The sequence below is a fragment of the Pseudomonas sp. PB120 genome, assembly GCF_009761815.1.
GTDB lineage: Bacteria > Pseudomonadota > Gammaproteobacteria > Pseudomonadales > Pseudomonadaceae > Aquipseudomonas.
Map to the genome: position 1 here is coordinate 1 of NZ_RWIN01000142.1, position 57671 is coordinate 57671.

A 57671-nucleotide genomic window follows, 5' to 3' on the forward strand; every position below is an offset into this window, starting at 1 on the left:
CGATGGACTTCCAGACAACGCGACCCTCCAGACAGGGCGCGTCATCGTTGACGTCCATCGCCAGCAGGCTGGCTCCCACAGGGGGAAGTGCGCGCATCAGAAGAATCAGGTCGGCCCGAAGGCCGCCTCGCTTTGTTTTTGATCGAGGCGCCCCGTTAAACCACGATGGCCGAACGCAGGCGTTGCTCCGTGGGGAAACCGGCAGGACGCCGGTTTAGCCGCCCCCGGCCATGGATGGCCGATGGCGGCGACCCACGGAGCAATGCCGGAGTGAGGGCATGCCGAGCCTTAGCGAGGCACCAAGTGGTGGGGCAAGAGCGTTTGGTTACTTTGTGCTTTTCAAAGTGACCCGCTGTAAAAGCGGAACCAATAGTCGCCGCTACCGAAGAAACGGATATGCATACCCAAACACAATTCCCCATACCCCCCCGCTTGTAAGAAGCCCTCTACAGCGGCACTCTCTACCCACAAAGCAAACCCGGATTTTTCGCTGGAGACCTGCTGATGACCGATATTGATGCACGCTTGCGCGAGGACGTTCACCTGTTGGGTGAACTGTTGGGCAACACCATTCGTGAACAATACGGAGACGCCTTCCTCGACAAGATCGAACAGATCCGCAAGGGCGCCAAGGCCGACCGTCGCGGTTCGATGGACGCCGAACTGAGCGCCAGCCTCAACCAGTTGAGCGAAGGCGAATTGCTGCCGGTAGCCCGTGCCTTCAACCAGTTTCTCAACCTGGCCAATATCGCCGAGCAATACCAGCTGATTCACCGTCGTGAAGAATCCCAGCCAGCGCCGTTCGAATCCCGGGTCCTGCCTGAACTGCTCGCACGCCTGCTCGCCGAAGGCCACAGCGCCGAATCCCTGGCCCGGCAACTGGGCCGTCTGGAAATCGAACTGGTGTTGACGGCTCACCCGACCGAAGTCGCTCGCCGCACACTGATCCAGAAATACGACGCCATCGCCGCGCAACTCGCCGCCCAGGACCATCGCGACCTGACCACAGCTGAGCGCGAGCAAATCCACGCAAAGTTGCAGCGTCTGATCGCCGAAGCGTGGCACACCGAAGAAATCCGCCGGACTCGCCCGACCCCGGTCGACGAAGCCAAGTGGGGTTTCGCGGTGATCGAGCATTCGCTGTGGCAGGCGATCCCCAACTATTTGCGAAAAGCCGACAAAGCCCTGCATGACGCCACCGGCCTGCACCTTGCGCTTGAGGCCGCGCCGATTCGTTTTGCCTCGTGGATGGGCGGCGACCGGGATGGCAACCCCAACGTGACGGCTGCCGTCACCCGCGAAGTCTTGCTGCTGGCGCGCTGGATGGCTGCCGATCTGTTCGTGCGCGATGTCGATCACCTCGCTGCCGAGTTGTCGATGCAGCAGGCCAGCGACGCGCTCAAAGCCAAGGCCGGGGACAGCGCCGAACCGTATCGCGCCGTGCTTAAACAGCTGCGTGAACGCCTGCGTGCAACACGTAACTGGGCGCATGCCGCCTTGACCACACCGACGCCGGCGCCGGCTGATGTGCTGCAAAACAACCGCGACCTGCTGGATCCGCTGGAGCTCTGCTACCAGTCGCTGCACGAGTGCGGCATGGGCGTGATCGCTGACGGCCCGTTGCTCGATTGCCTGCGTCGGGCGGTGACGTTCGGGTTGTTCCTGGTGCGCCTCGATGTGCGTCAGGACTCGTCGCGCCATACCGCCGCCATGACAGAAATCACCGATTACCTCGGCGTCGGTCGTTACGAGGACTGGAGTGAGGAAGAGCGCATCGCCTTCCTGATGCAAGAACTGAACAACCGTCGCCCGCTGCTGCCAGCGTATTTCAAACCCTCCGCCGATACCGCCGAAGTGCTGGCAACCTGCCGGGAAATCGCGGCAGCGCCGGGGGCTTCGCTTGGTTCGTATGTGATCTCCATGGCCGGTGCGGCTTCCGATGTGCTCGCCGTGCAATTGCTGCTCAAAGAGTCTGGCGTGCTGCGGCCGATGCGCGTGGTGCCGTTGTTCGAAACCCTCGCCGACCTCGATAACGCCGGCCCGGTGATTGAAAAACTGTTGCTGTTGCCGGGGTATCGCGCGCGACTGCAAGGGCCGCAGGAAGTGATGATCGGTTACTCCGATTCGGCCAAGGATGCCGGTACCACGGCGGCGGCCTGGGCGCAGTATCGGGCGCAGGAGCGTTTGGTGGATATTTGCCGCGAGCAACAAGTGGAGCTGCTGTTGTTCCACGGTCGCGGCGGCACCGTGGGCCGCGGTGGTGGCCCGGCGCACGCGGCGATTCTGTCGCAGCCGCCGGGGTCGGTGGCGGGGCGCTTCCGCACCACCGAGCAGGGGGAAATGATTCGATTCAAATTCGGCCTGCCAGACATCGCCGAACAAAACCTCAATCTGTATCTGGCGGCGGTGCTGGAAGCGACCTTGCTGCCACCGCCACCACCGGAGCCGGCGTGGCGTCACCTGATGGACGAATTGGCAGCTGACGGTGTCAGCGCTTACCGCGCCGTGGTGCGGGAAAACCCACAATTCGTCGAGTATTTCCGCCAGTCCACGCCGGAGCAGGAGTTGGGACGTCTGCCACTGGGTAGCCGTCCGGCCAAACGCCGCGCCGGCGGGATCGAAAGTTTGCGGGCCATCCCGTGGATCTTCGGCTGGACCCAGACCCGTCTGATGTTACCGGCCTGGCTCGGCTGGGAAGCAGCATTGAGCAAGGCGCTGGAGCGCGGCGAAGGTGAGTTGCTGGGGCAGATGCGCGAGCAGTGGCCGTTCTTCCGTACCCGCATCGACATGCTGGAAATGGTGTTGGCCAAGGCCGATGCGGATATCGCCCAATCCTACGATGAGCGCCTGGTCGAGTCAGAATTGCTACCTTTGGGCGCGCATTTACGCGACCTATTGTCGCAGGCATGTTCGGTGGTCCTGGGGCTGACCGGGCAGTCGCAGCTACTGGCACATAGCCCTGACACCCTCGAATTCATCCGATTGCGCAACACCTACCTCGACCCGCTGCATCTATTGCAGGCCGAACTGTTGGCCCGTTCGCGGCAACAGGAAGTGGCACAGGGCAGCCCGGTAGAACAGGCGCTGCTGGTGTCTGTGGCGGGGATTGCCGCCGGTTTGCGTAATACCGGCTAAGGTTTTTGTCGTGGGGGCAGGCACCCGGCGCGCGCGTCGAGTGCCTCGGGGCGAGGGGCTGAAAAGTGCGGTCAGGCGACAGTTAATGATGGGGTTGCGACTTGGGGTACCCCCTCGCAAGGTCACGCAAGGCGCTGGTTTCTCCGACTTTCGGCGGCTTGTGTGCGTAGGATCTGCTGTGTATCTTGATCAGCCTTTGGCCGTTTGGGCGGCCACGACCCTATTTTTGAGATTGGCCCCACGAGGCGAATCTGACGTTATCTATATAAAAAATTGAGGAGCACATCGATGCGCGTCATTCTGCTGGGAGCTCCCGGGGCCGGTAAAGGTACTCAGGCTAAGTTCATCACCGAGAAATTCGGCATTCCGCAAATCTCCACGGGCGACATGCTGCGCGCAGCGGTCAAGGCCGGCACCGAGCTGGGCATCAAGGCAAAGGGCATCATGGATGCTGGCGGCCTGGTCTCCGATGACTTGATCATCGCCTTGGTCAAGGACCGCATTGCCCAGTCCGACTGCGCCAACGGTTTCCTGTTCGATGGTTTCCCGCGCACGATTCCTCAGGCTGAAGCGTTGGTAACCGCCGGCGTCGAGCTGGACAACGTGGTCGAAATCGCCGTCGATGACGAGGAAATCGTTCAGCGTATTGCCGGTCGCCGCGTTCACGAGGCCAGCGGCCGCGTGTACCACACCGTCTACAACCCGCCGAAAATTGCCGGCAAGGATGACATCACCGGCGAAGACCTGGTGCAGCGCAAGGACGACACCGAAGAAACCGTGCGTCATCGCCTGTCGGTCTACCACTCCCAGACCAAGCCACTGGTAGCTTTCTACCAGAACCTGGCCGCGGATCAGGGCAAGCCGAAGTACAGCCACATCGCTGGCGTTGGCTCGGTTGAAGCAATTACCGGCAAAGTGCTTGAAGCGCTGAGCTGATAACGGCTTCATCTTCTACGGCCCGCTTGCGGGCCGTAGTTGTTTATACTGGCGCACTTTTCCTGAACTCTCTTACGGATACATCGATGAGCACCTTGCTGGCCCTGGACACCGCGACTGAAGCTTGCTCCGTTGCCTTGCTGCATGACGGCAAGGTCACGAGCCATTACGAGGTGATTCCGCGCCTGCATGCGCAAAAGCTGCTGCCGATGATCCAGCAATTACTCGCTGATGCCGGCACCACCCTGCAAGCGGTCGACGCCATTGCGTTCGGTCGTGGGCCGGGCGCTTTCACCGGTGTGCGCATCGCCATCGGTGTGGTGCAAGGGTTGGCCTTTGCGCTGGATCGGCCGGTGCTGCCGGTATCGAACCTGGCAGTGCTGGCGCAACGTGCCTATCGTGAGCAGGGCGTAAGCCAGGTGGCTGCCGCCATCGATGCGCGGATGGACGAAGTGTATTGGGGTTGCTACCGCGAAACGGCGGGGGAGATGCGCCTGGTCGGCAATGAAGCCGTGTTGCCACCGGAAGTCGCGGCATTGCCGGCCGATGCCAGTGGCGACTGGTTCGGTGCGGGCACCGGTTGGGGTTATGCCGAACGCATTGCTGTCGACCTGGTTGGGCAAGATGCGGGCATGTTGCCTCACGCTGAAGACTTGCTGACGCTTGCGCGTTTTGCCTGGGAGCGCGGCGAGGCGATTGTGGCTGATCAGGCCCAGCCGGTTTACCTGCGCGATAAAGTGGCGACACCTAAAGCCCGTTGATACCCATTGCTTTTGTGGCGAGGGAGCTTGCTCCCGCTGGGCCGCGAAGCGGCCCCCAATGCGACTGCTGCGCAGCCGAGCGGGACGGTGCGGCGTTCCGACAAGCTCCCTCGCCACAATTAGAGATACATCCAGATCCAGTAGTCCGCACACAGCCAATCGTCGCTTTATACCCCCCGCTTTTAAACCTTTTCCCAATTCTGTGTTCTAGTTATCACCAAGCGGTTTGCGAAGTGGGCTATGCGCCACTAAACTGCCATCATTGATACCGGACATGTACTCATGCGTATAGACGGCGTTTCCTCTCAGTCCTACCCCATCAAGCGCAAGCCTCGCAAAGGCCCTGTGGCGGATGACGACTTCGTCGATATCGACGGCGAGCTGGAAATTCCCTCCGAAGAGCAACTGGCGGCCCGCGCTGCCAAGGCTTCCGCGCAACGTCTGGCGAATCTGCCGGCGCGTCAACAAGACATGCTTTACCACCGCGCCATGAGCAAGAGCGTCGCCATGGCACTCGCCAGCTACCTGAGCACCGCAGGTTTTGTCGATTGGGACGCTGATGTCGTGGGCCTCGACCTGTACATCTGATGTGGCTGCCTTACTACCTCGGCTGCCCGTCCTGGAGTGAAAACGCCTGGCGCGACTACCTGTATCCGCAAGACGCCAAACCCGCCGAATTTCTGAATCTCTATTGCCAAGTGTTCAACGCCGTAGAAGGCAACACCACCTTCTACGCGAGCCCGGCTGCCAGCACTGTGCAGCGCTGGGCTGAAACCATGCCCGAGCACTTTCGCTTCACCGCCAAGTTCCCCGGCGACATCAGCCACGGCGGCGACCTGCGCGAACAGCTGACCGCTGCCGAGACGTTCCTGCAATTACTCAGCCCGCTGGGCGGACGCGTTTCGCCGCTCTGGCTGCAACTGTCAAAAAGCTTTACGCCGCAACGGTTGCACGAACTCGCGGGATTTATCGACGCGGTGGAGAGGCCGCTGGCCATCGAAGTGCGGCACGACGATTTCTTCGCCAAGGGCGATGCCGAGCGTCAGCTCAATCGCCTGCTGCGGGATCGCGGCGTCGAGCGCATCTGCCTCGATCCCCGTGCGCTGTTCAGTTGCACCTCAACCGATCCTTCGGTGCTCCACGCGCAATCAAAGAAGCCGAGGGTGCCGCCTCGTCCGGCAGCGTTCACTCAGTTCCCACAAGTGCGCTTCATCGGTCATCCGCAACTCGAGGCCAACGACCCGTTCCTGGAACCCTGGGTTGAAAAAATCGCCCTGTGGATCGAGGAGGGCCGCACGCCTTATATCTTCCTGCACACCGCCGACAACCTGCAGGCCGCCCGGCTGGCGCAACGTTTTCACGCAAAACTGATGCTGCGTTTGCCTGGCTTGCCACCGCTGCCTGAGCTATACAGAGAGCCCGCCATCGAGCAACTTGGCCTGCTCTGAGGCGGTTTCCTCGTCCGTTTACAGGAGCCTGCCAATGGATGCGCAAACACTTCGAGCCGAGGCGTTCAAAGCACTGCATGAACGTGACGGCGCCTTTGTCATTCCCAACCCATGGGACGCCGGCTCGGCGAAGATGCTCGCCAGCCTGGGTTTCGAAGCGCTGGCGACCACCAGTGCCGGTTACGCTTTTTCCAACGCCCGACCCGATGGCGCCATGACGCTGGACGATACCCTGGCGAACGTCCGGGCGATTGTCGCGGCCAGCGATCTGCCGGTTGCGGTCGACCTGGAAAACGGGTTTGCCGACGATCCCGCCGAATGCGCCCAAAGCATCCTGCGAGCCGCCGCTGCCGGTGCCGTGGGTGGTTCGATCGAAGACGCCACGGGGCGCGAGGGCGCGCCGATCTATTGCTTCGAACACGCTGTGGCGCGCATCGAAGCCGCCGTTGCCGCCGCCCGGAGTTTGCCGTTCCCGTTCATGCTGACGGCCCGGGCCGAGAACTATCTGCATGGCAATCCCGACCTAGCCGATACCCTTCGCCGCTTGCAAGCCTTTGCCGCAGCGGGGGCCGACGTGTTGTATGCGCCGGGCCTGCGCAGTGCTGAAGAGGTATTGGCGGTGGTGCGCGCGGTGGCGCCCAAACCGGTCAACGTGTTGATGTCCGGCGGGCTCAAATTGACGGTCGAGCAACTGAGCGAGATGGGCGTCAAGCGTGTCAGCGTCGGTTCGGCGCTCGCGTTGGCGGCCTATGGCGAGTTTTATCGCGCAGCCGAAGAGATTCGCACGTCAGGTACGTTCGGGTTCACGTCGAGGTTGATGCCGTATCAGCAGGCCAATCAACTGTTCAAGGGCTGACGATTCGGTTGCTGAGAGTTATGCGGCGATGCGCAGGTTTTGCAGAACGATCGGGCGTGCCCAGCCGTTATCGAAATCGAGTTGCTTCTGTTGTTCAACCAGTTCTTCGGGCGAGAACGGCGGGAATGGCTTGTCCAGCAGATGCAGTTCGAACTCGGCGATTGGCAGGTGCAAGGGGCGCGGTTGTGGCGCCGGGCCAGCTTCTGGCCCCGGTTGGCCAGCGTTCAACACGATAGGGCGAACCCAGCCGCTGTCGAAGTCCTGATGTTGCTGCTGAGCGACGATTTCCTCAGCCGGGAACGGCGGGAAAGGTTTGTCGGCCAGGTCCATTTCGAACTCGGCAATCGGCAGGAACAAGGGCTCGGGAGGGCGAACCTCGGTGTCCTTCACATCACATTCACGCTGGGAAACGATGTGCGCCAGCAGGTCGCTGCCCACCGTCGGCTCCACCGGGCTGTCGAGATCGACCGGTGGAAAGTTGAGCGAAGCCGGCACCACATCGCCCGACTGCTCGGCCAGCGCACGGGCAAAGAAGTCCTGCCAGATGTGACTGACGCCGCTCAGTGCCTGGGTATTTCGCAGGTTGTAGTCGCCGTAGGGCGAGATAAAACCTGTGATTGTGGGCTGAATGTCTGACATTTCTCTCGGTCGACGCTGAGGTCTGGCAAAATGCTCGATAGTTTTGTTATCGGCCGTTTTTGCCGATCATTAATTTTTTTGAGCGTCTTTTCCCATGATTGAGCAACCTGCGGCCTGCCGCATCCATGTCGAGGCCTCGGCCCCGGCGTTTCAGCCACAAGCCGAGCAATGGGCCGAACGCCTGGGTTTGCCGCTGCAAGTGGCGGATGGCGAGTTTGCCTTGCAGGTGGGCGAGCAGGGCTTGCAGTTGCAACAACTCGGGCCGGATGCACCGGGGCCGGTGCGGGTGGATTTCGTCGAAGGTGGTGCGGCGCATCGCCGTTTGTTCGGTGGTGGCACCGGGCAGATGATCGCCAAGGCTGTTGGCATCGCGCAGGGCGTGCGTCCTCGGGTTCTGGATGCCACGGCAGGGCTGGGCAAGGATGCGTTCGTGCTGGCAAGCCTGGGCTGCCAGATGAGCCTGATCGAGCGTCAACCCTTGATCGGTGCGTTGCTGGAGGATGGCCTGGCCCGTGGCGCGGAAGATTTCGACGTGGCGCCGATCGTGGCGCGCATGCGATTGCTCAAGGGCAACTCAATCGAGGTGATGCGCAATTGGGAAGGCGAGCCGCCGCAGGTCATCTACCTGGACCCTATGTTCCCGCACCGTGAGAAAACGGCGTTGGTGAAGAAGGAAATGCGCTTGTTCCGGCCGTTGGTAGGCGACGATCCGGATGCACCGGCATTGCTTGAAGCGGCACTGGCGCTGGCCAGCCATCGGGTGGTGGTCAAGCGACCGCGCAAGGCGCCGTGCATTGCGGGGCCCAAGCCAAGTCATGCGCTGGACGGGAAATCCAGTCGGTATGACATTTATCCGAAGAAGGCGCTCAAGCCCTGATACCGAGGCGCGGCCATCGCGAGCAGGCTCACTCCCACATTTGAAATGCATTCCCCTGTGGGAGCGAGCCTGCTCGCGAAGGGGCCAGACCAATCAACCAAGATCCATCAGGCTGTCTCTGGCCGATAAGCCCGCATAAACAACCCCACCACTTCCCGCACATGTTCCTCGGCCGCCTCCCCGGTCAGCGGCTCGCCGCACCCATAGAGCAGCCGGAAATTCCCCGCGCCCTTGAGCAGGCAGAAAAAATGCTCTGCCGCGTTGTGCGGTTTATCGATGCTCAGCGCGCCGCTCTGATCCACCTTGGCCAGTAATCGCTCCATGCCGTGCAGCATGCGCTGCGGACCCGCCTCGAAGAAGATCTGCGAGAGTTTCGGGTCCTGGCTGCCCAGCGTCATCATCAGGCGATGCAGGTTCACCGATTCGTCGCTGTTGATCAGGTGATGAAACCCACGCGCGATGTTCAGCAGCACCGTTTCTACCGCAATGCCGTCGGGCAATTCGAAAAACAGCGTAGGCAATTGCTCTTCACACTTGGCGACGACGGCGGCGGAGAACAGCGTTTCCTTGTCGTTGAAATGGCTGTAGACCGTGAGCTTCGACACCCCGGCCTCGGTCGCCACGGCGTCCATGCTGGTGCTCGCATAGCCATTGCTCAGAAACAGGGTTTTCGCCGCTTCGAGGATGGCCTGGCGCTTGGCCAGGTCCTTGGGGCGGCCTGGACCGTTGGGTGTTGAAAGATTGTTCGGCATTCTTCGCTTTAATACTGGACTGGTGAGTTTGCTATTAATAACATACTGGTCAGTATAATTATTCCAAGCACCATTAGCGAAAGGTCCTTCACCATGTTCCGCTATGCCTTGCCCCTCGCATTGCCAGTCAGTCTGGCGTTTTTATTGTCTGCGTGCGGTCACGAAGAGGCGCCTCAAGTCACGGTTCGCCCGGCCATGGTCGTGCAGCCAGAGCCTTCGGCCCAGGCGATGGAAAGCTATCCCGGTGAAGTGCGGGCCCGATACGAGCCCGACCTGGCCTTCCGCATCGGGGGCAAAGTCAGCCGACGACTGGTCGAAGAAGGGCAGCGCGTCAAAGCCGACCAGCCTCTGGCGGAACTCGATCCGCAAGACGTGCGCCTGCAACTGGAGGCCACTCGCGCCCAGGTGGCGGCCGCCGAGGCCAATCTGAACCTGGTGCGTGCCGAGCGTGATCGTTACAAAACGCTGATGGACCGTCAGATGGTCAGCCGTTCGCAGTACGACAATTCTGAAAACCTTTACCGATCCGGTGAAGCGCGCCTCAAACAAATCAAAGCTGAATTCAACGTATCGAACAATCAGGCCAGCTACGCCGTGTTGCGTGCGCCCCAGGACGGTGTCGTGGCTAAACGCGCGGTTGAAGTCGGGCAGGTGGTTGCCGCCGGTCAAACCGTGTTTACCCTCGCAACCGACGGCGAGCGTGAAGTGCTGATCAGCCTGCCGGAGCAAAGCTTTGGCCGGTTCAAGGTCGGCCAGCCCGTATCGGTCGAGCTCTGGAGCCAGCCCGATCAGCGCTTCAACGGACACATCCGTGAACTGTCACCGGCAGCCGATCCAAAATCCCGCACCTTCGCCGCCCGTATCGCGTTCACCGCCGGCAAAGTCCCGGCTGAACTGGGCCAGAGCGCCCGGGTGTTCATCCAGACCGCAGAAACCGTGGCGCTGTCGGTGCCGTTGTCAGCCGTCACCGCCGAAAACGGTGCCACTTACGTGTGGGTGCTGGGCGCTAACAACACGTTGAAAAAAGCCCCGGTCCGGGTGGGCCCCTTCGGCGAGAAAACCGTACCGGTGTATGAAGGCCTGAACGCCAGTGATTGGGTCGTGGCGGCCGGGGTCCATGTGCTCCATGACGGGCAGCAGGTGCGTCCGGTGGACCGCTCCAACCGCGTGGTCAATCTGGCGGACAAGGAGTAGGCCCCGATGCGCTTCAACCTTTCCGAATGGGCGTTGCGTAATCGCCAGATCGTACTGTTCCTGATGCTGTTGCTGGCCATCGTCGGCGCACTTTCCTACACCAAGCTTGGCCAGAGCGAAGACCCGCCGTTTACCTTCAAAGCCATGGTCATCCGCACCAACTGGCCCGGCGCCACCGCACAGGAGGTTTCGCGTCAGGTCACCGAACGCATCGAAAAGAAGCTGATGGAGACCGGTGAGTACGAACGCATCGTGTCGTTCTCGCGTCCGGGTGAATCGCAGGTCACTTTCGTGGCCCGTGACTCCATGCACTCGGCGGAGATTCCCGAGCTGTGGTACCAGGTTCGCAAGAAGATCAGCGACATCCGCCAAACTCTGCCGCCGGGCATTCAGGGGCCGTTCTTCAACGATGAATTCGGCACCACGTTCGGCAATATCTACGCGTTGACCGGCGACGGTTTTGACTACGCGGTGCTCAAGGACTACGCCGACCGCATCCAGATCCAGCTGCAACGGGTCAAGGATGTGGGCAAGGTCGACCTGCTCGGGTTGCAGGACGAGAAGATCTGGATCGAACTCTCCAACGTCAAACTCGCCACCCTCGGCTTGCCGTTGGCGGCGGTGCAACAGGCGCTTGAAGAGCAGAACGCGGTGTCCACGGCCGGGTTCTTTGAAACCACCAGCGAGCGATTGCAGCTACGGGTTTCGGGGAATTTTCAGACAGTCGATGAGATCAAGAACTTCCCTATCCGGGTCGGTGATCGTACGTTCCGTATCTCCGATGTCGCGGATGTGCGTCGTGGTTTCAACGACCCTCCGGCGCCCCGCATGCGCTTCATGGCCGAAGACGCCATCGGCCTGGCCGTGGCCATGAAAGATGGCGGTGACATTCTGGTGCTGGGCAAGGCACTGGAAGTCGAGTTCGACCGCATCCAGAAAAACCTCCCGGCGGGCATGCAACTGCGCAAGGTGTCCGATCAACCCGCCGCCGTGAAAACCGGTGTCGGAGAGTTCGTTCAGGTGTTGGTGGAAGCGCTGGCGATTGTGTTGCTGGTGAGTTTTTTCTCCCTCGGCGTGCGCACCGGCATGGTGGTGGCGCTGACGATTCCGCTGGTGTTGGCGATGACCTTCGCCAGCATGTATTACCTGGGGATCGGCCTGCACAAGATTTCCCTCGGCGCGCTGGTGCTGGCGCTGGGCTTGCTGGTGGACGACGCGATCATCGCCGTGGAAATGATGGCGATCAAAATGGAGCAGGGCTTTGACCGGATCAAAGCCGCGAGCTACGCCTGGACCAGCACCGCGTTCCCGATGCTCACGGGCACGTTGATCACCGCCGCCGGGTTCCTGCCGATTGCCACGGCGCAATCGGGCACCGGCGAATACACCCGTTCGATCTTCCAGGTGGTGACCATCGCGCTGCTGGCGTCATGGGTGGCGGCGGTGGTGTTTGTGCCTTACCTCGGGGAAAAACTCCTGCCGGACCTGGCGAAAATTCATGCCGCCAAACATGGCAACGGCCACGGTCAACCCGACCCTTACGGCACACCGTTTTATCAGCGCGTGAGGCGTGCGGTGGAGTGGTGTGTGCGGCGGCGTAAAACGGTGATTGCCCTGACGGTGCTGATGTTTATCGGCTCGGTGGTGCTGTTCCGCTTTGTGCCGCAGCAATTCTTTCCGGCGTCGGGTCGACTCGAATTGATGGTCGACCTGAAACTGGCCGAGGGCGCGTCGCTGAGCAACACCGCCGATGAAGTCAAACGCCTTGAAGCCTTGTTGAAGGATCACGCCGGCATCGATAACTACGTGGCCTACGTCGGCACCGGTTCACCGCGCTTTTACCTGCCGCTGGATCAGCAACTGCCTGCCGCGAGCTTCGCCCAGTTTGTCGTCCTGGCCAAGACCATCGAGGAGCGTGAAACCCTGCGCACCTGGCTGATCGAAACCCTCAACGAACAGTTTCCGGCCCTGCGTTCTCGGGTGACGCGTCTTGAAAACGGCCCGCCCGTGGGCTATCCGGTGCAGTTCCGGGTCACCGGTGAGCACATCGAAGAAGTCCGCGCCCTGGCCCGTAAAGTCGCGGCCAAGGTTCGCGAGAACCCTCACGTGGTGAACGTGCATCTGGACTGGGAAGAGCCAAGCAAGGTCGTGTACCTCAACATCGATCAGGACCGCGCCCGCGCGTTGGGCGTGACTACGGCGAACCTGTCGAAGTTCTTGCAAAGCTCCCTGACCGGCTCCAGCGTCAGCCAGTACCGCGAAGACAACGAGTTGATCGAGATCCTGCTGCGCGGCACCTTGCATGAGCGCACTGAACTGTCGTTGCTGCCAAGCCTGGCCGTGCCGACCGACAACGGACGCAGCGTGGCGCTGTCGCAGATCGCGACCCTGGAATACGGCTTTGAAGAAGGCATCATCTGGCACCGCAACCGTCTGCCGAACGTAACCATCCGCGCCGACATCTATGGCAAGGAACAACCGGCGACGCTGGTGCAGCAAATCATGCCGACGCTCGATTCGGTTCGCGCAGAATTGCCCGACGGTTACTTGCTGGAAGTCGGCGGCACCGTGGAAGATTCGGCTCGCGGGCAGAACTCGGTGAAGGCGGGCGTGCCGCTGTTTATCGTGGTGGTGCTGACGTTGCTGATGCTGCAACTGCGCAGTTTCTCACGCACTGTAATGGTGTTTCTGACCGCGCCGCTGGGGTTGATCGGGGTGACGTTGTTCCTGATGGTGTTCCGTCAGCCGTTCGGTTTCGTGGCCATGCTCGGCACCATCGCGCTGTCCGGGATGATCATGCGCAACTCGGTGATTCTGGTGGATCAGATCGAGCAGGACATCGCCGCCGGGCTCAAACCCTGGCAAGCGATTATCGAGGCCACGGTGCGCCGCTTCCGACCCATCGTGCTGACCGCACTCGCCGCCGTACTGGCCATGATCCCGCTGTCGCGCAGCGTGTTCTTCGGGCCGATGGCGGTTGCGATCATGGGCGGATTGATCGTGGCGACGGCGTTGACGTTGCTGTTCTTGCCGGCGTTGTATGCGGCGTGGTTCCGCATCAAAAAAGAACCTGCCTGACCCCTGTAGGAGCGAGCTTGCTCGCGATGTTCGTGAACGGTAACGCGTTAAGTCTGACACCCTGCGGGGATCTCAGGTTTATCGCGAGCAAGCTCGCTCCTACAAGTATTTCAGTAACTTCTGACATTTAGTAAGAGGTGAAAAAACACAGGATCGGCGTTAATACTTAAAGCGTACCAAACACCTTCTTCGCCAAACTGGTCGCCGCAGCCGCCGGGTTCTTGCGGATGGTTTCTTCCTGTTTGCCAATCATCTCGAACAAGCCGTTCAGCGCTTGCTCGGTCACGTAGCTTTCGATGTTTGCGCTTTTGGCATCGACCACGCCCATGGTCGCGGCTTGACCGGCGAACGAGTTGTATTGCTTCGCCAGGCCAACCTGGTCGGTGGCTTGCTTGACGATTGGCAGGAACTTGGCGCGGATCTGTTCACGGCTGGTCTTGTTCAGGTACTGCGTGGCCGAGTCGTTACCGCCGCTCAGAATGCCCTTGGCATCGTCCACCGTCATCTTCTTCACGGCGTCCACGAGGATCGGCTGGGCCTGGACCACGGCGGTTTCGGCGGCTTTGTTCATGCTGGTTTCCAGCTGATCAACCTGATCGCCCATGCCGAACTGTTTCATCTTGCTGGCGACTTTGCCCAGTTTACCCGGCAGCTCGATTTTTACGTCCGGGTTGTTGCTGAAGCCGCCCGGTGTGCCGAGCTGTTTCACGGCCAGTTGCGCGCCTTGAGTCAGGGCATCCTTGAGGCCGCCGGTGGCGTCATTTTGAGACAAGTCGCTGAGTGACAGCGCCAGGGCACTGGCAGAAATCATCAAGCCTGCGCACAGGCCGGCGAAGCGAAGGGTAGGGCGGAACATGGCGGCTTCCTTGTTCTAGAAGAGGAAATTAGCGGACAGCGTCGACGCGGATCTTCAATGGCTGAGGGTCGCTGCCATCGAGTTGCACAGCGTGATGTTCGGTGGTGATGAACATCAATTTGCCGTTGACTTCAATGCGTGCGCTGACGGAGTAGCGGTGGCCGGGTTTGACCTGCGCCGGATCGTAACTCAGATGGAACGGCAGCGGCACCTGGCCTTTCACCGGGCCCTTCTGTTCGTCGATCACAATGGCGGGCGCGTCGGCCAGGGAAACGTCTTGCAGGCTGACGCTCAGGGTGGCGGTCGGCGGCAGGGCGATGCGTTGCAGGTAGAAGACTTCGCCATCGAGGCTGGTTTTGGCGGCGGGTGGTAGTGATTGGCAGGCGGCGAGTAGGGCGGTCAGCCCAAGAAGTGTCAGTTTTTTCATGAGGTAAATCCCTGTCGTTGACGCCACAAGGGTAGCGCCAACGACAATCTAAAGGTTTTTTTCAGCCGTGGTATTAGAAGCCAGAGTCCGGTTTTGTACGAACATTACGCACAATAACGTCTTCAGGGCGGAGGTGGTCGACACCCAATTCCACTGCGTGATCTCTGGTGGTGGCGAAAATCACTTGTTCGACGGTTTCGATCCGTGCCCGGATGACATAGCGGTGGCCAGGCAAAACATCGGCAACCTTGTAGGGCAAGGTAAAGTCCAACCCTGTTGTTTCTGCGTGAAGAATGACTTGCTGAGCGAGTTCTTTGGCGGGGGCGTTTGATGAAGTGACATCCAACAGACTGACGTGAAGTGTCGAGTTTGTGGGTAGCTCAATTCTGATCAGGTAATGCACGGTGCCGCTGATGCTCTTTTCGTATTCGCTGGTCATATTGATTTCCTTATCAAATGAATCGTCGGATATGACGAGCCGTCAGCCTATCGCCAAAGCTACGGCAACCGATGTAGGCCAATTCCCATATTCGGGGATGATTTAGTGCCAGGCTGAACCAGAAGCTTCCTTGCTTCTGAAACCAAGTGCCTCGGGATCAAACAGGCGTGACCAACTCCGCCGCATCCTCACTGCGATGCAACGCCACCTGGCGGATCGACAGGCGAATCTCCGCCGGCAACACCCGCTTCGCCGCGCCTTCCGCCAACTCACCCAGCAATTCGTGATAGCTCAGCTTGCCGGCTTCATCGCGCTTGAGCACTTCCAGGTCCAGCATCGTCTGAATGAAATGCCGGAACAGGCTCTTGTCGAAAAACTCCGGCGCGTTTAGGCCATGCAGGATCGAAAGGCGCTGGGCCATTACGGTGCAGAGGTCTTCCAGCTCTTCGGCGCTGATGCTGTTCTGGCCGCTGTTGAGCAACAACGACACGGTCATGTAGAAGCGCTGCAAGGTCTGGGCGATGCTTTTCGACAGCAGGGTCAGCAATACGAAATGCCGGGAGCTCGGCGCCGGGCGCAAGTACTGGTCATTCTCGAAACGCAGCAGACCTTGCTCGACGAACGCTTCGAGCCATTGATCGATCACCGCGTCCAGTTCGTCCAGTGACCAGCGAATGAACAGTTCTGATTGCAGGTACGGATACAGCGCGCGGGTGTAGCGCAGGATCTGGTCGCGGTTCATGCGCGACGCACTCTGGAAGAAGCTCGCGAGCAATGATGGCAAGGCGAAGATGTGCAGGACGTTGTTGCGGTAGTAGGTCATGAGGACAGCGTTTTGCTCGTCCAGGTACAAAATCTTGCCCAGCGCATCGCTCTGCTCGGAGAGCAAATCCATGTCTTTCACATGCTCGATCAGCGCCCGGCCATCACCTTCCGGGAGCGTGGTGTGCGGCGAATACGGGACCTTGCGCAGCAGCGCCAGATACAAGTCGAGCACCCGCGCCATGGCGCGGTCGTCCAGTGCAAGCCGGCTGGTGGACAGCAGCGCCAACGCCACCAGGTTGACCGGGTTGATCGCCGCGGCTTCGTTCAGATGCTGCGCGACTTTCTCGCCGAGGCGGTTGGTGGTTTCGTTGAGCCAGGCTGGTTTGAACTGCGGACCGAGTTCCTGCTGACGCCAGTCCGGTTGCTCGCTGTCGAGGAACTCCGCCAGTTTGATCGGCTCGCCGAAATTCACCGCAACCTGGCCGAATCGCTGCTTGAGCGCGCCAATGACTTTGAAAATGTCGAAGATCGATTCTTTCTTCTTGCTCGCGCCACGCAACTCGCCGAGGTAGGTTCGGCCTTCCAGCACGCGTTCGTAACCGATGTACACCGGAATGAACACGATGGGCGTGCGCGACGAACGCAGGAAGCTGCGCAGGGTAATCGCCAGCATCCCGGTTTTCGGTTGCAGCATGCGCCCGGTGCGCGAGCGGCCGCCCTCGACGAAGTACTCGACCGGGAAACCCTTGGTGAACAGGGTGTGCAGGTATTCGTTGAACACCGAGGTGTAGAGCGGATTGCCCTTGAACGTGCGGCGCATGAAAAACGCGCCGCCGCGCCGCAGCAGGCCGCCGATGCCCGGCATGTTGAGGTTGATCCCGGCGGCGATGTGCGGCGGAGTCAGGCCATTGCGGAACAGCAAGTAGGACAGCAGCAAGTAATCGATATGGCTACGGTGGCACGGCACGTAGATCACTTCGTAACCCGGGGCCACCTTCTGCACGCCTTCAATATTGTTGACCTTGATGCCGTCGTAGATCTTGTTCCAGAACCAGCTCAGCACCACTTCCATAAAGCGGATCGCGGTGTAGGTGTAGTCCGAGGCGATCTCGTTGCCATAACGCAAGGCCTGGGCCTTGGCTTTTTCCGGGGCGATTTTTTCGCGCTCGGCTTCGTCGAGAATCGCTTGCTTGACCAGCGGCTGGTTGAGCAGGCCTTTGACCAGGTTGCGGCGGTGGGAAATGTCCGGGCCGATCACGGCTGCTTTCAGGTTGCGGAAGTGCACCCGCAGGATGCGCTGGGCCATGCGCACGGTGCGTTCGTGGCCCTTGTTGTGGTCAATCAGTTCGCGCAGGTGGATCGGTGCGGAAAACTGCACGCGGGTCTTGCGGCCCAGCACGATGATGCTCAGCAAGCGTCGCAGGCGCCCGGTGACAGCCCAGCTGTCGGCGAACAGCAGCTTCCAGGGGCTCGATTCGCTGTCCGGCGACTGGCCCCAGAACACGCTCACCGGAATGATCTGCGCGTCTTCGGCGGCGTTCTGGCTCAGGGCGCTGACCAGTCGGGTCAGCGTCGGCGGTGCGCCGCGTTTGTCCTGGCGGCCGAGCCAGTCGGGCTCTGGCGTCAGGTAGAAGAACGCGGCGGGTTCCAGCAGATTGCCAACCGACACCGGCAACACCGGGCGTGGCAGGCCGGCTTTGCTGCATTCGGTGTCGACCACGGCGAGGTCGGTCAGCGAAGGGTTTTGCAGGACGTAGAACACCGGACGACTGCGGTCGAGGTTGAGGGTGAACGACGACTGATTGATCGTCTCCGAGCGAACCCAGAGGTAGAGCAGTCGGCGCAAGGTGCCAAACACAAGACGGCGGAACGGGGAGCGGGTCATACGGCTTCTGCATGAGTGGATAAAACCGAGCAGATGCTCGGGTGGCCGATAGTGTGCCGTATTCGCTGAAAATCGGCAAAAAAGCGCCTAAGTAAAGTTGAGTTGAGAGTTTTCACGCCTGTCATATACTCGGCGAGCCCGCACTGGCCAGACAGTGGCACTTAATCAGTGCAAGCAATGTTCCCGAGGCTTTCCTGCGAAGAGCCCGACCCATAATAAAAAAGGAGTATGAACAGATGGCAACACGCGAAACCGGCAATGTGAAGTGGTTCAACGACGCCAAGGGCTACGGCTTCATTCAGCGCGCGGACGGGGTGGATGTGTTCGTGCACTACCGCGCGATACGCGGTGAAGGTCACCGGTCGCTGGCTGAGGGGCAGCAGGTTGAATACGGTGTGGTGAGTGGCGAGAAGGGTTTGCAGGCTGAAGACGTTGTAGGTCTGTAATCCCCCCCTTCAGAACACCCAAAACCCACTGTAGGAGCGAGCTTGCTCGCGAAGAACTCAAGGACGCCGCGCCTTTCCAGAATTGGCGCGTTATCGTTGACGACCCTCGCGAGCAAGCTCGCTCCTACAGGGGTGGTGTACAGTTTTAAGCCGTTTTCCAGGTGATCTCTTCTTCGCCATCCGCGCTGATGCGCATCCAGCGATCCGCCGTCTCTTCACCTTCTTCCTCGACCCAGGTCCCCGGCGCGCAACGCACTTCAACGTTCAGCGCGGCAAAGGCTGCGCGGGCGCAGGCGATGTCGTCGTCCCAAGGGGTCTGGTCGCTTTCCAGGTACAGGCTGTTCCATTTGCCGACGGCTTTTGGCAGCCAGGTCACCGGCACGTTGCCAGCCCTGCACTTGTAGGTCTGGCCTTTCTGGACCCAATCGGTGCACGGGCCCAACGCGGTGCTGAGCCAGGTGGCGATGGCTTTGTAGTCGACGTCGGCGTCTTTCAGGTAAATCTCGATATCCGGTTGGCGCATGGATGTCCTCACTGCGGGTCTGAAAAATCCATTCGCGGATTTAGCCGGCCTCAAGCTGTTGCTCAAGGCCAAAATTAAGGATTGCCCTGTATCTACTGCTGCAGTACGAAATAATCGTAGCGCATTGAAACGGTGACCTCGAACGGCTCAACCTGCTCAATGACCGCCGCCCGGCGCTCGGCACTGGCGCGCCAGCCGTGTGGCGTCATCGCCAGCAGGTTCGCGCGATCCTGACCCTTTTCCAGCGTCAGCTTGAATTCCAGGGTTTCGCTGTGTTGCAACACCATGCCTTGCGGCACCAAAGACAAATGCTTGTCGTCGGTGTACTCACGCACTTCGTCGTACAGCCGCTCGCGCAATTCCATCAGATGGCCGCTGGTCGGCCCGACTTTCATCAAGCCGCCGCCGGGACTGAGCAGGCGTTTGGCCTCTTCCCAGTCCAACGGGCTGAAGACACTGGCCAGGAACTGGCAGCTTGCCGAGGCCAATGGCACGCGGGCCATGCTGGCGATCAACCAGGTCAGCTGGGGATTGCGTTTGCAGGCGCGTTTGACCGCTTCCCGGGAGATGTCCAGCGCATAACCGTCGGCGTTCGGCAGGGCCTCGGCGATTTGCGCGGTGTAGTAACCCTCGCCACAGCCGATGTCCAGCCAGCGCTGGGGCGCGTAGTGCGCCGCCAGTGCCGCCAGGCGTTTGGCCACCGGCGCATAATGGCCGGCGTTCAGGAAGTCGCGACGGGCTTCGACCATCGCCAGGTTATCCCCAGGGTCGCGGCTGTTCTTGTGCTGCACCGGCAACAGATTCAGGTAACCCTGGCGCGCGCGGTCAAAACGATGCCCGGCGGGGCAGGCCACGCCGTTGTCCACCGCGTTCAGCGGTTCGCTGCAGATCGGGCAGGCGAGCATCAGGCGAGCAACTTGATCAGGGTCTGGTAGTAGATTTCGGTCAGCACGTCGAGGTCGGCCGCGAGTACGCGCTCGTTGACCTGATGGATCGTCGCGTTGACCGGGCCCAGCTCAACCACCTGGGTGCCCATGGTCGCAATGAAGCGACCGTCGGAGGTGCCGCCACTGGTAGACGCTTTGGTCTCGCGACCGGTGATGTCCTTGATGCTCGACGCGACGGCATCCAGCAACGCGCCCGGCTCGGTGAGGAACGGCAGGCCGGACAGTGCCCAGTCGATGTGCCAGTCCAGCCCATGCTTGTCGAGGATATCGGCGACGCGTTTCTGCAGCCCTTCGACGGTGGATTCGGTGGAGAAACGGAAGTTGAACACCGCCACCAGATCGCCCGGGATCACGTTGGTCGCGCCGGTACCGGAATTGACGTTGGAAATCTGGAAACTGGTCGGCGGGAAGAAATCATTGCCGTGGTCCCAATGCTCGGCGGCCAGTTCAGCCAGGGCGGGGGCGGCGAGGTGGATCGGGTTCTTGGCCAGGTGCGGATAGGCCACATGCCCCTGCACACCGCGCACGGTCAGTTTGGCGCCCAGGGAACCGCGACGGCCGTTCTTGACCACATCACCCACCAGCGTGGTGCTCGATGGTTCACCGACGATGCACCAGTCCAGACGCTCCTTGCGCGCAGCGAGACGTTCAACCACTGCCTTGGTGCCATGATGCGCCGGGCCTTCTTCGTCGCTGGTGATCAGGAACGCGACCTTGCCCTTGTGATCCGGGTAGTCGGCGACGAAGCGCTCGGCGGCCACGGTCATGGAGGCGAGGCTGCCTTTCATGTCGGCGGCGCCACGGCCACAGAGCATGCCGTGTTCGTCGATCAGCGCGTTGAACGGGTCGATCTGCCAGGCGGTCACCGGACCGGTGGGCACCACGTCGGTGTGGCCGGCGAAGCACAGCACCGGGCCGTCGTGTTTGCCGTGGGTGGCCCAGAAGTTATCCACATCTTCGATGCGCATCGGTTCCAGCATGAAACCGGCATCGCCCAGGCGCTGCATCATCTGCTTCTGGCAATCGGCGTCGACCGGCGTCACGGACGGACGGCGGATCAGGTCGATAGCGAGTTGAAGGGTCGGCGAAAGGTCGGCGTGGGCCGTCATGGAAAACTCCGGAAACTGTAAATGTGTAGGAGCGAGCTTGCTCGCGATGGACGTTAACGATAACGCGTGAAATCTGGATGACCGCGTTGCCCTTTTGTTTTTCGCGAGCAGGCTCGCTCCTACAGGTATTGGGTCAGGCCATTGGGCTCAGGGCCTGCAAAATGGCGGTTATCTTAAAGCAAAACGGCGACCATTGGCCGCCGTTTAGTGCATCTGCAAAGATTTAGACTGCCGGTGCCGCTTCAGCCTCGGCCGCCGGTTTCGGCAGCGAAGACAGGAACGCCATGATCAGCGCCGCCAGGTACGGCAGCGATTGCACCAGCAACATGACCACCCAGAAGCGCATGTCGTTGCTCGGCAAGCCGTTCACCAGGAAGATCCCCAGCGCCGCGCCCCACAACAGCAGCATGATGAACACTTCTTCGCGAGCCTCCGAAATGGCCACCCAGAAACCGTGGTTATCGGCATTTTTCGGCGTACGGAAGAACGGAATGCTGCTGGTGAAGAAGCCGTACAGCACCGCTTTGGCGATGGTGTGCGACAACGCCAGCCCGGCCAGTGCGGCGCAGAACGCATCCTTCAGGTTCACGCCAACGGCGCGACGATAAAGGAAGATGATCTTGCCCACTTTGAACACAAACAGCGCCAAGGGTGGAATCGCGAAAATCAGCAACGGCGGATCGACCCGCTGCGGCACGATGATCATCGCTGCCGACCACAACAGTGCGCCGACGGTGAAGAAGATGTTCATGCCATCCGCGACCCACGGCAGCCAGCCCGCGAGGAAGTGGTAACGCTGGCCACGGGTCAGTTCGGTGTCCTTGCCGCGCAACAGGCTGGCGGTGTGACGCTTGATGATCTGAATCGCACCGTAGGCCCAGCGGAAACGCTGTTTCTTGAAGTCGATAAAGGTATCGGGCATCAGGCCCTTGCCGTAGCTGGTGTGGTAGTACGCCGCCGACAAGCCTTTTTCGAATACGCGCAGGCCCAACTCGGCGTCTTCACAGATGCACCAGTCAGCCCAGCCCAGCTCCTCAAGCACCGAGCGCCGGGTCATGGTCATGGTGCCGTGCTGGATGATCGCGTCACGGTCGTTACGGGTGACCATGCCGATGTGGAAGAAACCTTTGTATTCCGCGTAGCAGAGCTTCTTGAACGTGCTTTCGTTCTGGTCGCGGTAATCCTGCGGCGACTGCACCACGGCGATTTTCGGGTCGGCGAAGTGCGGCACCATGTGCTTGAGCCAGTTCGGATCGACGCAATAGTCCGAGTCGATCACCGCAATCACTTCGGCATCCTTGGCGGTGTGCGGAATCAGGTAGTTCAGCGCGCCACCCTTGAAACCGGCCAAAGGGGCGACATGGAAAAACTTGAAGCGTGGGCCCAGGGTTGCGCAGTAATCGCGCACCGGTTCCCAGACCGCCGGGTCCTTGGTGTTGTTGTCGATGATCAGGACTTCGAAGTCCGGATAGTCGAGGTTGGCCAGCGCGTTGAGGGTCTGTTTGACCATCTCCGGCGGCTCGTTGTAGCAAGGCACGTGAATCGAGACTTTCGGCCTGTAGTCCGAATCGCCCACCACCGGCAGGAATTCACGCCGACGCTTGTGGGTCCAGACCGCTTCAGCCAGTTCGTGGGCCTCGGTCAGCAGGACGATGAACACCCCGAGCGCACCGAGCGCCAGCAGGAATCCGACCGTCAGGCTGAACCAGGTGCTGTATTGCTGGCTGTAGTCGTAACCGATCCATACCAGTACCGAACCGCAGAGGAATGCGATAAAGGTCAGGAACGTGCGCCCGCGTTGACGCAGGGCCGAACCGTCGATCATCAGCAACGTCAGGGACAGCAAGGCCAGCACCGCAGAACCGATGGCCAGCACGCGCCATTGCGGAATCGCGACCACTGGGCCTTCGAAGTTGAATTTCTGCTGGCGCGCAGCGTTGAACACGCCCCAATACGCGCCCACAGAACCTTCGTCGCTGGCCTTCCACGGCTGGTCAAACGCTTCGATCACGAAGTAGTTGAAGCCCTGGCGGTTGAGTTTGTTGACCAAGGTGCGCAAGTAGATCGCCTGATCCGCCGGGCTCGCATCGGTACCGCCCCGCATGCGGCCGTTGCTCGGCCAGCCAACCTCCGAGAGCAGCAGCGGTTTTTTCGGGAACATCTTTTTCAGGTCACGGGCGCGGTCGAGGACGAACTGGCCGGCCTTGTCCACCGGGATGAATTCCCAGTAGGGCAGGATGTGTGCGGCAATCAGGTCGACGTGCTTGGCCAGCTCCGGGTGTTCTTCCCAGACGTGCCATTGCTCGGACGTGGTGACCGGCACCTTCACGGCAGCACGGACGCGATCGAGGAGTACGCTCAGTTGCGCGGCGGTAATTTCCTTACGAAAGATCGCCTCGTTACCTACAACCACGCGCACGACGCTGCGGGAGGTGTTGGCGATTTCGATGGCGCGGGTGATTTCCCGCTCGTTGCGTTCCTGGTCCGGGCTGATCCAGATCCCCAGCGTCACCCGCAGGCCGAATTCTTCGGCCAGTTTTGGAATGTCTTCCAGGGTGCCGTCGACCGAGTAAGTACGGATGTTGTCCGTCAGCTTGCTCATGATCTCCAGGTCGCGACGCATTTCATCGTCGGTCGGGTACTGTTCTTTCTGCGGGTACTGGCCTTGCTGGAACGGCGAGTAGGAAAACCCCGAGATCTGTTCTGGCCAGTTGGGGGCGGTGACGGGGCGATTGATCAGCGCCCAGAAGCCGGTAAACAAGGCAGCGATGGCGAGCACCACCACCAGGTTGAGTCCAAATTTACGCGATGACATAGCTATTTCAGGTTCCAAAGGCTGTGGAACGAAGGAACGGTCGGCGGTCGGCCAAGGGGCGCGCATCCTACACCGTGCTTTCACTGACCGTACAGCAGACAGGGAAAAGCCTGACGTTGGGCAATCCGGTTTCACATAAGTTCTTACACTTGTCGCCTGAAACTTAAAACTTGCCGCTGCGAAGCCCTATAATGCGCGCCGGTTTTTAGGGTAATGGTCATGAGCACAGAAGATCCGCGGTTTGCAGGCATCGCCCGTTTGTATGGCATCGAAGGCCTCGAGCGCCTGCGCGCGGCCCACGTGGCGATTGTCGGCGTCGGTGGCGTCGGTTCCTGGGCGGCGGAAGCGGTGGCCCGGTGTGGTGTGGGCGAGATTTCGCTGTTCGACCTGGACGACGTCTGTGTCAGCAACGCCAACCGTCAGTTGCACGCGCTGGACAGTACCGTGGGCAAACCCAAGGTCGAGGTGATGGCCGAGCGCCTGCGCGGCATCAACCCGGACTGCACGGTGCATGCGGTGGCGGACTTCGTCACCCGCGAGACCATGGCCGAGTACATCACGCCGAACATCGACTGCGTGATCGACTGCATCGACAGCGTCAACGCCAAGGCTGCGCTGATTGCATGGTGCAAGCGTCGCAAGATCCAGATCATTACCACCGGCGGCGCGGGTGGGCAGATTGATCCGACGCTGATTCAGGTGTGCGACCTGAACCGTACGTTCAATGATCCGCTGGCCTCGAAAGTGCGTTCGACGCTGCGCCGCGACTACAACTTCTCCCGCACGGTGACCCGCCATTACAGCGTGCCGTGCGTGTTTTCCACCGAGCAACTGCGTTATCCAAAGCCCGATGGCAGCATTTGTTTGCAGAAGAGTTTTGTCGGGGATGGCGTGAAGCTGGACTGCGCTGGCGGGTTTGGCGCGGTGATGATGGTGACGGCGACGTTTGGCATGGTCGCGGCGACCAAAGCTGTGGATAAGATTGTGGCGGGTGTAAGGCGCCCGGCGGATCGGGTTAAACCTGAGGTTTGATCGGTGTTGCTGCTGGCCTCATCGCGGGCAAACCGGTCTCGCTCCCACAAGGGGATTCGGTTGAAACGGGTATTTGTGATCGGCCACAAACCAAATGTGGGAGCCAGCCTGCTGGCGATGAGGGCATAACATTCAACCTCTTCGTTGACTGTTACACCGCCATCGCCAGCAGGCTGGCTCCCACAGGGTATTCGGCAGAACCGGGTATTTGTGATCGGCCACAAACCAAATAGGGGGGCGGGTTTGGTCCGGGCGGCGTTCCGACGAAGACGATTAACCCGCCAACTCATTCATCCGCTGTAACACGGCATTGAGGCCATTACTGCGCGAAGGGGAGAGCTGTCGGGATAGACCTAGCCGGGCGAACCACTCCGGCAGGTCGACCTGTTGCAACTCAGCCGCCGACAACCCATTGACCCGAGCCAGCAACAACGCCACCAACCCGCGAATCATCCGCGCATCGCTGCTCGCAGCGAACTGCCAGTGTCCGTCCCGCAACGATCCCACCAGCCACACCTGGCTCTCGCAACCATGCACGCGGTTGGCGTCGATCTTGTCCCTATCGCTTAACGCCGGCAGACGCTCACCCCATTGCATCAACAGACGCGCCCGCTGCTCCCAGCCGGCGGCAGCCTGAAAGGTTTCGAGTGCCGTGACAGCATCAGCGGGGAGGTTCATCGCAACAACTCCAGCGCCTGATCCAGCGCTTTAAAAAACCGTTCCAGGTCTTCGGAATCGTTGTACAGCGCCAACGACACCCGAATCGCCCCGGCCAGTTCGAAACTTTTCAGCAGCGGCATGGCACAGTGATGACCGGCGCGCACCGCGATGCCCTGTTCTGTCAGCAAATGCGCCAGATCAGCGTTATGCACACCCTCGACGACAAAACTCGCCAAGGCCAGTTGCGGCTTGCCCAGCAGCCGAATGCCGTTGCGTGCCTCAAGACCTTTCAGCAAATAGTCGTGCAGCGCCGCCTCATGGGCCGACACCGCATCCTGATCGAGGCCTGCGAGGTAATCCAGCGTCGCCCCTAGACCTATCACGCTGGAAATTGGCGGTGTTCCGGCCTCGAAACCCAGTGGGGCAGGGCGGAAGCGTGCGTGCTGGTAATCCGCATCCAGCACCATTTCGCCGCCGAACTGCCAGTGGCGCAGTTGCTTGAGCGCTTCGTGGCGACCGAACAGCACGCCCAGGCCATCGGGGCCATAGAGCTTGTGGCTGGAAAATACATAGAAGTCGCAACCCAGCGCCTGCACGTCGTGACGACCATGAACCACGCCCTGGGCGCCATCGACCACGGTCAATGCGCCCTGGGCTTTGGCCATCGCCAGCAAGGCGGGCAAGGGTTGCCAGGCGCCGAGCACGTTGGACAGCTGGCTGACCGCCAGCAAGCGCGTACGCGGACCGATCAACGACGCGGCGGCATCGAGGTCGATCACACCGTCGGCATCCAGTGGCAGGATCACCAGTTTCAGGTCGCGCCGGTGGGCAACTTGCTGCCATGGCAGCAGGTTGGCGTGATGCTCCAGGGCGCTGATGACAATCTCATCACCCGGATTGAACAGGTGTTCCAGGCCATAGGCCAGGAGGTTCAGCGCAGAGGTTGCGCCGTGGGTAAAGATGATCTGACCGCAATCGCCCGCATTCAGCCAATGCGCGGCTTTGCTGCGACTGTCCTCGAACGCCTGGGTGGCATGGGCGCCGGGCAGGTGTTGCGCCCGATGCACGTTGGCCGCGCCGTTGGCGTAGTAATGCGCCAGGGCATCCATCAGGGCTTGGGGTTTTTGAGTGGTGGCGGCGTTGTCCAGATAGGTCTGGTCTTGCCGTTGCAGGGCGGCGATGGCCGGGAAATCGGCACGCCAGGGGGAAAGAATCATCATGCTATGGGGCCCTGGTGAACATGGGCTGGCCCTGTAGGAGCGAGCTTGCTCGCGAAAAATGCATGGACGACGCGAGGTGTCTGCTGCCGCGCGTAATCGTTGGCGTCCATCGCGAGCAAGCTCGCTCCTACAAGGTTATCTGTGACGCTCTGCTTAGTTGTGAGCGTGCAGCGCTTCGTTCAGTTCGATCGCCGATTTGTGGGTTTTGCATTCCACGGCACCGGTTTCCGAATTGCGACGGAACAACAGGTCAGGCTGGCCCGCCAGTTCACGCGCCTTGACCACTTTGACCAGGTTGTTGTGCTCGTCCAGCAGCGCCACTTTGGTGCCGGCGGTCACGTACAGGCCCGATTCAACGGTGTTGCGGTCGCCCAACGGAATGCCGATACCGGCGTTGGCGCCGATCAGGCAGCCTTCGCCGACCTTGATCACAATGTTGCCGCCGCCCGACAGGGTACCCATCGTCGAGCAACCGCCGCCCAGGTCCGAGCCCTTGCCGACGAATACGCCAGCGGATACGCGGCCTTCGATCATGCCCGGGCCTTCGGTGCCGGCGTTGAAGTTGACGAAACCTTCGTGCATCACGGTGGTGCCTTCGCCCACGTAAGCGCCCAGACGGATACGCGCGGCGTCAGCGATACGTACGCCGGCCGGTACCACGTAGTCGGTCATTTTCGGGAACTTGTCCACCGAGAACACTTCCAGCAGCTCGCCGCGCAGACGGGCTTCCAGTTGATGCTCGGCCAGTTCGGCCAGGTCGATGGCACCTTGGCTGGTCCACGCCACGTTTGGCAGCAGCGGGAACACGCCGGCCAGGTTCAGGCCGTGCGGCTTGACCAGGCGGTGGGACAGCAAATGCAGCTTGAGGTAGGCCTCAGGCGTGGAAGTCAGCGGCGCGTCGTCGGCCAGGATGGTCGCGACCAGCGGCTTGTGGCTCTCGGCCAGACGGGTCAGCAGGGCAGCCTGGGCTGCGTCGACGCCTTTCAGCGCTTCTGCCAGTTGCGAGGCTTGAGCGGTGCTGAAGGCGATGGCCTGGTTGCCGTCGGTATAGCCCAGCACAGGGGCGATGGCCGCGACCAGTTCGGCCGAAGGATTGAGCAGCGGCTGTGCGTAAAACACTTCCAGCCATGCGCCCTGACGGTTTTGAGTGCCGACACCAAAGGCCAGGCTGAACGGGGTAGTGGACATGTGAATACCTCTAACAAAATTGAACGGGCTGGCTTACTTGAGCGCTGCCGCGTAGATATCTGGCTTGAAGCCAATCAGGGTTCGGTCACCGAGATCGAGCACCGGGCGCTTGATCATCGAGGGTTGTGCGAGCATCAATTCGATGGCTTTCGGCTGGTCGAGATCGGCTTTGCGTTCGTCGTCGAGTTTGCGAAAGGTCGTGCCTGCACGGTTCAACACCACTTGCCAGCCGTGCTCGTCGCACCATTGGGTCAGGTGTTCACGGTCGATTCCGGCCGTTTTGTAATCATGAAAGTCATAGGTGACAGCGTGTTCATCGAGCCAAGTGCGCGCCTTTTTCATGGTGTCGCAGGCTTTGATGCCGAAAAGGTGCAACGTTTTACTTGAAACGGTCAAGGAATTGCCCCCTTTACAGGTGCTGGAAAAAAAAGGTGAAGGATTATGCCATGACCATCCAGTTAAAACCCAAAACCCTGTACGAACCGAGCCTGCGACATTGGTGCAAAGGTCAGCCTGTAGTCTAAGCAGCTAATATGGCACTTCAATGCTGTCGATTGCCTGGGAACCCGCGCTTTATGCAAACCGCCTACACCGTCCTGATCATGTTGATGCTGGTTGGCGTTTCCCGCCTGATCGGACGCGTGATCCCGCTGCCCTTGCCGCTGGTGCAAATCGCCGCCGGGGCGTTGTTGGCGTGGCCGACGCTCGGTTTGCACGTTGCACTGGACCCGGAGTTGTTTCTGTTTTTGTTTCTGCCGCCGCTGCTGTTCTCCGACGGCTGGCGCATGCCCAAGCGCGAATTCTGGCGACTGCGCGGCCCGATCCTGACGTTAGCGGTCGGGTTGGTGCTGTTTACCGTGGTCGGCGCCGGTTACTTCATAAATTGGCTGATACCGGGCATTCCGCTGCCGGTGGCGTTTGCGCTGGCCGCTGTGCTGTCGCCAACTGACGCTGTGGCCGTTTCGGCCATCTCTCAGAACCGTTTGCCCACGCCGTTGATGCACATGCTGCAGGGCGAAGCGCTGATGAACGACGCTTCCGGCTTGGTGACCTTCAAATTTGCCTTGGCGGCGGCCGTGACCGGCATGTTCTCCCTGGCCAACGCCAGCCTGACCTTTGTTCTGGTGGCGGTCGGCGGGCTGGCCGTCGGGGTCGCGCTGAGCTGGCTGGTAGGGCGCTTGCGGGCGTGGATGATCGCTCGCGGCTGGGATGACCCGGCGACCCACGTCGTGTTCATGTTGCTGCTGCCGTTTGCCGCCTACGTGCTGGCTGAGCGCGTGGGCGCATCGGGCATTCTGTCGGCAGTGGCGGCGGGCATGATGCAGAGCTGGCTAGACCTGCTGCCACGCCAGACCAACACCCGGTTGCTCAATCGAAGTGTCTGGTCGTTGCTGGAATTTGCCTTCAACGGCCTGATTTTCCTGCTGCTGGGATTGCAATTGCCGGACATCATCAAGGCTGTGGCCAGTCACGAAACTTCGTTGTGGCCGACGCTGCTCTACCGTTGTCTGGATGTGTTGGCGATTTTCTGCGTGCTGCTGGTCTTGCGGTTTACCTGGGTGCAAAGCACTTGGCGACTGTCGGGTTTGTTGCGCCGACTGCGTGGGCAAGGGGCGATGACGCAGTTGCCTGACGCGCGTTCGTGCTGGTTGCTCACGATTGGCGGTGTGAGAGGGGCCGTCACGCTGGCGGGTGTGTTGTCCGTGCCGATGATGATGGGCGGTGATGAGTTTCCCGAGCGGGACTTGATGATTTTCATCGCCGCCGGGGTGATTCTGCTGTCGCTGATCGCCGCCTGCATAACCTTGCCGTTGTTGCTGCGCGGCATCGACAAAAGCCCTGACGACAAGCGTCGCAATGAAGTGCGTGAGGCCTGGCGCAAGACGGCCGAAGCGGCGATTCATGCACTGGAAGCGGAAGAGACCACCCCCCAGGACGCCGCGCAATCGGCGTTGGCGGCGGAGCTCAAGGCACGGCTGATGTCCGAGTATCGGCATCAACTGGAGGTGTTCAACGATTCGGCGGAAGCCCAGGCATTGGCGTTTGAAATGGACCTGCTGGAGCGACGTTTGCGCTTGAAGGCGCTGCGGGCGCAGCGCCTGGAACTGTACAAGCTCAGCCGTCACCACCAGATTGGTGATGACGTGTTGCGCGAGGTCTTAGGGGAGCTGGACTTGAGTGAAGCCAATCTGGGGCAGGTGAAATAACACCTGCCGTTGGAGTCACTTGCGGCGTTGAATGAACGCGCGAATGCGTTCTGCCGCTTCGACGCACTCGGCGAGTGGCGCAACCAGCGCCATGCGCACCCGACCGGCACCCGGATTAGCCCCGTCAACAGCACGGGACAGATACGAGCCCGGTACCACCGTCACGTGTTCTTCAACGAACAGATCACGGCAGAACGCCTCGTCATCGCCGTCGACGTTCGGCCACAGGTAGAAACCACCGTCCGGACGCTGCACATCCATCACCGGGCTGAGGATCTCCAGCACCGCGTCATACTTCTCGCGGTACAGCGCACGGTTGGCGCGCACATGCACTTCGTCGTTCCACGCGGCAACGCTGGCCAGTTGAGTCTGAACCGGCATCGCGCAGCCGTGGTAAGTGCGATACAGGAGGAAACCTTTGAGAATGTCCGCATCACCCGCCACGAAGCCTGACCGCAGGCCTGGCAGGTTCGAGCGCTTGGACAGGCTATGGAACACCACGCAACGCTTGAAGTCCTTGCGGCCCAGTTCCACGCAGGCACTGAGCAGGCCGGCGGGTGGGGTTTTCTCGTCGAAGTACAGCTCGCTGTAGCATTCGTCGGCGGCGATCACGAAGTCATGTTCGTCGGCCAGTGCGATCAGCTTCTTCAGCGTTTCGACCGGGATCAACGCGCCGGTCGGGTTGCCCGGCGAGCACAGGAACAGGATCTGGCAGCGTTTCCAGATGTCCGGCGACACGGCGTCGAAATCCGGGTTGAAGCCATTCTCATCCAGGCAGGGCAGGTAATGCGGCTTGGCGCCGGCCAGGAACGCAGCGCCTTCGTAGATCTGATAGAACGGGTTCGGGCTGACCACCAAGGCGTCGTCGCCACGGTTGACCACGGTCTGGGTGAACGCGAACAGCGCCTCACGCGTACCGTTGACCGGCAGCACGTTGCGCGCCGGGTCTAGCCAACCGTTCGGAACATTGAAACGACGCTCGCACCACGCCGCGATGGCTTCACGCAACGCCGGGATGCCGAGGGTGGTCGGGTATACAGCCATCTGATCCAGATTGCTTGCCAGCGCTTCGGCGACAAAGCTGGGCGAACGGTGCTTCGGCTCGCCGATGGACAGCGCGACTGGGCGCTTGTCAGGGTTTGGCGTGACGCTGCCGAGCAGGGCGCGGAGCTTCTCGAACGGGTAGGGCTGCAGCTGGGACAACGCGTTGTTCATCGGTCAATCTCGTTCGGTGTGGGGTGACGCCGGTCTCTGTAGGAGCGAGCTTGCTCGCGATGGTCGTCAATGTTAACCCGGGGCTCCTGATGCCCCGTGGTGTTTGTGCGTTCATCGCGAGCAAGCTCGCTCCTGCAAAGAGCCAGCGGATTCAGATACTGATGCGCGACAGTTTGATCTCGGGTTCCTGGCTGACGCTCAGCTGTTCGACGATCGCGTCCTGCAAGCGGCTGCACAGCAAGGGGTCGGACAACGGCTGATTGTTGGCGTCGGTGATAAAGAACACGTCTTCGACGCGCTCGCCCAGGGTTGCAATCTTGGCGTTCTGCAGCGACAGGTCGAACTCGAGGAAAATCGTGCCGATCCGTGCCAGCAGGCCCGGGCGATCCGGGGCGCTGAGTTCCAGTACCGTCACCGGCCGCTGGGCATCGTTGTGGATCGTCACTTGCGGCGCGAACGCGAAATGCTTGAGCTGGCGCGGTACACGACGCTGAATGATGGTCGGGTAATCGTCCGGGTTGCGCAGGGCTTCGGTCAGGCCATCACGGATCTGCTGGACCCGCGCCGGGTTATCGCCAATCGAATCGCCGTCGGTGTCGAGCACGATGTAGGTGTCGAGTGTGAACTGGCTGCTGGAGGTGATGACCCGGGCGTCGTGGATGTTCAGGTTGAGCTGGTCCATCGCGGCCACGGTCACGGCGAAGAAGTCGTGTTGGTCCGGTGCGTAGATGAAAATCTGCGTGCCGCCCTCGAACTCGCGCTGGGTGGTCTCTTTGATTAGCACCAGCGGCCCACCGTCGGCCGGCTGCTGGAGAATCGCGTCACTGTGCCAGGCCACATCGCCCGCGGTGTGACGCAGGAAATAGTCATCGCCCAATTGCGACCACAACTGCTCGACGTCGTCCGGATCTGTGCCGCCGCGTACCAGGATGTCCAGGGCTGCGCTTTGTGTCTGACGGATCTGCATTTCGCGATCCACCGGGTTTTCCAGGCCCCGGCGCAAGGCGCGCTTGGTCTCGGTGTAGAGCTGGCGCAACAGGCTGGCGCGCCAGGAGTTCCACAGCGTCGGATTGGTGGCGTTGATGTCGGCGACCGTCAGCACGTACAAATAGTCGAGGCGGGTTTCGTCGCCGACGATCTGTGCAAAATCGTGGATCACTTGCGGGTCGGACAAGTCCTTGCGCTGGGCTGTGGTCGACATCACCAGGTGGTTCTGCACCAGCCAGACGATCAGGCGGCTGTCCCACACGGGTAATTGGTGGCGCTGGCAAAACGCTTCGGCATCCACCGCGCCGATTTCCGAGTGATCGCCGTGCCGGCCCTTGCCGATGTCGTGGTACAGCCCGGCCAGGTAGATCAGCTCGGGCTTGGGCAGCTTGCCCATGAGCTTGCTGGCCAGCGGGAATTTTTCCGACACCTGCGTGTACTGCAACTTACGCAGGTGCTTGATCAGGTTCAGGGTGTGCGCGTCGACCGTATAGATATGAAACAGGTCATGCTGCATCTGCCCGACAATAAAGCCGAACTCCGGCAAATAACGCCCGAGGATGCCGTAGCGGTTCATCCGTCGCAGGTTGCGGTGAATGCCGATCTTGCACTTGAACAGCTCGATGAACAGGCTGGTGTTACGAATATCGTTGCGGAAATCATCGTCGATCAGGTGGCGGTGTTCGCGCAGCAGGCGAATGGTGTCGGCGCGCACGCCCTTGATTTCTGGCTGCTGGGCCATCAGGACGAAGATTTCGAGCATCGCGAACGGCGTGCGGCGGAACACATTGTCGTTGCGTGCCTCGATGTAGCCGTCGTGCAGCTGGAATCGCGAGTTGATCGGTTGCGGCGGCGCTTCATCTTCCGGCGCGAGGATGACTTCCTCGAAATGCTGGATGATCAGGTCGCTGAGCTGGGCAATGCTCATGACCACCCGATAGTACTGCTGCATGAAGTTTTCGATGGCTTGCTTGGCGTCATCGCCTGCAAAGCCCAGCAGCCCGGCAATCGAGCGCTGGTGATCGAACAGCAAGCGGTCTTCGGAACGGCCGGCGAGCATGTGCAGCGCGTAACGAACCTTCCACAGGAATTCCTGGGAGGACGCCAGCAGCGCGTTTTCGCTCTCGACCAGGAAGCCTTCGCCGGCCAGTGCCCGCAGGTTCAGGGTGCCGTATTCGCGACGGGCTACCCAAAGAATCGTCTGAATATCCCGTAGCCCGCCGGGCGAGCCTTTGACGTTGGGTTCCAGGTTGTATTCGGTGTCGTTGTACTTGTGGTGACGGGCCTTTTGCTCGGCGCGCTTGGCCAGGAAAAAGTCCTTGCTCGGCCACATGTGCGCGGTGCTGGTGACGTCCAGCATGCGCTGGCGCAACCGCTCGGGACCGCAGATGGTGCGGCTTTCCATCAGGTTGGTGACAACCGTGAGGTCGGCGCGGGCCTCGACGGCGCATTCGTCCACGGAGCGAACGCTCTGCCCGACTTCCAGGCCGATGTCCCACAGCAGCGTCAGAAAGCGCTCGATGGAATCGCGGAAAATTTCGTGATCGGCGCTGTCCAGCAGAATCAGCAGATCGATATCGGAATACGGATGCAGTTCACCGCGACCGTAGCCGCCGACCGCGACCAGCGCGATGTCGGCGTCTTCGCTCCAGTTGAACTGCTCCCAGGCCTTTTGCAGGATGTTGTCGACGAACCAGGCGCGATCCTCGATCAGCCGGCGAATCTCTCGGCCGCTGCGAAAGCGCCCGTCAAGGACCTCGCGGGCCTGGCGAATCGCCTTCTTGAAAGCTGCGATCGGGCTAGCCTTCAGGGCCAGTTCAGCCTGGAACTGGCCGCGGTCGAAGAGTTCTGGATCCACCTGCGGCATCGATTGGCTTTCCTTTCTATAAGGCTGGGTGCTGCCTGGGTCGGATCAGGCCGAAACGCGCGGGATGGTGTCATCGGCGCGCAAGGTGAAGATTTCGTAGCCGGTCTCGGTCACCACCAAGGTGTGTTCCCACTGCGCCGAGAGCTTGCGGTCCTTGGTGATGGCGGTCCAGCCATCGCCCAGCACCTTGGTGTCGGCCTTGCCCTGATTGATCATCGGTTCGATGGTGAACGTCATGCCCGCTTTCAGCTCCATGCCGGTGCCGGCGCGGCCGTAGTGCAGGATCTGCGGCTCTTCGTGGAACACCTTGCCGATGCCGTGGCCGCAGAATTCGCGAACCACCGAAAAACCGTTCTTTTCAGCGTGCTTCTGGATCACTTCGCCGATGTCGCCCAGGCGGCAGCCGGGTTTGACGATCTCGATGGCCTTGTACATGCATTCCTGGGTGACTTGCGACAGGCGCTCAGCCCAGACCGGCACGCTGCCGACGTGGAACATGCGGCTGGTGTCGCCGTGGTAACCGTCCTTGATGACGGTGACGTCGATGTTCAGGGTGTCGCCATCTTTCAACGGCTTTTCGTTCGGAATGCCGTGGCAGACCACGTGGTTGATCGAGGTACAGATCGACTTCGGGTAGCCCTTGTAATTGAGCGGGGCAGGGATGGCCTGCTGCACGTTGACGATGTAGTCGTGGCAGATACGGTCCAGTTCTTCGGTCGTGATGCCTGGCTTGACATGTTCGGCAATCATTTCAAGCACGTCGGCGGCCAGTTTGCCGGCGACACGCATTTTTGCGATGTCCTCTGGCGTTTTGAGTGTGACGGTCATACAGGCTCTCTCTGCGCTCGATGGCGCTTGCTAAGACGGAATGGGCGTTGCGCGATCGATCGTGACGGCCCTGAAAAAGGCGATTCTAACAGACGAACAGCGCAAATCTGACCCTCTGTGCATCGCTTCTCTCTATAGATTGGCGCATTCTTGAGCGATTCCAAGGGCTGCTGGAGGGCATGCGTCAGGAATTGAGAATCCGGGTTCCGTTTTTTGCAACCTTGTGATATAAAATGCGCCGCTTTCCGGGGATACCCCGAAAGGCTTAAATCCACACACGTGTCGACACGATGACCTGGGTGCCTTCAGCTGATGCTGCTGGTTGGTCATTGGGATACGTGGAGGCCAAACCCGACTTATTAAGGAACTATCATGTCCCAAGTCAACATGCGCGATATGCTGAAGGCCGGTGTGCACTTCGGTCACCAGACCCGTTACTGGAACCCGAAAATGGGTAAGTACATTTTCGGCGCTCGTAACAAGATTCACATCATCAACCTTGAAAAAACCCTGCCAATGTTCAACGAAGCTCTGACTTTCGTAGAGCGCCTGGCCCAGGGCAAAAACAAGATTCTGTTCGTCGGCACCAAGCGTTCCGCTGGCAAGATCGTTGCTGAAGAAGCAGCACGTTGCGGTTCGCCGTACGTCGATCACCGCTGGTTGGGCGGCATGCTGACCAACTTCAAAACCATCCGTGCTTCCATCAAGCGTCTGCGTGACCTTGAAGTACAAGCCGAAGACGGTACTTTCGCCAAGCTGACCAAGAAAGAAGCGCTGATGCGCTCCCGCGATCTTGAGAAGCTGGATCGTTCCCTGGGTGGTATCAAGGACATGGGCGGTCTGCCAGACGCTCTGTTCGTTATCGACGTTGATCACGAGCGCATCGCGATCACCGAAGCCAACAAGCTGGGCATCCCGGTTATCGGCGTAGTCGATACCAACAGCAGCCCGGAAGGCGTTGACTACATCATCCCAGGCAACGATGACGCAATCCGCGCTATCCAGCTGTACATGGGTTCGATGGCTGACGCTGTAATCCGCGGTCGCAACCACGTTGCTGGCGGCACCGAGCAGTTCGTTGAAGAAGCTCCGGTAGCAGCGGCTGAGTAATTGACGCCTTGGCGTTGACTCAGTAAGCAAAAAGGGGGCTTGGCCCCCTTTTTGCCACCTCGAAAACCGTTTGTCCGGTGGCGCAATTACAGCATTTGTAACTTGCAGCTGCTATCAACGGTGGTTCGGGAAGAATTGATCGCCCGTTCGATCGGGTGGAATGGTTGAAAACCTATCCAAGAGGATTTTTGAAATGGCAGAGATTACTGCAGCGTTGGTCAAAGAACTGCGCGAGCGTACCGGCGAAGGCATGATGGACTGCAAAAAGGCCTTGACCAAGGCCGGCGGCGACATCGAAAAAGCCATTGATGACATGCGTGCTTCGGGCGCCATCAAGGCTGCCAAGAAAGCTGGCAACGTTGCCGCTGAAGGCGCTATCGCTCTGAAAGAAGACGGTAAATCCGCCGTTCTGTTGGAAGTGAACTCGCAGACCGACTTCCTGGCCCTGCAAGACGACTTCAAGGCATTCGTTGCTGCCAGCGTTGAAAAAGCATTCGCTGACAAGCTGACTGATGTTGCTCCGCTGATCGAAGCTCAAGAAGCTGCTCGCCTGGTACTGGTCGGCAAGGTTGGCGAAAACGTCAACATCCGTCGCCTGGCACGCGTTGAAGGTGATGTTGTTGGTGGTTACCTGCACGGCAACAAAATCGGTGTTGCAGTTGTCCTGAAAGGCGGCGACGTCGAGCTGGCCAAAGACATCGCCATGCACGTAGCGGCAAGCAATCCTGAGTTCCTGCTGCCTTCGGAAGTTTCTGCCGAAGCGATCGAGCGCGAAAAAGCTGTGTTCCTGCAGCTGAACGAAGAAAAAATCAAAGGCAAGCCAGAAAACATTGTTGAGAACATGGTCAAAGGCCGTATCAGCAAGTTCCTGGCCGAAGCAAGCCTGGTTGAGCAGGCGTTCGTCAAGAACCCTGAAATCAAGGTTGGCGAACTGGCCAAGAAAGCCGGTGCTGAAATCGTTTCCTTCACCTACTTCAAAGTAGGCGAAGGTATCGAGAAGCCGGTCGACAACTTCGCTGAAGAAGTTGCTGCCCAGCTGGCTGCCGCCAAGCAATAAGACGGTTTTTTAACTGTCGCCCTGAAGAGGCTGCCCGCTTACGCGCGCAGCCTCTTTTCAGATGGGGTGCCAATTTTTAATTGGTTTCCTTTTGGAACTGGCTTACAAAGCCATGTTCCGATGGCGCTGAAGCAGCGCCAAGCTAGAGTGAACGCCAGCTGTAAAGCAGCTCGCAAAGAATTTTTAAAATACGCCGCAGGAGAGATTCGCAATGGCTCAGCAGGGCAGTGGTTATCAGGCTCGCTATAAACGCATTCTACTCAAGCTTAGCGGCGAGGCCCTGATGGGCTCGGAAGAGTTCGGGATCGATCCGAAAGTTCTGGATCGCATGGCGCTGGAAGTTGGCCAACTGGTCGGCATCGGCGTTCAGGTCGGTCTGGTGATCGGCGGCGGCAACCTGTTCCGCGGTGCAGCGCTGAGCGCGGCCGGCATGGATCGGGTAACCGGCGACCACATGGGCATGCTGGCCACTGTGATGAACGCCCTGGCCATGCGCGATGCGCTGGAACGTGCCAATATCTCGGCCATCGTGATGTCGGCCATTTCCATGGTTGGCGTGACCGATCACTATGATCGCCGCAAAGCCATGCGCCACCTGAATTCCAAGGAAGTCGTGATTTTCGCGGCCGGTACCGGTAATCCATTCTTCACCACGGATTCCGCCGCTTGCCTGCGAGCGATCGAAATCGACGCCGATGTCGTGCTCAAGGCAACCAAGGTCGATGGCGTCTACACCGCTGACCCATTCAAAGACCCGCATGCAGAGAAGTTCGATCATCTGACTTACGATGAAGTGCTGGATCGCAAGCTGGGCGTGATGGACCTGACTGCCATTTGCCTGTGCCGCGACCACAAGATGCCGCTGCGCGTATTTAACATGAACAAGCCCGGTGCCCTGCTGAATATCGTCCACGGCGGCGCTGAAGGGACCCTGATCGAGGAAGGCCAACAATGATCAACGAAATCAAGAAAGACGCTCAAGAGCGTATGCAGAAATCCCTGGATTCTCTGGCCCATGCATTCGGCCAGATTCGTACAGGCAAGGCACACCCGAGCATTCTGGGTAGCGTGATGGTGCCGTATTACGGCACAGACACTTCTATTACCCAAGTTGCCAACATCACCGTAAAAGACTCCCGCACCCTGCAAGTCGTGGCTTTCGAGCGCAATATGCTTGGCGCTGTCGACAAGGCTATCCAAAGCGCTGGTCTGAACCTCAATCCGACCAACCTTGGCGAGCTGCTGCTGATCTCCATGCCGGCACTGACCGAAGAGACCCGCAAAGGTTTTACCAAGCAGGCGCGTAGCGCTGCTGAAGACGCTCGTGTGGCGGTACGTAATATCCGTCGCGATGCGTTGGGAGAACTGAAGAAGCTGGTGAAAGACAAGGAAATCAGCGAAGACGAAGAGCGTCGTGCCGCAGCCGATATCCAGAAGTTGACTGACAAGGCCGAGGCGGATATCGACTCCGCCACCAAGGCAAAAGAAGCGGACCTGATGGCCGTATAAGGGTCGCGTTTTCATGGATAAGACCAAGCAGACTGCGCCGTCCGCGGTGCCGCGCCATGTCGCGATCATCATGGATGGTAACAATCGCTGGGCGAAAAAACGCTTTATGCCGGGTGTTGCCGGGCATAAAGCGGGTGTCGATGCCGTTCGTGCGGTCATTGAGGTGTGTGCCGAGGCCAAGGTCGAAGTGTTGACCCTGTTTGCCTTCTCCAGTGAGAACTGGCAGCGCCCGGCCGACGAAGTCAGTGCCTTGATGGACCTGTTCTTCAAGGCCTTGCGTCGCGAGGCCAAGCGCCTGAACGAAAACAACATCAGTTTGCGCATCATTGGCGATCGCTCGCGCTTTCACCCGGAGCTTCAGGCCGCGATGCGCGAGGCTGAAGCAATGACGGCGGGCACCAATCGCTTCATTCTGCAGATTGCCGCAAACTACGGCGGTCAGTGGGATATCGCGCAAGCGGCACAGCGCCTGGCGCGTGAAGTTCAGGCCGGGCACCTGCGTCCGGAGGACATCACGCCGGAGCTGTTGCAGACCTGTCTGTCCACCGGCGACCTGCCGTTGCCGGACTTGTGCATTCGTACCGGCGGTGAACATCGCATCAGTAACTTCCTGCTGTGGCAACTGGCTTACGCCGAGTTGTACTTCTCCGACCTGTTCTGGCCGGACTTCAAACACGATGCCATGCGTAACGCGCTGGCCGATTTCGCTTCTCGCCAGCGCCGCTTCGGTAAAACGAGCGAGCAGGTCGAGGCTGGAGCCCGGGTTTAATGCTTAAACAACGAATCATCACGGCACTGATCCTTCTGCCGATTGCCCTGTGCGGGTTTTTTCTGCTCGAAGGTTCGGGTTTTGCGCTGTTCATAGGCCTGGTCGTGACCCTCGGTGCCTGGGAATGGGCGCGCCTGGCGGGCTTCACGGCGCAGCCGATCCGCGTAGCCTTTGCGGCAATCGTCGCGTTGATGCTGTTCGTCATGTACATCCTGCCGGGGCTCGCGCCTTGGGTGCTCGGGGCTTCGGTGCTGTGGTGGGGCGTTGCGACTTATCTGGTGCTGACCTACCCGCGCTCCAGTGAGCACTGGGCCAGCGCTGCCTGCAAACTGGTCATCGGCCTGCTGATCCTGCTGCCGGCCTGGCAAGGTCTGGTTCAAATCAAGCAGGAGCCTTTGGGCAACTGGTTGATCATGGCGGTGATGGTTCTGGTCTGGGGTGCCGATATTGGCGCTTACTTTTCCGGTCGGGCGTTCGGCAAGCGCAAGCTGGCACCGCAAGTCAGTCCTGGTAAAAGCTGGGAAGGCGTGTACGGCGGCTTGCTGCTGAGTCTGGTGATCACGGCAGTGGTCGGTTTCGTGCGTGACTGGAGCTTCGCTCAGTTGCTGATGGGCTTGATTGGGGCCGCTGTAGTCGTGTTCATTTCGGTGATCGGCGACCTGACGGAAAGCATGTTCAAGCGTCAGTCGGGCATCAAGGACAGCAGTAACCTGCTTCCGGGCCATGGCGGCGTGCTGGACCGTATCGACAGCCTGACCGCAGCGATTCCAGTGTTTGCCGTATTGCTGTGGATGGCGGCATCGTGAGCCGCCCACAACAGATCACCGTTCTGGGGGCGACCGGCTCGATCGGCCTTAGTACGCTCGATGTCATCGCGCGTCATCCCCAGCGCTATCAGGTCTTTGCCCTGAGTGGTTTCTCTCGCTTGAGTGAGCTGTTGGCGCTGTGCGTCAAGCACTCGCCACGGTTCGCCGTGGTGCCTGAAGCGGTCGTCGCCCGAACCCTGCAGGACGACCTGCGCGCGGCCGGTCTGTCGACCCGTGTGCTGGTCGGGGAGGAGGGCCTGTGTCAGGTCGCCTCCGATCCTGAAGTCGACGCGGTCATGGCTGCAATCGTGGGGGCTGCGGGCTTGCGTCCGACCCTGGCGGCGGTCGAAGCTGGCAAGAAGATTCTCCTGGCTAACAAAGAAGCACTGGTGATGTCCGGTGCTTTGTTCATGCAGGCGGTGCGCAAAAGCGGTTCGGTGCTGTTGCCGATCGACAGCGAGCACAACGCGATTTTCCAGTGCATGCCACAGGATTTCGCCCGTGGTCTGGGGGCGGTCGGTGTGCGGCGGATCTTGCTTACGGCCTCTGGCGGTCCGTTCCGACAGACGCCGATGGCTGAACTGGCGCATGTTACCCCTGAGCAGGCGTGTGCCCACCCGAACTGGTCGATGGGGCGCAAAATCTCGGTCGATTCGGCCAGCATGATGAACAAAGGGCTGGAATTGATCGAAGCCTGTTGGCTGTTCGATGCCAAGCCAGCCCAGGTCGAAGTGGTGATTCACCCGCAGAGCGTGATCCATTCGCTGGTCGATTACATCGACGGTTCGGTATTGGCGCAGTTGGGTAACCCGGATATGCGCACCCCGATTGCCAACGCGCTGGCCTGGCCGGAGCGAATCGATTCGGGTGTTGCACCGCTGGACCTTTTTGCCATTGCGCGCCTGGACTTCCAGGCCCCCGATGAAACGCGGTTCCCTTGCCTGCGGCTGGCGCGTCAAGCTGCCGAAGCGGGTGATAGCGCGCCGGCCATGCTGAATGCGGCGAATGAAGTGGCGGTTGCGGCCTTTCTCGACGGGCGGGTTCGTTACCCGGAAATCGCGAGTATCATCGAAGAAGTCCTGGGGCTCGAACCGGTTGTTGCGGTGAACGATCTCGAGGCGGTGTTCACGGCCGACGCGAAAGCACGAGTACTGGCCGGTCAGTGGTTGAGTCGTCACGGGCGATAGGTGCTGCAAAATGCGGGTCCAATGCGGCACCGAACAGGAATGCGGAGAAAGTAGATGAGCGCGCTCTATATGATTGTCGGCACCCTTGTGGCTTTGGGCGTGCTGGTCACCTTCCACGAATTCGGCCATTTCTGGGTCGCACGTCGCTGTGGGGTCAAAGTGCTGCGTTTCTCCGTGGGCTTTGGCATGCCGCTGCTGCGCTGGCACGACAAGCAGGGCACCGAGTTCGTTGTGGCTGCCATTCCATTGGGCGGCTACGTGAAAATGCTCGATGAGCGCGAAGGCGAAGTCCCGGTCGATCAGCTCGATCAATCTTTCAATCGCAAATCCGTTCGTCAACGCATTGCTATCGTTGCGGCTGGCCCGATTGCCAACTTCCTGTTGGCGATGATTTTTTTCTGGGTGCTCGCCATGCTCGGCAGCCAGCAGGTGCGGCCGGTCATTGGTGCGGTCGAGTCCGGCAGTATTGCCGCCAAGGCAGGGTTGAGCTCGGGGCAGGAAATTGTGGCCATCGATGGCGAGCCGACTTCCGGCTGGGCGGCGGTGAATCTGCAACTGGTCCGCCGTCTCGGCGAGAGTGGCACCCTCCAGCTTCTGGTCCGCGAGCAAGGCTCCACTGCGGATTCGCCTCGTGAGCTGGCTTTGGACAAGTGGCTCAAGGGGGCTGATGAGCCGGATCCGATTCGCTCGCTGGGTATTCGCCCTTGGCGCCCTGCGTTGCCACCGGTGCTCGCCGAACTCGATCCGAAAGGGCCGGCTCAGGCTGCCGGCCTGAAAACCGGGGACCGGTTGCTGACGCTGGATGGTAAACCGCTGGATGACTGGCAGCAGGTGGTGGATACGGTCCGTATGCATCCCGATACCAAAATCATGCTGCGCGTGGAGCGCGATGGTGCTCAAATCGAAGTCCCTGTGACGCTGGCCGCTCGCGGCGAGAGCAAGTCGCCAAGCGGTTACCTGGGGGCAGGGGTGAAAGCAGTCGATTGGCCGCCAGAGATGATTCGCGAGGTCAGTTATGGCCCGGTGGCAGCGATTGGGGAGGGCGCTCGTCGCACCTGGACCATGAGCATACTGACCCTCGATTCACTGAAGAAAATGTTGTTCGGCGAGCTCTCGGTAAAAAACTTGAGTGGACCGATAACCATTGCTAAAGTGGCGGGCGCTTCTGCCCAGTCGGGTGTCGCTGATTTCCTGAATTTCCTTGCTTATCTGAGTATTAGCTTGGGTGTTCTGAATTTGTTGCCTATTCCTGTACTGGATGGGGGGCATTTGTTGTTTTATCTGATCGAGTGGGCGCGTGGTCGTCCCTTGTCAGATCGGGTGCAGGGTTGGGGGATACAGATCGGTATCAGTTTGGTGGTCGGGGTGATGTTGCTCGCTCTGGTCAATGATTTGGGCCGTCTGTAACACTTCGCTGAATTGCGAATCTGCCGCATTTTGCGGCAGTTTGTTTATTGCCAGTTGGAATAAGAAAGGACTTCATGAAACGTCTGCTGCTAACTGCGGTTCTCACCGTATTGATGATCGCCGAAGTTCACGCCGAGTCCTTCACTATCTCTGATATTCGCGTCAATGGCCTCCAGCGGGTCTCCGCGGGTAGCGTCTTTGGTGCTTTGCCGTTGAACGTCGGTGAACAGGCGGATGATCGTCGCCTGGTGGAATCCACTCGTGCGCTGTTCAAAACCGGGTTCTTTCAAGATATCCAGCTGGGCCGCGATGGCAACGTCCTGGTCATTACTGTAGTCGAGCGTCCGTCGGTCGCCAGTATCGAGATCGAGGGTAACAAAGCGATCTCCACTGAAGACCTGATGAAGGGTCTCAAACAGTCCGGCCTGGCCGAAGGCGAGATCTTCCAGCGTGCCACCCTCGAAGGCGTGCGTAACGAACTGCAGCGCCAGTACGTCGCTCAGGGCCGCTACTCGGCCACCGTCGATACCGAAGTTGTGCCGCAGCCGCGTAACCGCGTGGCGCTGAAGGTCAACATCAACGAAGGCACCGTCGCCGCTATCCAGCACATCAACGTGGTGGGTAACACCGTCTTTCCTGACGAAGACCTGATCGACCTGTTCGAACTCAAGACGACCAACTGGTTGTCGTTCTTCAAGAACGATGACAAGTACGCTCGCGAAAAACTGTCCGGTGACCTGGAGCGGCTGCGTTCCTACTACCTGGACCGCGGCTATATCAACATGGATATCGCTTCGACCCAGGTGTCCATCACCCCGGACAAGAAACACGTCTATATCACTGTCAACGTCAACGAAGGCGAGAAGTACACCGTTCGTGACGTCAAGCTGAGCGGCGACCTGAAAGTCCCTGAAGACCAGGTCAAGTCCCTGCTGCTGGTCCAGAAAGGCCAGGTGTTCTCGCGCAAGCTGATGACCACCACGTCCGAACTGATCACCCGTCGTCTGGGTAACGAGGGTTACACCTTCGCCAACGTTAACGGCGTGCCGCAGCCTCATGATGAAGACCACACGGTTGACATCACTTTCGCCGTGGACCCGGGCAAGCGTGCATACGTCAACCGCATCAACTTCCGTGGCAACACCAAGTCCGAAGACGAAGTGCTGCGTCGTGAAATGCGCCAGATGGAAGGTGGTTGGGCTTCGACTTACCTGATCGACCAATCCAAGACCCGTCTCGAGCGTCTGGGCTTCTTCAAGGAAGTCAACGTCGAAACCCCGGCCGTACCGGGCGTGGACGACCAGGTTGACGTGAACTACAGCGTCGAAGAACAGGCTTCCGGTTCGATTACCGCCAGCGTCGGTTTCGCCCAGAGCGCCGGTCTGATCCTTGGTGGTTCGATCACCCAGAACAACTTCCTGGGTACAGGTAACAAGGTCAGCATCGGTTTGACCCGCAGCCAATACCAGAGCCGGTATAACTTCGGTTATGTCGACCCGTACTGGACTGCTGACGGCGTGAGCCTGGGTTACAACGCGTTCTATCGCACCACCGACTACAAAGACCTCGACGTCGACGTAGCGAGCTACGCCGTAGACAGCCTGGGTGCTGGCGTGAGCGTTGGTTACCCGATCAGCGAGACTTCGCGTCTGACCTTCGGCCTGACTGCGCAACAGGACACCATCAAGACTGGCGTGTACACCGTTGACGAGATTTTTGACTTCGTTAACAGAGAAGGCGACAAGTACCTGAACTTCAAGGCGTCTGCCGGCTGGTCCGAGTCCACCCTGAACAAGGGCGTACTGGCGACTCGCGGCCATTCCCAAAGCCTGGTGCTTGAAACCACTACGCCTGGCAGTGACCTGTCGTTCTTCAAGCTCGATTACCGTGGCCAGTTGTTCCAGCCACTGAGCGAAAACTACACCATGCGCCTGCACACCGAGTTGGGTTATGGCGATGGTTACGGTTCGACCGATGGCTTGCCTTTCTATGAAAACTACTATGCTGGTGGTTTCAACTCGGTTCGTGGTTTCAAGGACAGCACCTTGGGTCCGCGCAGTACCCCGAGTCGTGGTCAGGCTGTAACGGGTAACGTCGGTACTCTGGCTGACCCGGACCAGGATCCGCTGCCGTTCGGTGGTAACGTTCTGATCCAGGGTGGTGTCGAAGTGCTGTTCCCGCTGCCATTCGTCAAAGATCAACGTTCCCTGCGTACTTCGGTATTCTGGGATGTGGGTAACGTATTCGACTCCAAGTGCGATAAGACGACGAACGCCAATGTCGGCTCATCCGCTCAAACAGAGTGCAACGACATCAGCCTGAGCAACATGGCCAGTTCCGTCGGTGTGGGTGTGACCTGGGTCACCGCGCTGGGCCCTCTGAGCTTCGCATTGGCCATGCCAGTGAAGAAACCGGATGACGCTGAGACTCAAGTGTTCCAATTCTCCCTCGGCCAGACGTTCTAAGCGTCTGACCCAAGATAACGACAATGGATTTTGTAGGAGTGCATCGTGCGTAAGTTGACTCAATTGGTTCTCCTGGCAACCGTACTGGTCGCAGGCCCGGCTTTTGCCGACATGAAAATCGCCGTTCTGAACTATCAGATGGCGCTGCTGGAATCCGACGCGGCCAAGAAATACGCCGTGGATGCCGAGAAGAAGTTCGGCCCTCAGCTGACCAAGCTGAAAACGCTGGAAAGCAGCGCCAAAGGTATCCAGGACCGCCTGATGGCCGGCGGCGACAAGATGCAGCAAGGCGAACGCGAGCGCCTGGAGCTGGAATTCAAGCAAAAGGCCCGTGACTTCCAGTTCCAGTCCAAGGAGCTGAACGAAGCCAAAGCCGTTGCTGACCGTGAAATGCTGAAGCAGCTCAAGCCGAAACTGGACAGTGCTGTGGAAGAAGTCATCAAGAAAGGTGCTTTTGACCTGGTCTTCGAGCGTGGCGCAGTGATTGATGTCAAACCTCAATACGACATCACTCGCCAGGTTATCGAGCGCATGAATCAGCTGAAGTAATCCATGACAGCGACCATAAAGCTCGGCCAATTGGCCGAGTTCCTCGGCGCCACGCTACGTGGCGACCCGGAGAAGGAAATTACTGGGCTAGCCACTTTGCAAGAGGCTGGCCCAGCTCAGTTGAGCTTTCTCGCAAACCCTCAATACCGTAAGTACCTGCCTGACAGTCGGGCCGCGGCCTTGTTGCTCAAGGCGGCGGATGCCGAAGGTTTCGCCGGTAATGCGCTGGTGGTGCCTGATCCGTATCTGGCCTACGCGCGGGTGTCCCATCTGTTCGATCCCAAGCCGAAGGCAGCAGCCGGTATTCACCCGACCGCAGTCGTGGCAGAGGATGCAGTGGTTGACCCTGCGGCGAGCATTGGTGCGTTTGTGGTCATAGAAAGCGCTGCGCGTATTGCGGCGGGCGTGACGATCGGTGCGCACTGCTTCATCGGCGCCCGCTGCGAAATTGGCGAGGGCGGTTGGCTGGCTCCGCGAGTGACGCTCTACCATGATGTCCGTATTGGCAAGCGTGTGGTGATTCAGTCGGGTGCTGTCCTGGGTGGCGAAGGTTTCGGTTTCGCCAACGAGAAAGGCGTCTGGCAGAAAATCGCCCAGATCGGTGGTGTCCTTGTTGGCGACGATGTCGAGATTGGCGTTAATACTGCCATCGACCGTGGCGCCCTGGCCGATACCATTCTGGGCAATGGCGTGAAGCTCGACAATCAGATCCAGATCGCCCATAACGTGCAGGTCGGTGACCACACCGCCATGGCTGCGTGCGTGGGCATCTCCGGCAGCACCAAAATCGGCAAGCATTGCATGCTCGCCGGGGGTGTCGGGCTGGTGGGGCATATTGAAATTTGCGACAACGTTTTTATCACCGGGATGACCATGGTGACCCATTCGATTACTGAAAAGGGTTCCTATTCGTCCGGTACGGCCATGCAACCGGCTGCCGAGTGGCGCAAAAGCGCGGCACGCATCCGCCAGCTCGATGACATCGCGCGGCGTCTGCGACAGTTGGAAAAGCGTGTAGGGGAAGTGACCCCTGACGGTAATGCTTCATCAGATGGCTGATACCATTTCCATATCAAGTGTGCACAGCCGCTAGACTGCCTCCTTGATTTGCTAGAGGCGCGCGCGTCAATCGCGCGCTCCCAATCTTTACATAGGCTTCCCCCCGAAATGATGGACATCAACGAGATTCGCGAATACCTGCCTCACCGTTACCCGTTCCTGCTGGTGGACCGGGTCGTGGATCTGGATGTGGAAGGCAAGCGCATTCGCGCCTACAAGAATGTCAGCATCAACGAACCGTTCTTCAATGGCCATTTCCCTGCGCATCCAATCATGCCGGGCGTATTGATCATCGAAGCGATGGCTCAGGCTGCCGGGATCCTTGGTTTCAAAATGCTCGACGTGAAACCAGCCGATGGCACGCTTTACTACTTCGTCGGCTCCGACAAGCTGCGCTTCCGTCAGCCGGTGCTGCCGGGCGATCAACTGATCCTTGAAGCCAAGTTCCTGAGCTGCAAGCGCCAGATCTGGAAGTTCGAGTGCCAGGCGTCGGTCGACGGCAAACCGGTCTGCTCTGCAGAAATCATCTGCGCGGAACGCAAACTATGAGTTTGATTGACCCTCGCGCAATCATCGATCCGACGGCCATCCTGGCCGACGACGTCGAGGTCGGCCCGTGGTCGATCATCGGCGCAGGTGTGGAAATCGGCGAGGGAACAGTGATCGGGCCGCACGTGATTCTCAAAGGCCCGACCCGAATCGGTAAGCACAACCGCATCTACCAGTTTTCCTCGGTAGGCGAGGACACGCCCGACCTGAAGTACAAGGGTGAAGAAACTCGCCTGGTCATTGGTGACCATAACGTCATTCGCGAAGGCGTGACGATTCACCGTGGCACCGTTCAGGATCGTTCGGAAACGACCCTCGGCGATCACAACCTGATCATGGCCTATGCGCACATTGGCCACGACAGTGTCATCGGCAACCACTGCATCCTGGTCAACAACACGGCACTGGCTGGTCACGTGCACGTTGAAGACTGGGCGATCCTGTCCGGCTTCACCCTGGTTCATCAGTACTGCCACATTGGCGCCCACAGCTTTTCCGGTATGGGCACTGCCATCGGCAAGGATGTTCCCGCGTACGTCACGGTGTTCGGCAACCCGGCCGAAGCGCGCAGCATGAACTTCGAAGGCATGCGCCGTCGTGGTTTCAGCGAAGACGCGATCCACGCCCTGCGTCGTGCCTACAAGGTGGTTTACCGCCAGGGCCTGACGGTCGAGCAAGCGCTCGCCGAACTGGCCGAACCGTCGGACCAGTTTCCGGAAGTGGCGGTGTTCCGTGATTCGATCCAGTGTTCGACTCGTGGCATCACGCGTTAATCATGGCTAATCTGCGTATTGCGCTGGTAGCGGGAGAGGCTTCCGGTGACATTTTGGGTGCGGGCCTCATGCGCGCACTCAAAGCTCAGCATCCGGCCGTCGAGTTCATTGGGGTGGGCGGTCCGCTGATGCAGGCCGAGGGCCTGACCTCGTATTTTCCGATGGAGCGTCTCTCTGTCATGGGCCTGGTGGAAGTGCTGGGTCGATTGCGTGAGTTGCTGGCACGTCGCAAGAAACTGGTCGCTGACCTGATCGCCGAGAAGCCGGACGTGTTCATCGGTATCGATGCCCCGGACTTCAACCTCAATATCGAACTCAAGCTGCGTCAGGCCGGGATCAAGACCGTGCATTACGTCAGCCCGTCGGTGTGGGCGTGGCGGCAGAAGCGAGTGCTGAAGATCCGCGAAGGCTGCGATCTGATGCTGACGCTGTTTCCGTTCGAAGCAAAATTCTATGAAGAGAAGGGCGTGCCGGTGCGGTTTGTCGGACACTCCCTGGCGGATGCCATTCCGCTGGAAGCCGATCGTGCGGCGGCGCGGGCCGAACTCGGCTTGCCCGATGGGCCGCTGGTTGCGCTGATGCCGGGCAGTCGTGGTGGCGAAGTCGGTCGTCTGGGGGGATTGTTCCTTGATACGGCCCAGCGTCTGCGCGCCATGCGCCCCGGTGTTCGGTTTGTCATGCCGTGCGCCAGCCCTGAACGCCGTGTGCAGCTCGAAGAACTGCTGGCCGGGCGCGACCTGCCGCTGACCTTGCTCGATGGTAAATCACACTTGGCGTTGGCAGCCTGCAACGCAGTGTTGATCGCCTCCGGAACCGCGACCCTTGAAGCGCTGTTGTACAAGCGGCCGATGGTGGTTGCGTATCGTCTGGCACCGCTGACGTTCTGGATTCTCAAGCGCATGGTGAAAAGCCCCTACGTCTCCTTGCCGAACCTGTTGGCCCAGCGTTTGTTGGTGCCCGAATTGTTGCAGGACGATGCCACGGTTGAAGCCCTGGCCCAGACGCTGTCGCCATTGATCGAAGGTGGCGAAGAACAGACCCGCGGCTTCGACGAAATTCACCGGACCTTGCGTCTGGACGCCTCCAATCAGGCTGCGGATGCAGTGCTGAAGCTGATCGGCCAAGTACAATGAGTAAAACAAGCATGCAAATGGGGCTGGATTTCACCTTGGTCGCTCAAGTCGAGGCGTTGGTCGCCGGTGTTGACGAAGTCGGTCGCGGCCCTCTGTGTGGCGCCGTGGTGACCGCTGCGGTGATTCTCGACCCGAATCGTCCGATTCTCGGCCTCAATGATTCGAAGAAGCTCACGGAAGCCCGTCGCGAAAAACTCTACGACGAAATCTGTGAGAAGGCCCTGAGTTGGTGCATCGCCCGGGCCGAAGTCGAAGAAATCGACGAGCTGAACATTCTCCATGCCACCATGCTGGCCATGCAGCGAGCAATCGAAGGCCTGCACATTCAGCCGAAACTGGCGATGATCGACGGCAACCGCTGCCCGAAACTGGTCATGCGCGCCGAGGCGGTGGTGAAGGGCGATAGCAAGGTGCCGGCCATTGCGGCGGCATCGATTCTGGCCAAGGTCAGCCGGGACCGTGAAATGGCCGCTTTCGAATTGATTTATCCAGGTTACGGAATCGGCGGCCACAAAGGCTACCCGACGCCCGTTCATCTGGAAGCGCTGGCCCGCCTGGGGCCGACGCCGATTCACCGTCGCTCGTTCGCCCCGGTACGACAGGCGTACGAAGCACGTGAAAGCCTCATAGAGAGTTAGTCGCAAGGCTGATGTTTTCGCCAAGGCCCGGTACAATCCGGGCCTTGTTGTTTTCATGTTCACAGACAGGATCACCATGCCGGCTTCATTCGTTCACCTACGCCTGCACACTGAATATTCCCTGGTCGACGGTCTGGTGCGGATCAAACCGCTGGTCAAGACCCTGGTCGGCATGAACATGCCTGCCGTGGCGGTCACTGACCAGAACAACATGTGTTCCCTGGTCAAATTCTATAAAGCAGCCATGGGCGCAGGCATCAAGCCGATCTGTGGCGCCGACCTGTGGCTGTCGAACAAGGACCCGGACAACGCCCTGAGCCGGATCAGTCTGTTGGCGATGAACGCAGTCGGCTATCGCAACCTTACCGAGTTGATTTCCCGTGGTTTCATCGACGGCCAACGCAATGGCTCGGTGATCATCGAGCGCGAGTGGGTGGCTGAGGCCAGCGAAGGTCTGATCATGCTGTCGGCGGCGAAGGAAGGCGAAATCGGCCTGGCCATGCTCAGCGGCAATCCGGCTGAAGCGGAAAACCTCGCGCGCGAATGGATGACGGTGTTCCCGGATCGTTTCTACCTGGAAATCCAGCGCACCAATCGCCCCAACGATGAAGAACAACTGCACGGCGCGGTGGCCCTGGCCGAGAAAATCGGTGCACCGCTGGTGGCGACCAACGACGTGCGGTTCATCAAGCAGGAAGACTTTGCCGCTCACGAAACCCGTGTGTGCATCGGTGAGGGCCGCGCCCTCGACGATCCGCGGCGCTCGAAGAATTACAGCGATCAGCAATACCTCAAAAGCGCCGAGGAAATGGCCGAGCTGTTCAGCGACATTCCCGAAGCGCTGGAAAACACCGTCGAGATCGCCAAACGCTGCAACATCGAAGTGAAGCTGGGCACTCACTTCCTGCCCAACTTCCCGATTCCCGATGGCATGACCATCGATGAATATTTCCGCAAAGTCTCGTTTGATGGCCTGGAAGAGCGCCTGACGGTGCTGCTGCCCAAGGACACCACCGAAGACTATGAAGCCAAGCGTCAGGTCTATGTCGACCGGTTGAATTTCGAGCTGGATATCATCATCCAGATGGGATTCCCCGGTTACTTCCTGATCGTTATGGACTTTATCCAGTGGGCCAAGAGCAACGGCGTGCCGGTGGGCCCGGGCCGGGGGTCGGGTGCCGGATCGCTGGTGGCCTATGTGCAGAAGATCACCGACCTCGACCCGCTGGAATACGATCTGCTGTTCGAACGTTTTCTTAACCCGGAACGGGTTTCCATGCCCGACTTCGACGTCGACTTCTGCATGGACGGCCGTGACCGCGTGATCGACTACGTGGCCGAGAAATACGGCCGCAACGCGGTGAGCCAGATCATCACCTTCGGTTCCATGGCCGCCAAGGCTGTGGTCCGCGACGTGGCGCGGGTACAGGGCAAGTCCTACGGCCTGGCGGATCGCCTGTCGAAGATGATTCCGTTCGAAGTCGGCATGACCCTGGAAAAGGCCTACGAGCAGGAAGAAATCCTGCGTGACTTCATCAAGGTCGATGAAGAGGCCGCCGAGATCTGGGAAATGGCGCGCAAGCTCGAAGGCGTTGTGCGTAACGTCGGCAAGCACGCCGGTGGTGTGGTTATCGCGCCGACCAAGCTGACGGACTTCTCGCCGATCTATTGCGACGAGGCCGGTGACGGTCTGGTGACCCAGTTCGACAAGGATGACGTTGAAGCTGCGGGCTTGGTGAAGTTCGACTTCCTCGGCCTGCGGACCCTGACGGTCATCGACTGGGCGCTGAAAACCATCAACCGCGACCGCGCCAAGGTCGACGAGCCGCCGCTGGACATCGCGTTCATCCCGCTGGATGACAAGCCGACCTACCAGCTGCTGCAAAAAGCTGAAACCACGGCGGTGTTCCAGCTCGAGTCGCGCGGCATGAAAGAGCTGATCAAAAAGCTCAAGCCCGACTGCCTCGAAGACTTGATCGCACTGGTGGCCCTGTTCCGTCCGGGCCCCTTGCAATCGGGCATGGTGGACGACTTCATCAACCGCAAGCACGGTCGTGCCGAGCTTGCGTACCCGCACTCGGACTACCAGTACGAAGGCCTCAAGCCTGTTCTGGCGCCGACTTACGGCATCATCCTGTATCAGGAACAGGTGATGCAGATTGCCCAGGTCATGGCCGGTTACACCCTCGGCGGTGCGGACATGCTGCGCCGGGCGATGGGTAAGAAAAAACCCGAGGAGATGGCCAAGCAACGCGGCGGTTTCATTGAAGGTTGCGCGGGCAACAACATCGATGCCGACCTGGCCGGTAACATTTTCGACCTGGTGGAAAAATTCGCCGGTTACGGCTTCAACAAATCCCACTCTGCCGCTTACGGCCTGGTGTCGTACCAGACGGCCTGGCTGAAAACGCACTACCCGGCGCCGTTCATGGCCGCGGTGTTGTCGGCGGATATGCACAACACCGACAAGGTCGTGACCTTGATCGAAGAAATTCGCACCATGAAGCTGCGTCTCGACGCGCCGGATGTGAATACGTCGGAGTTCAAGTTCACGGTGAACGATGAAGGCCGAATCATTTATGGCCTCGGCGCGATCAAGGGTGTGGGTGAAGGCCCGGTCGAGGCGATTACCGAAGCGCGCCAGGACGGCCCGTTCAAGGACCTGTTCGATTTCTGCGCCCGGGTCGACCTCAAGCGGATCAACAAGCGCACGCTGGACGGTTTGATCCGCAGTGGCGCACTGGATCGCCTGGGCCCTTGTTTCCATGACGAACCGAAAGCCTACCAAGCCAGCATCGACCAGAACCGCGCGATCCTGCTGACGGCAATGGAAGGCGCGATCAAGGCCGCCGAGCAAACCGCACGCACCCATGACAGTGGCCACGCCGACCTGTTTGGCGGGTTGTTCGTCGAGGAAGACGCCGACGTCTACGCCAATCACCGCAAAGCCAAGGAACTGACCCTCAAGGAGCGCCTCAAAGGGGAGAAAGACACCCTGGGGCTGTACCTGACCGGTCACCCGATTGACGAATACGAAGGCGAGATTCGCCGTTTTGCCCGTCAGCGCATCATCGATCTGAAACCGGCTCGTGATACGCAGACCGTGGCGGGGATGATCATTGCCCTGCGGGTGATGAAGAACAAGAAGGGCGACAAGATGGGGTTCATCACCCTTGACGACCGCTCTGGCCGGATCGAAGCTTCGCTGTTCGCCGACGCATTCCATTCCGCGCAGTCGTTGTTGCAGACTGACGCGATGGTGGTGGTCGAAGGCGAAGTCAGCAACGACGACTTCTCCGGCGGCCTGCGGCTGCGGGTCAAGCGGGTGATGAGCATGGAAGATGCCCGCACCAACCTGGCCGAAAGCCTGCGCCTGAAGCTGCAGACCAAGGATCTGAAGGGCGATCAGCTACGCTGGCTGGGTGAGCTGTTCAAGCGTCATCGCGGCGCGTGCCCGATCACGATGGAGTACACGAGCCCCGATGCGAAGGCGTTGCTGCAGTTCGGCGAGACCTGGCGAATCGATCCGGCGGATGCGTTGATTCAAGCTCTTCGTGACCAGTTCGGGCGAGACAACGTCTTCCTCCAATACCGTTGACGGTCAGGTGCCATTTTTGTCACTAAGCGTGTGTCCTGATCTCGACCAGAATTTTTAATCTCGACCTGAATGCGCCACTCCCTTAAGGTAGGGCGCGAATAGACAACCGGCCGGCCCAAGCTTACTTGGGCGTCGACCCAAGACGGACGCCTATGAACCCGAATTTTCTAGATTTCGAACAGCCGATCGCCGACCTGCAAGCCAAGATCGAAGAGTTGCGCTTGGTCGGTAATGACAATTCGCTGAATATCGGCGATGAGATCTCCCGCCTGCAGGACAAAAGCAGCACGCTGACCGAAGACATCTTCGGCAAGCTGACCAGCTGGCAGATCGCGCGTCTGGCGCGTCACCCGAAACGTCCGTACACCCTGGACTACATCGAACACATCTTCACCGAGTTCGACGAGTTGCACGGTGACCGTCATTTCTCCGACGACGCAGCCATCGTAGGCGGCATTGCCCGTCTGGACGACCAGCCGGTGATGATCATCGGTCACCAGAAAGGTCGCGAAGTGCGCGAGAAAGTTCGCCGCAACTTCGGCATGCCGCGTCCAGAAGGCTACCGCAAGGCGTGCCGCCTGATGGAAATGGCCGAGCGTTTCAAAATGCCGATCCTGACCTTCATCGACACCCCGGGCGCATACCCTGGCATCGACGCTGAAGAGCGCAACCAGAGCGAAGCGATTGCCTGGAACCTGCGCGTCATGGCCCGCCTGAAAACCCCAATCATCGCCACCGTGATCGGTGAAGGTGGTTCTGGTGGTGCATTGGCCATCGGCGTGTGCGACCAGCTGAACATGCTGCAGTACTCGACCTACGCGGTGATCTCGCCGGAAGGTTGCGCTTCGATCCTGTGGAAAACTGCCGAGAAAGCACCGGACGCGGCCGAAGCCATGGGCATCACCGCCGAGCGCCTGAAAGGCCTGGGCATCGTGGACAAAGTGATCGGCGAGCCTTTGGGCGGCGCACACCGCGATCCTGCGGCTGCGGCGGCATCGATCCGTGCCGAACTGAGTTCGCAGCTGGCGATGTTGAAGAAATTCGACAACGAAGCGCTGCTGGCCCGTCGTTACGAGCGACTGATGAGCTACGGTCTCTGATCGACCGCTGCTTCGGCAAATGATGTAACCAATGTGGGAGCGAGCCTGCTCGCGATAGCGGTATAACAGTCAGCAAGTTTGTTGAATGTTAAGCCGCTATCGCGAGCAGGCTCGCTCCCACATTTGATTTGTGCAAAGGGAAAGATATGGATCGGCCCACGATTGATTTGCCTTCCCGGCTTTTGATGAATCTGAACCCGTGGCGCAATGCTGCGAAATGGCACATCGCCTTTTCCGGCGGGCTCGACTCCACCGCCCTATTGCACCTTCTTGCACACCTTGCGAAAACCGAATCCCTGCCTCCGTTGAGCGCCCTCCATATTCACCATGGCCTTCAGGCTGCGGCTGATGCGTGGCCGGCACATTGTCAGTCGGTGTGTGAGGCGCTGGGGGTGCCGCTACAGGTGGTCCGCGTTCAGGTTCAGCCCGGTGCCAGCCTCGAGCGTGCCGCCAGGGAGTCGCGTTATTCGGCATTCGTCGAGGTCACCCAGGAAAACGAACTTCTGCTGACCGCCCAGCACCGTGACGACCAGGCGGAAACCTTGTTGTTCCGACTGTTGCGTGGGGCTGGGGTCAGAGGTTTGTCAGGCATGCCAAGTGAGCGCCCCTTGGGTTCGGGGCACTTGTTGCGCCCCTTGCTCGATGTCACCCGGGCCGAGCTTGAAACCTACGCCAAGGAGCATCACCTGAGCTGGATCGAAGACCCTTCGAACCAGGATCGACAGTTCTCACGCAATTACCTGCGTCACCAAGTGTTCCCGGTCTTGACCGAGCGCTGGCCGCAAGCGATGGCGACCATGGCTCGTAGTGCCGGGCATCTGAGCGAAGCGCAGGGGTTGCTCGACGAATTGGCGAAAATCGATCTGGGCAGCGCCAGCACGGCCAGCGATTTCGATTGGCTGGGGTTGCCGTCTCTGGAGCTGGCACCGCTTGCGGCACTGTCTGCCGCGAGGCAGCGCAATGCGCTGAGTCACTGGCTCGCCGCGCTGACACGATTGCCGGACACCGACCATTGGTCGGGTTGGGAGGATGTGCGCGATGCCACCAGCGATGCCCGTCCGATCTGGCGGCTGGCGGATGGCGAACTGCATCGCTCGGCTGGGCGAGTCTGGTGGCTGACGGGTGCCTGGCTGGGCAATCCGCCGCCAGCCATACGGTGGCCTGACCCGTCGATGCCGCTGGAATTGCCCAATAACGGCCTGATTACCCTCGACGGTCAAATCCCCGATGGCCCGCTGCATATCCGCTATCGTGAAGGAGGAGAGTTCATGCATCTGCCGGATCGCGGCCACCGGGATCTCAAGCGTTTGCTCAATGAGCGCGGGATCCCGACATTCGCCCGTGGCAGATTGCCGCTGCTCTTTCGAGGCGAGCAATTGCTGGCGGTGGCCGGTGTGCAGGGCTTGAATGGCAACGAGCAGGCTGGCTGGCATTTGCATTGGCAGCCACCACTTGCGATCAAGGTTTGAGCTGAAAGGGGCTTTCCGGTAGACTACGCTCCCTTCTTGATACAACTTCTGTGGATTCGACTGAATTGCAGGAGTTGCCGATTACCAAGCAGTCTTTGCTGGGCGATTCCAAAAAATGTGTAGCGAGCAACGTACCGGTGTTTCATCTTCCGGTCTGTCCCAACGCGGCGGTTTTTTTGAAAGGTGCACTGTGATTAATGCAGGTGATCGGGGGCTTCGGCCTTCCTTCGCTTTCCCCGGCGGCTCGGACCGCTTTAACGCAGACTTCTAGGGTTTTTCATGACGCGCTACATATTCGTCACGGGCGGTGTTGTTTCTTCTTTGGGGAAAGGCATTGCATCGGCTTCATTGGCGGCCATCCTGGAGGCGCGGGGACTTAAGGTCACCATGCTGAAACTGGATCCGTACATCAACGTCGATCCGGGCACCATGAGCCCGTTCCAGCACGGTGAAGTGTTCGTCACCCACGACGGCGCCGAGACCGACCTGGACCTGGGTCACTACGAGCGGTTCATCCGCACGACCATGACCCAGAACAACAACTTCACCACCGGCCGTGTCTACGAACACGTCCTGCGCAAAGAGCGCCGTGGTGATTACCTGGGCGCCACCATTCAGGTGATCCCGCACATCACCGACGAAATCAAGCGCCGGATCATCAAGGGCGCCGGCGATGCCGACGTGGCCATGGTCGAGATCGGTGGCACCGTGGGTGACATCGAGTCGCAACCGTTCCTGGAAGCGATCCGTCAATTGCGTTTCGAAGTGGGTGCCAAGCGCGCCATGCTGATGCACCTGACGCTGGTGCCGTACATCGCCACCGCCGGTGAAACCAAAACCAAGCCAACTCAGCACTCGGTCAAGGAACTGCGTTCCATTGGCCTGCAGCCTGACGTGCTGGTATGCCGCTCCGATCACCCGATCGACATATCGTCGCGTCGCAAGATCGCACAATTCACCAACGTTGAAGAGCGTGCGGTTATCGCGCTGGAAGACGCCGACACCATCTACAAGATCCCGGGCATCCTGCACTCCCAGGGCCTGGATGATTTCGTTGTCGAGCGTTTCGGCCTGCAATGCGGCGGCGCGGACCTGTCCGAGTGGGAAGCCGTGGTTGACGCCAAGCTCAACCCTGAGCATGAAGTCACCATCGCCATGGTCGGCAAATACATGGAATTGCTGGACGCCTACAAATCGCTGATCGAAGCGATGAGTCACGCCGGCATCAGCAACCGCACCAAGGTCAACCTGCGCTACATCGATTCCGAAGACATCGAAAACCAGGGCACTGCGCTGCTGGAAGGTGTCGACGCGATCCTCGTGCCGGGCGGCTTCGGCCTGCGTGGCGTGGAAGGCAAGATCACCGCCGTTCAGTACGCTCGCGAAAACAAGGTTCCGTAC

Annotated in this window: 47 protein-coding genes and 1 pseudogene (1 of these 48 running past the window's edge); 31 read left to right on the forward strand and 17 right to left on the reverse strand. The window is 59.9% G+C overall.

Annotated features, from left to right (window positions below):
- Positions 1-504 precede the first annotated feature (504 nt).
- From ppc to EJA72_RS25840, 6 genes are all read left to right on the forward strand, one after another.
- Entirely contained in the window at positions 505-3135 is a 2631-nt protein-coding gene (gene ppc, locus EJA72_RS25815) for a phosphoenolpyruvate carboxylase (RefSeq protein ID WP_157714714.1), read from the forward strand.
- 288 nt (positions 3136-3423) lie between these two features.
- Positions 3424-4071, forward strand: coding sequence for an adenylate kinase (adk, locus tag EJA72_RS25820; protein ID WP_157714715.1), 648 nt, complete (start codon positions 3424-3426; stop codon positions 4069-4071).
- Between the two features lie 86 nt (positions 4072-4157).
- Positions 4158-4832 carry a tRNA (adenosine(37)-N6)-threonylcarbamoyltransferase complex dimerization subunit type 1 TsaB gene (gene tsaB / locus EJA72_RS25825; protein WP_157714716.1) on the forward strand — a complete coding sequence of 225 codons (675 nt, stop codon included), beginning with the start codon at positions 4158-4160 and terminating at the stop codon, positions 4830-4832.
- A 282-nt stretch (positions 4833-5114) separates the two neighbouring features.
- Positions 5115-5420 carry a hypothetical protein gene (locus tag EJA72_RS25830; RefSeq protein ID WP_157714717.1) on the forward strand — a complete coding sequence of 102 codons (306 nt, stop codon included), beginning with the start codon at positions 5115-5117 and terminating at the stop codon, positions 5418-5420.
- Entirely contained in the window at positions 5420-6280 is an 861-nt protein-coding gene (locus tag EJA72_RS25835; RefSeq protein WP_157714718.1) for a DUF72 domain-containing protein, read from the forward strand. The genes EJA72_RS25830 and EJA72_RS25835 overlap by 1 nt, the downstream gene beginning before the upstream one ends.
- 34 nt (positions 6281-6314) lie before the next feature.
- The gene (locus EJA72_RS25840; RefSeq protein ID WP_157714719.1) at positions 6315-7136 is read left to right on the forward strand and encodes an oxaloacetate decarboxylase; all 822 of its coding nucleotides are present in this window, start codon (positions 6315-6317) and stop codon (positions 7134-7136) included.
- Positions 7137-7154: 18 nt separating this feature from the next.
- Here the strand turns inward: EJA72_RS25840 and EJA72_RS25845 are convergent, their stop codons facing one another.
- Entirely contained in the window at positions 7155-7775 is a 621-nt protein-coding gene (locus EJA72_RS25845; RefSeq protein WP_157714720.1) for an energy transducer TonB, read from the reverse strand.
- A gap of 94 nt (positions 7776-7869) precedes the next feature.
- Between EJA72_RS25845 and EJA72_RS25850 the strand changes: the two genes are divergently transcribed.
- On the forward strand, positions 7870-8652 hold the full coding sequence (locus EJA72_RS25850) for a class I SAM-dependent methyltransferase (protein ID WP_157714721.1): 783 nt from the start codon (positions 7870-7872) through the stop codon (positions 8650-8652).
- A gap of 107 nt (positions 8653-8759) precedes the next feature.
- On the opposite strand, the gene EJA72_RS25855 is transcribed toward EJA72_RS25850, so the two are convergent.
- On the reverse strand, positions 8760-9404 hold the full coding sequence (locus tag EJA72_RS25855; protein WP_157714722.1) for a TetR/AcrR family transcriptional regulator: 645 nt from the start codon (positions 9402-9404) through the stop codon (positions 8760-8762).
- A 93-nt stretch (positions 9405-9497) separates the two neighbouring features.
- Between EJA72_RS25855 and EJA72_RS25860 the strand changes: the two genes are divergently transcribed.
- Positions 9498-10598, forward strand: a complete 1101-nt coding sequence (locus EJA72_RS25860; protein ID WP_157714723.1) for an efflux RND transporter periplasmic adaptor subunit — start codon at positions 9498-9500, stop codon at positions 10596-10598.
- Between the two features lie 6 nt (positions 10599-10604).
- The gene (locus EJA72_RS25865; RefSeq protein WP_157714724.1) at positions 10605-13676 is read left to right on the forward strand and encodes an efflux RND transporter permease subunit; all 3072 of its coding nucleotides are present in this window, start codon (positions 10605-10607) and stop codon (positions 13674-13676) included.
- Between the two features lie 166 nt (positions 13677-13842).
- Here the strand turns inward: EJA72_RS25865 and EJA72_RS25870 are convergent, their stop codons facing one another.
- The 4 genes from EJA72_RS25870 to plsB all read right to left on the reverse strand — a co-directional run bounded on the left by EJA72_RS25870 (position 13843) and on the right by plsB (position 18048).
- Positions 13843-14532 carry a DUF4197 domain-containing protein gene (locus tag EJA72_RS25870; protein ID WP_157714725.1) on the reverse strand — a complete coding sequence of 230 codons (690 nt, stop codon included), beginning with the start codon at positions 14530-14532 and terminating at the stop codon, positions 13843-13845.
- Between the two features lie 28 nt (positions 14533-14560).
- On the reverse strand, positions 14561-14959 hold the full coding sequence (locus tag EJA72_RS25875; RefSeq protein WP_157714726.1) for a YbaY family lipoprotein: 399 nt from the start codon (positions 14957-14959) through the stop codon (positions 14561-14563).
- Positions 14960-15032: 73 nt separating this feature from the next.
- The gene (locus EJA72_RS25880) at positions 15033-15398 is read right to left on the reverse strand and encodes a YbaY family lipoprotein (protein WP_157714727.1); all 366 of its coding nucleotides are present in this window, start codon (positions 15396-15398) and stop codon (positions 15033-15035) included.
- A gap of 157 nt (positions 15399-15555) precedes the next feature.
- Entirely contained in the window at positions 15556-18048 is a 2493-nt protein-coding gene (plsB, locus tag EJA72_RS25885; protein WP_157714728.1) for a glycerol-3-phosphate 1-O-acyltransferase PlsB, read from the reverse strand.
- A gap of 236 nt (positions 18049-18284) precedes the next feature.
- Here plsB and EJA72_RS25890 point away from each other — a divergent pair, with 236 nt between their 5' ends.
- Positions 18285-18494 (forward strand): cold shock domain-containing protein, encoded by a 210-nt coding sequence (locus EJA72_RS25890; protein WP_157714729.1) that lies wholly within the window; start codon positions 18285-18287, stop codon positions 18492-18494.
- Positions 18495-18639: 145 nt separating this feature from the next.
- On the opposite strand, the gene EJA72_RS25895 is transcribed toward EJA72_RS25890, so the two are convergent.
- From EJA72_RS25895 to EJA72_RS25910, 4 genes are all read right to left on the reverse strand, one after another.
- On the reverse strand, positions 18640-19017 hold the full coding sequence (locus EJA72_RS25895) for a hypothetical protein (RefSeq protein WP_157714730.1): 378 nt from the start codon (positions 19015-19017) through the stop codon (positions 18640-18642).
- A 92-nt stretch (positions 19018-19109) separates the two neighbouring features.
- On the reverse strand, positions 19110-19922 hold the full coding sequence (locus EJA72_RS25900; RefSeq protein ID WP_157714731.1) for a putative RNA methyltransferase: 813 nt from the start codon (positions 19920-19922) through the stop codon (positions 19110-19112).
- On the reverse strand, positions 19922-21073 hold the full coding sequence (gene dapE / locus EJA72_RS25905; protein WP_008035465.1) for a succinyl-diaminopimelate desuccinylase: 1152 nt from the start codon (positions 21071-21073) through the stop codon (positions 19922-19924). Before dapE ends, EJA72_RS25900 begins: the two co-directional genes overlap by 1 nt.
- A 223-nt stretch (positions 21074-21296) precedes the next feature.
- A complete protein-coding gene (locus tag EJA72_RS25910) occupies positions 21297-23888 on the reverse strand; it encodes a glycosyltransferase (RefSeq protein ID WP_157714732.1) in 2592 nt (863 codons plus the stop codon).
- A 219-nt stretch (positions 23889-24107) separates the two neighbouring features.
- On the opposite strand from EJA72_RS25910, the gene tcdA reads away from it, so the two are divergent.
- The gene (gene tcdA, locus EJA72_RS25915; RefSeq protein WP_168187397.1) at positions 24108-24920 is read left to right on the forward strand and encodes a tRNA cyclic N6-threonylcarbamoyladenosine(37) synthase TcdA; all 813 of its coding nucleotides are present in this window, start codon (positions 24108-24110) and stop codon (positions 24918-24920) included.
- Between the two features lie 273 nt (positions 24921-25193).
- Here tcdA and EJA72_RS25920 read toward each other — a convergent pair whose 3' ends face one another.
- From EJA72_RS25920 to EJA72_RS25935, 4 genes are all read right to left on the reverse strand, one after another.
- On the reverse strand, positions 25194-25598 hold the full coding sequence (locus EJA72_RS25920) for a SufE family protein (RefSeq protein WP_157714733.1): 405 nt from the start codon (positions 25596-25598) through the stop codon (positions 25194-25196).
- Positions 25595-26800, reverse strand: coding sequence for an aminotransferase class V-fold PLP-dependent enzyme (locus EJA72_RS25925; RefSeq protein WP_157714734.1), 1206 nt, complete (start codon positions 26798-26800; stop codon positions 25595-25597). Before EJA72_RS25925 ends, EJA72_RS25920 begins: the two co-directional genes overlap by 4 nt.
- 153 nt (positions 26801-26953) lie before the next feature.
- Positions 26954-27988, reverse strand: coding sequence for a 2,3,4,5-tetrahydropyridine-2,6-dicarboxylate N-succinyltransferase (gene dapD, locus EJA72_RS25930; protein ID WP_157714735.1), 1035 nt, complete (start codon positions 27986-27988; stop codon positions 26954-26956).
- Between the two features lie 33 nt (positions 27989-28021).
- The gene (locus EJA72_RS25935) at positions 28022-28384 is read right to left on the reverse strand and encodes an ArsC family reductase (RefSeq protein WP_157714736.1); all 363 of its coding nucleotides are present in this window, start codon (positions 28382-28384) and stop codon (positions 28022-28024) included.
- A gap of 179 nt (positions 28385-28563) precedes the next feature.
- On the opposite strand from EJA72_RS25935, the gene EJA72_RS25940 reads away from it, so the two are divergent.
- A complete protein-coding gene (locus EJA72_RS25940; RefSeq protein ID WP_157714737.1) occupies positions 28564-30195 on the forward strand; it encodes a Na+/H+ antiporter in 1632 nt (543 codons plus the stop codon).
- A gap of 15 nt (positions 30196-30210) precedes the next feature.
- Here the strand turns inward: EJA72_RS25940 and dapC are convergent, their stop codons facing one another.
- From dapC to map, 3 genes are all read right to left on the reverse strand, one after another.
- Positions 30211-31410, reverse strand: a complete 1200-nt coding sequence (gene dapC, locus EJA72_RS25945; RefSeq protein ID WP_157714738.1) for a succinyldiaminopimelate transaminase — start codon at positions 31408-31410, stop codon at positions 30211-30213.
- 151 nt (positions 31411-31561) lie between these two features.
- Positions 31562-34264: a [protein-PII] uridylyltransferase gene (locus EJA72_RS25950; protein WP_157714739.1), complete on the reverse strand. Its 2703-nt coding sequence runs from the start codon at positions 34262-34264 to the stop codon at positions 31562-31564.
- A gap of 45 nt (positions 34265-34309) precedes the next feature.
- On the reverse strand, positions 34310-35092 hold the full coding sequence (gene map / locus EJA72_RS25955) for a type I methionyl aminopeptidase (RefSeq protein ID WP_157714740.1): 783 nt from the start codon (positions 35090-35092) through the stop codon (positions 34310-34312).
- A gap of 372 nt (positions 35093-35464) precedes the next feature.
- Here map and rpsB point away from each other — a divergent pair, with 372 nt between their 5' ends.
- From rpsB to EJA72_RS26055, 19 genes and pseudogenes are all read left to right on the forward strand, one after another.
- Positions 35465-36202, forward strand: a complete 738-nt coding sequence (rpsB, locus tag EJA72_RS25960) for a 30S ribosomal protein S2 (protein ID WP_003189158.1) — start codon at positions 35465-35467, stop codon at positions 36200-36202.
- Between the two features lie 193 nt (positions 36203-36395).
- Positions 36396-37259, forward strand: a complete 864-nt coding sequence (gene tsf, locus EJA72_RS25965) for a translation elongation factor Ts (RefSeq protein WP_157714741.1) — start codon at positions 36396-36398, stop codon at positions 37257-37259.
- A 211-nt stretch (positions 37260-37470) separates the two neighbouring features.
- On the forward strand, positions 37471-38214 hold the full coding sequence (gene pyrH / locus EJA72_RS25970) for a UMP kinase (protein WP_003189161.1): 744 nt from the start codon (positions 37471-37473) through the stop codon (positions 38212-38214).
- Positions 38211-38768: a ribosome recycling factor gene (frr, locus tag EJA72_RS25975; protein WP_157714742.1), complete on the forward strand. Its 558-nt coding sequence runs from the start codon at positions 38211-38213 to the stop codon at positions 38766-38768. The genes pyrH and frr overlap by 4 nt, the downstream gene beginning before the upstream one ends.
- Positions 38769-38781: 13 nt before the next feature.
- Entirely contained in the window at positions 38782-39537 is a 756-nt protein-coding gene (gene uppS, locus EJA72_RS25980; RefSeq protein WP_157714743.1) for a polyprenyl diphosphate synthase, read from the forward strand.
- On the forward strand, positions 39537-40343 hold the full coding sequence (locus EJA72_RS25985; RefSeq protein ID WP_157714744.1) for a phosphatidate cytidylyltransferase: 807 nt from the start codon (positions 39537-39539) through the stop codon (positions 40341-40343). The genes uppS and EJA72_RS25985 overlap by 1 nt, the downstream gene beginning before the upstream one ends.
- Entirely contained in the window at positions 40340-41530 is a 1191-nt protein-coding gene (ispC, locus tag EJA72_RS25990) for a 1-deoxy-D-xylulose-5-phosphate reductoisomerase (protein WP_178129590.1), read from the forward strand. The genes EJA72_RS25985 and ispC overlap by 4 nt, the downstream gene beginning before the upstream one ends.
- A gap of 54 nt (positions 41531-41584) precedes the next feature.
- Complete coding sequence (gene rseP, locus EJA72_RS25995; RefSeq protein WP_157714745.1) at positions 41585-42937, forward strand: sigma E protease regulator RseP; 1353 nt, start codon at positions 41585-41587, stop codon at positions 42935-42937.
- A gap of 74 nt (positions 42938-43011) precedes the next feature.
- Positions 43012-45402: an outer membrane protein assembly factor BamA gene (bamA, locus tag EJA72_RS26000; protein WP_157714746.1), complete on the forward strand. Its 2391-nt coding sequence runs from the start codon at positions 43012-43014 to the stop codon at positions 45400-45402.
- A gap of 45 nt (positions 45403-45447) precedes the next feature.
- Positions 45448-45951 (forward strand): OmpH family outer membrane protein, encoded by a 504-nt coding sequence (locus EJA72_RS26005; protein ID WP_008028980.1) that lies wholly within the window; start codon positions 45448-45450, stop codon positions 45949-45951.
- A 3-nt stretch (positions 45952-45954) separates the two neighbouring features.
- Positions 45955-47010, forward strand: coding sequence for a UDP-3-O-(3-hydroxymyristoyl)glucosamine N-acyltransferase (gene lpxD / locus EJA72_RS26010; RefSeq protein ID WP_157714747.1), 1056 nt, complete (start codon positions 45955-45957; stop codon positions 47008-47010).
- A 108-nt stretch (positions 47011-47118) separates the two neighbouring features.
- A complete protein-coding gene (gene fabZ / locus EJA72_RS26015; protein ID WP_007907157.1) occupies positions 47119-47559 on the forward strand; it encodes a 3-hydroxyacyl-ACP dehydratase FabZ in 441 nt (146 codons plus the stop codon).
- A complete protein-coding gene (gene lpxA, locus EJA72_RS26020; protein ID WP_157714748.1) occupies positions 47556-48332 on the forward strand; it encodes an acyl-ACP--UDP-N-acetylglucosamine O-acyltransferase in 777 nt (258 codons plus the stop codon). Before fabZ ends, lpxA begins: the two co-directional genes overlap by 4 nt.
- Before the next feature lie 2 nt (positions 48333-48334).
- The gene (gene lpxB, locus EJA72_RS26025; RefSeq protein ID WP_157714749.1) at positions 48335-49465 is read left to right on the forward strand and encodes a lipid-A-disaccharide synthase; all 1131 of its coding nucleotides are present in this window, start codon (positions 48335-48337) and stop codon (positions 49463-49465) included.
- Positions 49466-49476: 11 nt separating this feature from the next.
- Positions 49477-50103: a ribonuclease HII gene (rnhB, locus tag EJA72_RS26030; protein ID WP_157714750.1), complete on the forward strand. Its 627-nt coding sequence runs from the start codon at positions 49477-49479 to the stop codon at positions 50101-50103.
- 76 nt (positions 50104-50179) lie between these two features.
- Positions 50180-53701 carry a DNA polymerase III subunit alpha gene (gene dnaE / locus EJA72_RS26035; protein WP_157714751.1) on the forward strand — a complete coding sequence of 1174 codons (3522 nt, stop codon included), beginning with the start codon at positions 50180-50182 and terminating at the stop codon, positions 53699-53701.
- A 152-nt stretch (positions 53702-53853) separates the two neighbouring features.
- Positions 53854-54801, forward strand: a complete 948-nt coding sequence (locus EJA72_RS26040; protein ID WP_010462799.1) for an acetyl-CoA carboxylase carboxyltransferase subunit alpha — start codon at positions 53854-53856, stop codon at positions 54799-54801.
- Between the two features lie 146 nt (positions 54802-54947).
- Positions 54948-56275 (forward strand): annotated as a pseudogene (gene tilS / locus EJA72_RS26045) (tRNA lysidine(34) synthetase TilS).
- Positions 56276-56549: 274 nt separating this feature from the next.
- Positions 56550-57671: the 5' portion of a CTP synthase gene (locus tag EJA72_RS26055; protein WP_157714753.1), read on the forward strand. 510 nt of this gene lie beyond the right edge of the window; the window shows 1122 of its 1632 coding nt (coding positions 1-1122); it begins with the start codon at positions 56550-56552; its stop codon lies off the right edge, out of view.

Coding starts and splice junctions, on each gene's coding strand:
- tcdA (WP_168187397.1), top strand. CDS start 24,108: ATGAGCACAGAAGATCCGCGGTTTGCAGGCATCGCCCGTTTGTATGGC.
- dnaE (WP_157714751.1), top strand. CDS start 50,180: ATGCCGGCTTCATTCGTTCACCTACGCCTGCACACTGAATATTCCCTG.
- EJA72_RS26040 (WP_010462799.1), top strand. CDS start 53,854: ATGAACCCGAATTTTCTAGATTTCGAACAGCCGATCGCCGACCTGCAA.
- rpsB (WP_003189158.1), top strand. CDS start 35,465: ATGTCCCAAGTCAACATGCGCGATATGCTGAAGGCCGGTGTGCACTTC.
- lpxD (WP_157714747.1), top strand. CDS start 45,955: ATGACAGCGACCATAAAGCTCGGCCAATTGGCCGAGTTCCTCGGCGCC.
- adk (WP_157714715.1), top strand. CDS start 3,424: ATGCGCGTCATTCTGCTGGGAGCTCCCGGGGCCGGTAAAGGTACTCAG.
- uppS (WP_157714743.1), top strand. CDS start 38,782: ATGGATAAGACCAAGCAGACTGCGCCGTCCGCGGTGCCGCGCCATGTC.
- EJA72_RS25950 (WP_157714739.1), bottom strand. CDS start 34,264: ATGCCGCAGGTGGATCCAGAACTCTTCGACCGCGGCCAGTTCCAGGCT.
- EJA72_RS25940 (WP_157714737.1), top strand. CDS start 28,564: ATGCAAACCGCCTACACCGTCCTGATCATGTTGATGCTGGTTGGCGTT.
- EJA72_RS25920 (WP_157714733.1), bottom strand. CDS start 25,598: ATGAACCTCCCCGCTGATGCTGTCACGGCACTCGAAACCTTTCAGGCT.
- rnhB (WP_157714750.1), top strand. CDS start 49,477: ATGCAAATGGGGCTGGATTTCACCTTGGTCGCTCAAGTCGAGGCGTTG.
- pyrH (WP_003189161.1), top strand. CDS start 37,471: ATGGCTCAGCAGGGCAGTGGTTATCAGGCTCGCTATAAACGCATTCTA.
- EJA72_RS25870 (WP_157714725.1), bottom strand. CDS start 14,532: ATGTTCCGCCCTACCCTTCGCTTCGCCGGCCTGTGCGCAGGCTTGATG.
- EJA72_RS25890 (WP_157714729.1), top strand. CDS start 18,285: ATGGCAACACGCGAAACCGGCAATGTGAAGTGGTTCAACGACGCCAAG.
- EJA72_RS25910 (WP_157714732.1), bottom strand. CDS start 23,888: ATGTCATCGCGTAAATTTGGACTCAACCTGGTGGTGGTGCTCGCCATC.
- dapD (WP_157714735.1), bottom strand. CDS start 27,988: ATGTCCACTACCCCGTTCAGCCTGGCCTTTGGTGTCGGCACTCAAAAC.
- tsaB (WP_157714716.1), top strand. CDS start 4,158: ATGAGCACCTTGCTGGCCCTGGACACCGCGACTGAAGCTTGCTCCGTT.
- EJA72_RS25880 (WP_157714727.1), bottom strand. CDS start 15,398: ATGACCAGCGAATACGAAAAGAGCATCAGCGGCACCGTGCATTACCTG.
- EJA72_RS25840 (WP_157714719.1), top strand. CDS start 6,315: ATGGATGCGCAAACACTTCGAGCCGAGGCGTTCAAAGCACTGCATGAA.
- fabZ (WP_007907157.1), top strand. CDS start 47,119: ATGATGGACATCAACGAGATTCGCGAATACCTGCCTCACCGTTACCCG.
- EJA72_RS25850 (WP_157714721.1), top strand. CDS start 7,870: ATGATTGAGCAACCTGCGGCCTGCCGCATCCATGTCGAGGCCTCGGCC.
- lpxA (WP_157714748.1), top strand. CDS start 47,556: ATGAGTTTGATTGACCCTCGCGCAATCATCGATCCGACGGCCATCCTG.
- dapC (WP_157714738.1), bottom strand. CDS start 31,410: ATGAACAACGCGTTGTCCCAGCTGCAGCCCTACCCGTTCGAGAAGCTC.
- rseP (WP_157714745.1), top strand. CDS start 41,585: ATGAGCGCGCTCTATATGATTGTCGGCACCCTTGTGGCTTTGGGCGTG.
- EJA72_RS25830 (WP_157714717.1), top strand. CDS start 5,115: ATGCGTATAGACGGCGTTTCCTCTCAGTCCTACCCCATCAAGCGCAAG.
- plsB (WP_157714728.1), bottom strand. CDS start 18,048: ATGACCCGCTCCCCGTTCCGCCGTCTTGTGTTTGGCACCTTGCGCCGA.
- EJA72_RS25865 (WP_157714724.1), top strand. CDS start 10,605: ATGCGCTTCAACCTTTCCGAATGGGCGTTGCGTAATCGCCAGATCGTA.
- EJA72_RS25860 (WP_157714723.1), top strand. CDS start 9,498: ATGTTCCGCTATGCCTTGCCCCTCGCATTGCCAGTCAGTCTGGCGTTT.
- EJA72_RS25835 (WP_157714718.1), top strand. CDS start 5,420: ATGTGGCTGCCTTACTACCTCGGCTGCCCGTCCTGGAGTGAAAACGCC.
- map (WP_157714740.1), bottom strand. CDS start 35,092: ATGACCGTCACACTCAAAACGCCAGAGGACATCGCAAAAATGCGTGTC.
- frr (WP_157714742.1), top strand. CDS start 38,211: ATGATCAACGAAATCAAGAAAGACGCTCAAGAGCGTATGCAGAAATCC.
- EJA72_RS25875 (WP_157714726.1), bottom strand. CDS start 14,959: ATGAAAAAACTGACACTTCTTGGGCTGACCGCCCTACTCGCCGCCTGC.
- lpxB (WP_157714749.1), top strand. CDS start 48,335: ATGGCTAATCTGCGTATTGCGCTGGTAGCGGGAGAGGCTTCCGGTGAC.
- EJA72_RS25985 (WP_157714744.1), top strand. CDS start 39,537: ATGCTTAAACAACGAATCATCACGGCACTGATCCTTCTGCCGATTGCC.
- bamA (WP_157714746.1), top strand. CDS start 43,012: ATGAAACGTCTGCTGCTAACTGCGGTTCTCACCGTATTGATGATCGCC.
- EJA72_RS25855 (WP_157714722.1), bottom strand. CDS start 9,404: ATGCCGAACAATCTTTCAACACCCAACGGTCCAGGCCGCCCCAAGGAC.
- EJA72_RS25845 (WP_157714720.1), bottom strand. CDS start 7,775: ATGTCAGACATTCAGCCCACAATCACAGGTTTTATCTCGCCCTACGGC.
- ppc (WP_157714714.1), top strand. CDS start 505: ATGACCGATATTGATGCACGCTTGCGCGAGGACGTTCACCTGTTGGGT.
- dapE (WP_008035465.1), bottom strand. CDS start 21,073: ATGACGGCCCACGCCGACCTTTCGCCGACCCTTCAACTCGCTATCGAC.
- EJA72_RS25900 (WP_157714731.1), bottom strand. CDS start 19,922: ATGCTCGCCTGCCCGATCTGCAGCGAACCGCTGAACGCGGTGGACAAC.
- EJA72_RS25895 (WP_157714730.1), bottom strand. CDS start 19,017: ATGCGCCAACCGGATATCGAGATTTACCTGAAAGACGCCGACGTCGAC.
- tsf (WP_157714741.1), top strand. CDS start 36,396: ATGGCAGAGATTACTGCAGCGTTGGTCAAAGAACTGCGCGAGCGTACC.
- EJA72_RS25925 (WP_157714734.1), bottom strand. CDS start 26,800: ATGATGATTCTTTCCCCCTGGCGTGCCGATTTCCCGGCCATCGCCGCC.